The 57054-nt window shown below is 54.2% G+C and carries 55 protein-coding genes and 1 tRNA gene (2 of these 56 cut by a window edge); 29 read left to right on the top strand and 27 right to left on the bottom strand.

Going from position 1 to position 57054, the window contains the following annotated elements; translation table 11 throughout:
- The 8 genes from IV433_RS02045 to vapC all read left to right on the top strand — a co-directional run.
- Nucleotides 1–374, top strand: partial view of an amino acid ABC transporter permease gene (locus tag IV433_RS02045; RefSeq protein ID WP_195812639.1) — the 3' portion only. It extends 340 nt beyond the left edge of the window; 374 of the gene's 714 nt are visible here — the last part of the coding sequence; the start codon falls outside the window, past its left edge; its stop codon occupies nucleotides 372–374.
- Between the two features lie 10 nt (nucleotides 375–384).
- Entirely contained in the window at nucleotides 385–1128 is a 744-nt protein-coding gene (locus tag IV433_RS02040; protein ID WP_326838639.1) for an amino acid ABC transporter ATP-binding protein, read from the top strand.
- Nucleotides 1129–1210: 82 nt separating this feature from the next.
- On the top strand, nucleotides 1211–2374 hold the full coding sequence (locus IV433_RS02035) for a M20 family metallopeptidase (protein WP_195812640.1): 1164 nt from the start codon (nucleotides 1211–1213) through the stop codon (nucleotides 2372–2374).
- A 10-nt stretch (nucleotides 2375–2384) separates the two neighbouring features.
- Nucleotides 2385–3482 (top strand): mandelate racemase/muconate lactonizing enzyme family protein, encoded by a 1098-nt coding sequence (locus IV433_RS02030; protein WP_195812641.1) that lies wholly within the window; start codon nucleotides 2385–2387, stop codon nucleotides 3480–3482.
- Entirely contained in the window at nucleotides 3479–4669 is a 1191-nt protein-coding gene (locus IV433_RS02025) for a M24 family metallopeptidase (protein WP_229893159.1), read from the top strand. Before IV433_RS02030 ends, IV433_RS02025 begins: the two co-directional genes overlap by 4 nt.
- A gap of 36 nt (nucleotides 4670–4705) precedes the next feature.
- Nucleotides 4706–5626: a dihydrodipicolinate synthase family protein gene (locus tag IV433_RS02020; protein ID WP_195812642.1), complete on the top strand. Its 921-nt coding sequence runs from the start codon at nucleotides 4706–4708 to the stop codon at nucleotides 5624–5626.
- Between the two features lie 219 nt (nucleotides 5627–5845).
- Nucleotides 5846–6079 carry a type II toxin-antitoxin system VapB family antitoxin gene (gene vapB, locus IV433_RS02015; RefSeq protein ID WP_152326865.1) on the top strand — a complete coding sequence of 78 codons (234 nt, stop codon included), beginning with the start codon at nucleotides 5846–5848 and terminating at the stop codon, nucleotides 6077–6079.
- Nucleotides 6079–6498 (top strand): type II toxin-antitoxin system tRNA(fMet)-specific endonuclease VapC, encoded by a 420-nt coding sequence (gene vapC, locus IV433_RS02010; protein ID WP_195812643.1) that lies wholly within the window; start codon nucleotides 6079–6081, stop codon nucleotides 6496–6498. The genes vapB and vapC overlap by 1 nt, the downstream gene beginning before the upstream one ends.
- Here vapC and IV433_RS02005 read toward each other — a convergent pair.
- Nucleotides 6484–7686 carry a glutamine amidotransferase-related protein gene (locus IV433_RS02005; protein WP_195812644.1) on the bottom strand — a complete coding sequence of 401 codons (1203 nt, stop codon included), beginning with the start codon at nucleotides 7684–7686 and terminating at the stop codon, nucleotides 6484–6486. The genes vapC and IV433_RS02005 overlap by 15 nt on opposite strands.
- A gap of 204 nt (nucleotides 7687–7890) precedes the next feature.
- Between IV433_RS02005 and IV433_RS02000 the strand changes: the two genes are divergently transcribed.
- The 4 genes from IV433_RS02000 (at nucleotide 7891) to IV433_RS01985 (ending at nucleotide 11784) form a co-directional block, all read left to right on the top strand.
- A complete protein-coding gene (locus IV433_RS02000; protein ID WP_195812645.1) occupies nucleotides 7891–9099 on the top strand; it encodes a pyridoxal phosphate-dependent aminotransferase in 1209 nt (402 codons plus the stop codon).
- A gap of 150 nt (nucleotides 9100–9249) precedes the next feature.
- Nucleotides 9250–9325: transfer RNA gene (locus IV433_RS01995), tRNA-Asn, on the top strand.
- A gap of 308 nt (nucleotides 9326–9633) precedes the next feature.
- Nucleotides 9634–10953 (top strand): shikimate transporter, encoded by a 1320-nt coding sequence (gene shiA, locus IV433_RS01990; protein WP_195812646.1) that lies wholly within the window; start codon nucleotides 9634–9636, stop codon nucleotides 10951–10953.
- Nucleotides 10954–11085: 132 nt separating this feature from the next.
- On the top strand, nucleotides 11086–11784 hold the full coding sequence (locus tag IV433_RS01985; protein WP_195812647.1) for an RluA family pseudouridine synthase: 699 nt from the start codon (nucleotides 11086–11088) through the stop codon (nucleotides 11782–11784).
- 6 nt (nucleotides 11785–11790) lie between these two features.
- Here IV433_RS01985 and IV433_RS01980 read toward each other — a convergent pair whose 3' ends face one another.
- From IV433_RS01980 to IV433_RS01965, 4 genes are all read right to left on the bottom strand, one after another.
- A complete protein-coding gene (locus IV433_RS01980; RefSeq protein ID WP_195812648.1) occupies nucleotides 11791–12330 on the bottom strand; it encodes a DUF2058 domain-containing protein in 540 nt (179 codons plus the stop codon).
- A gap of 58 nt (nucleotides 12331–12388) precedes the next feature.
- Complete coding sequence (gene dhaR, locus IV433_RS01975; RefSeq protein WP_195812649.1) at nucleotides 12389–14317, bottom strand: dihydroxyacetone kinase operon transcriptional regulator DhaR; 1929 nt, start codon at nucleotides 14315–14317, stop codon at nucleotides 12389–12391.
- Nucleotides 14318–14429: 112 nt separating this feature from the next.
- Complete coding sequence (locus IV433_RS01970; protein ID WP_195812650.1) at nucleotides 14430–15527, bottom strand: glycerol dehydrogenase; 1098 nt, start codon at nucleotides 15525–15527, stop codon at nucleotides 14430–14432.
- 183 nt (nucleotides 15528–15710) lie between these two features.
- Complete coding sequence (locus IV433_RS01965; protein WP_195812651.1) at nucleotides 15711–15935, bottom strand: hypothetical protein; 225 nt, start codon at nucleotides 15933–15935, stop codon at nucleotides 15711–15713.
- A gap of 182 nt (nucleotides 15936–16117) precedes the next feature.
- On the opposite strand from IV433_RS01965, the gene dhaK reads away from it, so the two are divergent.
- From dhaK to IV433_RS01940, 5 genes are all read left to right on the top strand, one after another.
- Complete coding sequence (gene dhaK, locus IV433_RS01960; RefSeq protein ID WP_195812652.1) at nucleotides 16118–17188, top strand: dihydroxyacetone kinase subunit DhaK; 1071 nt, start codon at nucleotides 16118–16120, stop codon at nucleotides 17186–17188.
- A 10-nt stretch (nucleotides 17189–17198) separates the two neighbouring features.
- On the top strand, nucleotides 17199–17831 hold the full coding sequence (gene dhaL, locus IV433_RS01955; RefSeq protein WP_195812653.1) for a dihydroxyacetone kinase subunit DhaL: 633 nt from the start codon (nucleotides 17199–17201) through the stop codon (nucleotides 17829–17831).
- Between the two features lie 10 nt (nucleotides 17832–17841).
- Entirely contained in the window at nucleotides 17842–19281 is a 1440-nt protein-coding gene (dhaM, locus tag IV433_RS01950) for a dihydroxyacetone kinase phosphoryl donor subunit DhaM (RefSeq protein WP_195812654.1), read from the top strand.
- Nucleotides 19282–19357: 76 nt separating this feature from the next.
- Nucleotides 19358–20932 carry an AMP nucleosidase gene (locus IV433_RS01945; RefSeq protein ID WP_255533945.1) on the top strand — a complete coding sequence of 525 codons (1575 nt, stop codon included), beginning with the start codon at nucleotides 19358–19360 and terminating at the stop codon, nucleotides 20930–20932.
- A gap of 114 nt (nucleotides 20933–21046) precedes the next feature.
- Complete coding sequence (locus IV433_RS01940; protein WP_229893158.1) at nucleotides 21047–22477, top strand: EmmdR/YeeO family multidrug/toxin efflux MATE transporter; 1431 nt, start codon at nucleotides 21047–21049, stop codon at nucleotides 22475–22477.
- Between the two features lie 9 nt (nucleotides 22478–22486).
- Here IV433_RS01940 and IV433_RS01935 read toward each other — a convergent pair whose 3' ends face one another.
- Both IV433_RS01935 and IV433_RS01930 read right to left on the bottom strand, forming a co-directional pair.
- Nucleotides 22487–23173, bottom strand: coding sequence for a response regulator (locus tag IV433_RS01935; RefSeq protein WP_195812958.1), 687 nt, complete (start codon nucleotides 23171–23173; stop codon nucleotides 22487–22489).
- A 3-nt stretch (nucleotides 23174–23176) separates the two neighbouring features.
- Nucleotides 23177–24805: an ATP-binding protein gene (locus IV433_RS01930; RefSeq protein WP_195812655.1), complete on the bottom strand. Its 1629-nt coding sequence runs from the start codon at nucleotides 24803–24805 to the stop codon at nucleotides 23177–23179.
- A gap of 374 nt (nucleotides 24806–25179) precedes the next feature.
- On the opposite strand from IV433_RS01930, the gene IV433_RS01925 reads away from it, so the two are divergent.
- The 9 genes from IV433_RS01925 (at nucleotide 25180) to IV433_RS01885 (ending at nucleotide 33273) form a co-directional block, all read left to right on the top strand.
- Complete coding sequence (locus tag IV433_RS01925; protein WP_152326848.1) at nucleotides 25180–26544, top strand: 2-hydroxycarboxylate transporter family protein; 1365 nt, start codon at nucleotides 25180–25182, stop codon at nucleotides 26542–26544.
- Nucleotides 26545–26602: 58 nt separating this feature from the next.
- Nucleotides 26603–27472 carry a fumarylacetoacetate hydrolase family protein gene (locus tag IV433_RS01920; protein WP_195812656.1) on the top strand — a complete coding sequence of 290 codons (870 nt, stop codon included), beginning with the start codon at nucleotides 26603–26605 and terminating at the stop codon, nucleotides 27470–27472.
- Between the two features lie 73 nt (nucleotides 27473–27545).
- The gene (gene citC, locus IV433_RS01915) at nucleotides 27546–28640 is read left to right on the top strand and encodes a [citrate (pro-3S)-lyase] ligase (protein ID WP_195812657.1); all 1095 of its coding nucleotides are present in this window, start codon (nucleotides 27546–27548) and stop codon (nucleotides 28638–28640) included.
- 15 nt (nucleotides 28641–28655) lie between these two features.
- Nucleotides 28656–28946, top strand: a complete 291-nt coding sequence (gene citD / locus IV433_RS01910) for a citrate lyase acyl carrier protein (RefSeq protein WP_104921538.1) — start codon at nucleotides 28656–28658, stop codon at nucleotides 28944–28946.
- A complete protein-coding gene (citE, locus tag IV433_RS01905) occupies nucleotides 28943–29818 on the top strand; it encodes a citrate (pro-3S)-lyase subunit beta (RefSeq protein ID WP_101075837.1) in 876 nt (291 codons plus the stop codon). Before citD ends, citE begins: the two co-directional genes overlap by 4 nt.
- 30 nt (nucleotides 29819–29848) lie before the next feature.
- Entirely contained in the window at nucleotides 29849–31375 is a 1527-nt protein-coding gene (citF, locus tag IV433_RS01900; protein WP_195812658.1) for a citrate lyase subunit alpha, read from the top strand.
- Nucleotides 31375–31914, top strand: coding sequence for a citrate lyase holo-[acyl-carrier protein] synthase (gene citX / locus IV433_RS01895; protein ID WP_195812659.1), 540 nt, complete (start codon nucleotides 31375–31377; stop codon nucleotides 31912–31914). The genes citF and citX overlap by 1 nt, the downstream gene beginning before the upstream one ends.
- Entirely contained in the window at nucleotides 31892–32731 is an 840-nt protein-coding gene (gene citG / locus IV433_RS01890) for a triphosphoribosyl-dephospho-CoA synthase CitG (protein ID WP_195812660.1), read from the top strand. Before citX ends, citG begins: the two co-directional genes overlap by 23 nt.
- Nucleotides 32728–33273 (top strand): RBBP9/YdeN family alpha/beta hydrolase, encoded by a 546-nt coding sequence (locus IV433_RS01885; RefSeq protein WP_195812661.1) that lies wholly within the window; start codon nucleotides 32728–32730, stop codon nucleotides 33271–33273. Before citG ends, IV433_RS01885 begins: the two co-directional genes overlap by 4 nt.
- A gap of 8 nt (nucleotides 33274–33281) precedes the next feature.
- On the opposite strand, the gene IV433_RS01880 is transcribed toward IV433_RS01885, so the two are convergent.
- Both IV433_RS01880 and IV433_RS01875 read right to left on the bottom strand, forming a co-directional pair.
- The gene (locus tag IV433_RS01880; protein ID WP_195812662.1) at nucleotides 33282–33758 is read right to left on the bottom strand and encodes a DUF805 domain-containing protein; all 477 of its coding nucleotides are present in this window, start codon (nucleotides 33756–33758) and stop codon (nucleotides 33282–33284) included.
- A gap of 92 nt (nucleotides 33759–33850) precedes the next feature.
- A complete protein-coding gene (locus IV433_RS01875; protein ID WP_195812663.1) occupies nucleotides 33851–34918 on the bottom strand; it encodes a LacI family DNA-binding transcriptional regulator in 1068 nt (355 codons plus the stop codon).
- A gap of 277 nt (nucleotides 34919–35195) precedes the next feature.
- Here IV433_RS01875 and IV433_RS01870 point away from each other — a divergent pair, with 277 nt between their 5' ends.
- Nucleotides 35196–36452, top strand: a complete 1257-nt coding sequence (locus IV433_RS01870; RefSeq protein ID WP_152326838.1) for a maltoporin — start codon at nucleotides 35196–35198, stop codon at nucleotides 36450–36452.
- Between the two features lie 268 nt (nucleotides 36453–36720).
- Here the strand turns inward: IV433_RS01870 and IV433_RS01865 are convergent, their stop codons facing one another.
- The 6 genes from IV433_RS01865 to IV433_RS01840 form a co-directional block, all read right to left on the bottom strand.
- Entirely contained in the window at nucleotides 36721–37038 is a 318-nt protein-coding gene (locus IV433_RS01865; RefSeq protein WP_195812664.1) for a glucose PTS transporter subunit EIIB, read from the bottom strand.
- 74 nt (nucleotides 37039–37112) lie between these two features.
- Nucleotides 37113–39176, bottom strand: a complete 2064-nt coding sequence (locus IV433_RS01860) for a beta-galactosidase (protein ID WP_195812665.1) — start codon at nucleotides 39174–39176, stop codon at nucleotides 37113–37115.
- A 63-nt stretch (nucleotides 39177–39239) separates the two neighbouring features.
- On the bottom strand, nucleotides 39240–40391 hold the full coding sequence (locus tag IV433_RS01855) for a glycoside hydrolase family 53 protein (RefSeq protein WP_370530234.1): 1152 nt from the start codon (nucleotides 40389–40391) through the stop codon (nucleotides 39240–39242).
- A 64-nt stretch (nucleotides 40392–40455) separates the two neighbouring features.
- Nucleotides 40456–41307: a sugar ABC transporter permease gene (locus IV433_RS01850; protein ID WP_195812667.1), complete on the bottom strand. Its 852-nt coding sequence runs from the start codon at nucleotides 41305–41307 to the stop codon at nucleotides 40456–40458.
- A gap of 14 nt (nucleotides 41308–41321) precedes the next feature.
- Entirely contained in the window at nucleotides 41322–42623 is a 1302-nt protein-coding gene (locus tag IV433_RS01845) for a carbohydrate ABC transporter permease (protein ID WP_195812959.1), read from the bottom strand.
- Between the two features lie 101 nt (nucleotides 42624–42724).
- The gene (locus tag IV433_RS01840) at nucleotides 42725–43951 is read right to left on the bottom strand and encodes an extracellular solute-binding protein (protein ID WP_195812668.1); all 1227 of its coding nucleotides are present in this window, start codon (nucleotides 43949–43951) and stop codon (nucleotides 42725–42727) included.
- 276 nt (nucleotides 43952–44227) lie between these two features.
- On the opposite strand from IV433_RS01840, the gene IV433_RS01835 reads away from it, so the two are divergent.
- Both IV433_RS01835 and IV433_RS01830 read left to right on the top strand, forming a co-directional pair.
- Complete coding sequence (locus IV433_RS01835; protein WP_195812669.1) at nucleotides 44228–45331, top strand: ABC transporter ATP-binding protein; 1104 nt, start codon at nucleotides 44228–44230, stop codon at nucleotides 45329–45331.
- A 140-nt stretch (nucleotides 45332–45471) separates the two neighbouring features.
- Nucleotides 45472–46431: a D-2-hydroxyacid dehydrogenase family protein gene (locus IV433_RS01830; RefSeq protein ID WP_195812670.1), complete on the top strand. Its 960-nt coding sequence runs from the start codon at nucleotides 45472–45474 to the stop codon at nucleotides 46429–46431.
- A gap of 64 nt (nucleotides 46432–46495) precedes the next feature.
- Here the strand turns inward: IV433_RS01830 and tmaR are convergent, their stop codons facing one another.
- The 12 genes from tmaR to IV433_RS01770 all read right to left on the bottom strand — a co-directional run.
- Complete coding sequence (tmaR, locus tag IV433_RS01825) at nucleotides 46496–46828, bottom strand: PTS system regulator TmaR (protein WP_152326830.1); 333 nt, start codon at nucleotides 46826–46828, stop codon at nucleotides 46496–46498.
- Between the two features lie 160 nt (nucleotides 46829–46988).
- Nucleotides 46989–48086, bottom strand: a complete 1098-nt coding sequence (locus IV433_RS01820) for an FUSC family protein (protein ID WP_152326829.1) — start codon at nucleotides 48084–48086, stop codon at nucleotides 46989–46991.
- A gap of 507 nt (nucleotides 48087–48593) precedes the next feature.
- The gene (locus IV433_RS01815; RefSeq protein WP_195812671.1) at nucleotides 48594–48974 is read right to left on the bottom strand and encodes a S24/S26 family peptidase; all 381 of its coding nucleotides are present in this window, start codon (nucleotides 48972–48974) and stop codon (nucleotides 48594–48596) included.
- Between the two features lie 371 nt (nucleotides 48975–49345).
- The gene (locus IV433_RS01810) at nucleotides 49346–50521 is read right to left on the bottom strand and encodes a tail fiber domain-containing protein (protein ID WP_195812672.1); all 1176 of its coding nucleotides are present in this window, start codon (nucleotides 50519–50521) and stop codon (nucleotides 49346–49348) included.
- A gap of 56 nt (nucleotides 50522–50577) precedes the next feature.
- Nucleotides 50578–50814 carry a phage exclusion lipoprotein Cor gene (gene cor / locus IV433_RS01805; protein ID WP_112288444.1) on the bottom strand — a complete coding sequence of 79 codons (237 nt, stop codon included), beginning with the start codon at nucleotides 50812–50814 and terminating at the stop codon, nucleotides 50578–50580.
- Between the two features lie 124 nt (nucleotides 50815–50938).
- Nucleotides 50939–51637, bottom strand: a complete 699-nt coding sequence (locus IV433_RS01800; RefSeq protein ID WP_229893156.1) for a hypothetical protein — start codon at nucleotides 51635–51637, stop codon at nucleotides 50939–50941.
- The gene (locus IV433_RS01795; RefSeq protein WP_136375934.1) at nucleotides 51607–51921 is read right to left on the bottom strand and encodes a hypothetical protein; all 315 of its coding nucleotides are present in this window, start codon (nucleotides 51919–51921) and stop codon (nucleotides 51607–51609) included. The genes IV433_RS01800 and IV433_RS01795 overlap by 31 nt, the downstream gene beginning before the upstream one ends.
- On the bottom strand, nucleotides 51921–55064 hold the full coding sequence (locus IV433_RS01790; protein ID WP_195812673.1) for a host specificity protein J: 3144 nt from the start codon (nucleotides 55062–55064) through the stop codon (nucleotides 51921–51923). Before IV433_RS01790 ends, IV433_RS01795 begins: the two co-directional genes overlap by 1 nt.
- A gap of 9 nt (nucleotides 55065–55073) precedes the next feature.
- Nucleotides 55074–55604: a tail assembly protein gene (locus IV433_RS01785; protein WP_195812674.1), complete on the bottom strand. Its 531-nt coding sequence runs from the start codon at nucleotides 55602–55604 to the stop codon at nucleotides 55074–55076.
- The gene (locus IV433_RS01780; RefSeq protein WP_195812675.1) at nucleotides 55547–56272 is read right to left on the bottom strand and encodes a C40 family peptidase; all 726 of its coding nucleotides are present in this window, start codon (nucleotides 56270–56272) and stop codon (nucleotides 55547–55549) included. Before IV433_RS01780 ends, IV433_RS01785 begins: the two co-directional genes overlap by 58 nt.
- A complete protein-coding gene (locus IV433_RS01775; RefSeq protein ID WP_195812676.1) occupies nucleotides 56272–56976 on the bottom strand; it encodes a phage minor tail protein L in 705 nt (234 codons plus the stop codon). Before IV433_RS01775 ends, IV433_RS01780 begins: the two co-directional genes overlap by 1 nt.
- On the bottom strand, nucleotides 56973–57054 hold the end of the coding sequence (locus IV433_RS01770) for a phage tail protein (protein WP_195812677.1). It continues 269 nt past the right edge of the window; only the last 82 of its 351 coding nucleotides appear in the window; the start codon falls outside the window, past its right edge; the stop codon is at nucleotides 56973–56975. Before IV433_RS01770 ends, IV433_RS01775 begins: the two co-directional genes overlap by 4 nt.

Below are 57054 nucleotides of genomic sequence, written 5' to 3'. Positions count from 1 at the left end.
TGCGCAGCGGTCAGCGCACCGCGGGCATGGCGCTCGGCATGACCCAAAGTCAGATCATGCGCAAGATTGTGTTGCCGCAGGCCGCGCGCATCGTGCTGCCGCCAATGGGCAACCAGATGATCAGCATGCTGAAATCCAGCGCACTGGTGTCGGTGATTGCCGTGCAGGAGTTGCTGCTTATCGCCAACCAGACCGCCAGCGCCAGTTTCCGTTATTTCGAAGCGCTGTGCGCCGCCGGGGTTTATTACCTGGTGCTGACGTCCATTTTCATGGTCGGACAGGCCTGGCTGGAACGCTCGCTTGACCCGAAAAAGCGCAAGAAACCTGCGCTGTCTTTGACCGAACGCCTGCTGCGCAGCAGCACGCCAAACTGAGGAGAAGCCCGTGAGTAAATCCAAACCGGTTCTGGAAATCATCGGCGTCGATAAACATTTTGGCCCGCAGCATGTGCTGAAAAACTGCTCCCTGAATGTGGCACAAGGGGAAACCGTGGTGCTGATTGGCCCGTCGGGTTCGGGGAAATCCACCCTTCTGCGCTGCATTAATTTGCTGGAGCCGGTTCAGGGCGGGTCGATTTTCTTTCGCAATAAAGACATCACGCATGCCAGCGTCGAGCCGCACAAACTTCGGCAGGACATCGGCATGGTGTTCCAGAACTATGAACTGTTCTCACACCTGACGGCGGCGGAAAACATCATGCTTGCGCCGATGACCGTGCTCGGCGTCAGCCGCAGCGAGGCCGAAGCGCAGGCGCTGGAACTGCTGGGCAAAGTGCGCATTCCCGACAAAGCCGATTCGTTCCCGGACGAACTTTCCGGCGGCCAGCAGCAGCGCGTGGCGATTGCGCGGGCGTTAGCCATGAAGCCAAAACTGATGCTGTTTGATGAGCCTACGTCGGCGCTGGATCCGGAGATGATCCGCGAAGTCCTCGACGTGATGACCGATCTCAGCGCGGAAGGCATGACCAGCATAGTCGTCACGCATGAAATGGGCTTTGCAAAACGCGCAGCCAACCAAATCGTCTTTATGGAAAACGGCGAGATTATCGAAAACGCGACCGGCGAAAAATTCTTCGGCGGCGACGTCAGCCTTCGGGCACAACGCTTCCTGGATCAGATTTTACATTGATCCTTTTACCCGGAATCACCCCCGTATTGCGCCCTCACCAGGGGCCAGTTTTGCCACAAAAAAGATATTTCAGGAGACACCGATGAGCCTTTCATCGCCCGATATCAGCAGAATGAAACGCGATCTGGCCGCACTGGTCGCGATTAACACCGAAAACCCGCCGGGGCGCGAACGTGAAGCGGCCGAACTCATCAGCCAGATGCTGAGTGAAATCGGCTTCGACATGACGCTCAGCGAATACGCGCCGGGGCGCACCAACGTCATTGGCCGTCTGGAAAACGGTGACGGCCCGTGTTTTGCGTTTAATACGCATATCGATGTAGTCCCCGCCGGAGAAGGCTGGGCACAGGATCCGTTCACGCTGACCGAGCGCGACGGCAAGTTATTTGGCCGCGGAGCCTGCGACGCCAAAGGCCCGCTTGTGGCCATGATCGAAGCCATGCGCTGGCTGGCCGCCAACCGTAACGACTGGAGCGGCACGCTGATGGCGATTTTTGTCGCCGATGAGGAAGTGGCTAGCGAGGGCGCGAAGTTTTATGTCCGCGAAGCACCTGCTCACATTGATTACGTGGTGATTGGCGAACCGACCTCCAACACCACTTACTCCGCGCACAAAGGCAGTTTGCGTCCGCTGGTTCGCGTTCACGGCGTGACCGCGCATTCCGGCACGCCGGAGCTGGGAGAAAACGCTATTTTCCGCGCCGCGCAGTTACTCGGCCTGGTCGAAGAAACCCACGAGCACAGCGTGCGCTGCCGCTGCCATCCTCTGGTCGGCAACGCCAGCCTGACCGTGACGCGCATCAGCGGCGGACACGCCGATAACGTGCTGCCGGGTGCCTGCGAATTACTGCTCGACCGCCGCATGGTGCCGGGCGAAGACGAAGACGCGGTAAAACAGGAAATTCAGGATTTACTGCAACTGGCTCACGGCAAATTCGGCGTGCGCAGCGAAATCATCACCTTTAAACCAACCACCGGCGGCGCGACCGAAACCGATTCTGAAGACCCGATTGTGCTGGCGGGCGTTGAAGCCTGCGCCGCGCAGGGCAACCCGGAACCCGGACCGTTCGGTTTTCAGGGCGGCTGCGATCTGGTGCATTTTCGCAGTCTCGGCACGAAGGGCATCATTATCGGCCCCGGTTCGCTGGCGGTGGCGCATAAGCCTGATGAATTTATCCCGATCGACGAATTCATTGCGGGCAGCAAAATCTACTGCGACGTCGCGCTGAAAATGCTCAAACGCTGAGGAGCCTCCGGTGAAAGCCACTTTGTATCGCGCCGATTTACGCTACCCGCACCTGCAACTGCACACCGCGTCATCCGGCACCATTACCGGGCTGGATACGTTGTATCTGTTGCTGGAGGAGAAAAATTTTAACGGCATCGGTGAAGTGCGTATCAACATTGCTTATCTCAACGGCTACAGCGCTGAACTGGTATTAAGTGATGTGATCCGCGCCCTGCGCATGCTGGATCTCAGCCAGCCTGCCAGTACGTTGTTGCTGAACCTTCCGGCGCTTTTAGCCGATTTTCTGGCACCGACGCGGATGCTGATAGACATCGCACTGCATGACCTGATTGCACGCCAGAACGGGCTCAGCGTGGCAGAACTGGCGGGCGCAGAAAATGCCGAAACGGTGAGTTATTACACCAACCAGACGCTGTTCTGGACGCCGATGGATGAAATGCTCGAACAGGCCACGGCGTATGTCGAACGGGGTTTTACGCAGCTGAAACTGCGCGTCGGCGTCGCATCCTTTGCCGAAGACGAAGCCCGGCTCAGCGCCCTGCGGCGGCGTTTCGGCCATGAAATCCGTTTATCGGCGGACGCTAACGGCCAGTGGCAGCCGGAAGAAGCGCGCAGTCATCTGCTGGCGCTGGCGAAATTCGAAATGAGCTACCTCGAACAGCCGGTTTCCGATGCCAACGCGCACTTTTATCCGGCACTGGCCGCCGCCAGCCCGGTGCCGCTGATGCTCGATGAAAGCATGAGCAGCGAGGCTGATTTAGAACGCATATTGCAGCTTGAAGGCAAAATTATGGCGCACCTGAAACTGGTCAAAATGGGCGGCATTGCCCCCACGCTGGCCGCCGCCAAACGGCTGACCGCCGCCGGTGTGCCGTTCATGATCGGTCAGATGAATGAGGGAGGCGCCGCGACCGCCGCTGCCCTGCACGTCGCCCGCGCCAGCCAGCCGCGTTATGCCGAACTTTACGGTGCCGACGGGCTGGGCAACGACCCGGTTCACGGTCTTTCCTATCACCAGGGGATGCTCAGCAGCCCGTCCGGCGCAGGGCTGGGCATCAGCTTTACCCCTTCTCAGGCAGAATTTATTCAGGAGTTTGCACAATGAAAGCACAGTCAGTTTCCCTGCCAGACCTCGGCAGCGTCGTTCCCGGCGCGGAATCCGCGTTTCGCGAAGAAGAGTATCAGCAGCGCATTGCGCGGGCGCGTCAGTTACTGGTGAAGGCCGGTCTGGACGTCATGGTCATCACCGGCCCGGAAAACATCTTTTATCTGACCGGCCAGCAGACGCCGGGCTATTACACCTTCCAGACGCTGGTTTTACCGGTGGAAGGCGATCCGGTATTTGTTATCCGCCAGCTGGAATATTTCAACTTCATCTCCAACACCTTTATCCGCGACGCGGCGATTTACACCGACGGCGATAATCCGGTGAATTTCCTGCTCGACATGCTGAAAGCGCGTGGCTGGATGAAGAGCCGGATTGGCATCGACAAACGCGGCTGGTTCCTGCCGGTTGCGGTTTATGAAGCCTTGCAGGCTGAGATCGGCACAATCCACGACGCCGCGGGCGTTATCGAACAGTTGCGGGCAGTGAAATCCGCCGCCGAACTGGAAAAAATGGCGCATGCCGCCCGTTACGTTGACGCCGGAATGCTCGCCGGACGCGCCGCCATTGCCGCCGGAGCCACTGAAAACGATCTGGTTTCTGCCATGATGGGCGCGGCCATTGCCGCAGGTTCCGAATACATGGGCATGGAACCACTGGTGTCCACCGGCCCGCGCACCGGCGTGCCACACGGCACCTGGCGTCGCCGTAAGATCCTCGACAACGACCCGATTTTCCTCGAAATGGCCGCCACGCATGACCGCTATCACGCGGCTCTGATGCGTTCCGCGTGGCTCGGCAAACCGCCTGCGGTTGCACTGGAAATGGAAAAAGTGTGTCAGGAAGCGCTGCAAGCCGCTCTCGACGCCATCCGTCCGGGTGCCACCTGCGAAGCGCCGCATCTGGCCTGTCAGGCCGTGATTGACCGCGCCGGTTACACCGATAATTTCAAAAAACGCACCGGTTATTCCATCGGCATTTCGTTCGCACCTGACTGGGGCGAAGGCGCCATCCTCAGCCTTTACAGCGGCATCACCACCGAATTACAGCCGGGCATGACTTTCCACATTCCACCCGCACTGCGTATTTACGGCGAATTTACCGTGGGCGTCAGCGAAACAATTGTCGTGACCGAAACCGGTTATCGCGCGCTGGGCACAGTTGACCGCCCGTTGTATTTACTCTGATTTTGCCAACCGCTTCGTTTTACAGGAACTGAATAAATGAAAGACATCAGTGAAAGTCAGGCCCGCCTGAAAGGTATTTTTAACATCACCGTGACGCCGTTTACCGCCAGCGGTGAGTTCGATTTCGCCGGGTTATCGCGCAACATCGAACGCGTTATCGGGCTGGGTTATGACGGTATTTTGATCGGCGGCACTTATGGCGAATTCCCGGCGATGACCGCTGACGAACGCGCCACGTTGTTCCGCCACGTGATGGAAGTAGTCGGCGATCGCGTGCCGGTCATGCTGTGCAGCGCCGGTTCCGACGCCCGCGTGGTGCGCGATTTGACACAACTGGCGGGCGACCTTGGCGGCCTGCCGATGGTGACACCACCGTTTGTTTCTGAAGTCACCGACGCGCAAATCATCAGCTTCTTCAAACAGATGGCACCGCTGTCACGCACCGGGATTCTGGTGTACAACGCGCCGGGCATTGGCATCACGTTGCCGCCGGTCGTTCTGGAACAACTGGCAGATATCGGGGGCGTTGTCGGCATCAAACAGGGCGATCTGAACCCGACGGCGATCGACCAGATTGCCAACCGGCTGGGCGGACGTCTGCGTCTGTTCTGCGCCTCAGACCTGGCGTTCTTAGGCCCGATGATGTGCGGTTTCGACGGCATCAGCACCACCAACAGCGGCGCGTTGCCGGAAATTATTCTGGCGACGTACCGCGCGCTGGAAAGCGGCGATGCAAACACCGCCCGCGAACTTCACCGCCTGTGGTATCCGTACCGCGCCCTCGCCCGCCGTTACGGCCAGCCGCAGCTGGTGAAAGCGGCCATGAACCTGCGCGGCTTCGACGGCCACCATGTTCGCGCGCCGCTGATTGATCTGGAACCCGGGATCATCAGTCTGGTTGAGCAGGAATTGCAGCGTCTGGCGGCAGACCCGCGTTCCGGCGTCACACTGAAGTAACCCCGTTTTCCAGGGATCCCCGTAAATATTGCGGGGATTTTCTTTTGTTGCAGCTTTTTCCCCGAGCCATCCCGCAAAATCCAACATCCGCTGATTTCTTTCGTTGTCTTTCACATTCCGCGTATATACCTTTGCACTATATTTTTCAGGCGCGTAAACTTTAGCCAGAATTTGTCGGGCTATTTGCCGGGCTAAGGTCATGTAACTGGAGAAAGCACCATGTCAAAAGGGTCAGTATTTTTAAATAACCGGACGCAAAGCGTTCGTATTCCGGCAGAGTGCCGTTTTCCTGATGAGGTAAAGACTGTGACGATAAGAAAGGTAGGGAACTCGCTGGTACTCACACCGGCTGAAAGCACATGGGATAATTTCTTCCACAGCGACCTCAGCGTTTCCGCTGATTTCATGGAAGAACGCGGCTCTCAACACCAGACGGATCGGGATACGTTTTAATGCTGACTTACCTGCTGGATACCAATATTGTCATTTATATCCTGAAGCGGCGTCCGATGAGCGTGCTGGCAAAATTCAATCAGCACGCCGATCACATGGCGATCTCCATGGTGACCTATGCGGAGTTACTGCACGGCGTAGAGAAAAGCGCCAGCCCGCAAAAAAATAGAAAGGTGATTGAGGACTTCGTCTCTCATTTGCAGATTATCGATTACGACCAGAAAGCCGCCGCGCATTACGGGCATATCCGCGCCATGCTTGAAAAAAGCGGCAGCCCGGTCGGCGTAAACGACATGCATATTGCCGCACAGGCCCGCAGCGCAGGCATGGTCATGGTGACCAACAACCTGAGAGAATTCTCACGCATCGACGGCCTGCTCATGGAGAACTGGGCCGGTCCGGTGTTAACTGCGCTTTAACGCTGCCGCTTTCAAAAACGCCGTCAGCAACGGATGCGGTTTTATGCGCAGTGACGACAGCTCAGGATGCCCCTGAACGCCCAGGTAAAAAGGGTGTCGCGGGAACTCAATGCCGTCTGCAATCTGCCCGGTAAGATCGGTCCCGCTGATGCGCAGCCCGTACGCCTCCAGCCCGGTTTTCAGCGCCGGCTCAAGATGGAAGCGGTGGTTATAGCGCACGGTAAACGTCTCGCCCAGGATCTCGCGCAATTTGCTGTCGGGCTGCGTCAGCATCGTATGGTTGCCCAGCCGGTGAACCGGAAACGCCGGTGTATTGCTCAGCGGAACAAAGGTTTTAATCTCCGCGTCCGGGTCGGCTTCGGCAAGATTAGCCTGCAAAGAGCCGATCATTTTCTGCACGATTGCCGTGGTCATGGTTTGCATTCCGAGACATAACCCGAGGATCGGAATATTGCGGTTCAGCGCGTAATGCGCGGCGCTGATTTGCCCGCTGACGTTACACATCGCCGCCCCGCCCGGCAACAAAATGCCGTCCACGTTTTCCATCACTTCATGGAGATGATCTTCCAGCGCCATGGGCGCGGCGTAAACGACATCCAGCGAAAGCGCGAGCGCATCTGCCGCATCACCCAGCGCCGCCAGCGTGGCCGGATAAACGCTGCACTGGTCAGACTGTGCGCCGACCAGCGCAATGCGTAATGTCGTGAGGGTTTGCGGCGGTGTATTTTTGTTTATCCACCGCCCGTAGTTATCACGCCACCAGCAACCGAGCGATTCATCTTCCATACCGTGGCGGCTGAAGGCATAGCCCTGATTCGAACGCTCCACGTTGATCAGCTCATAATCGAACGCGCTTTCACGCACCTGCCGGGCAATCTGCGTGAACTGAATGAGCTGCATCGGCCCGAGCGGGATAATGACATCCTGCGTGCCATAGGTTTCAAGTAATTCGCCCAGCTCCATCACTTTACCGGCGCTCTGCGGATTGAGCCTCTCGGTCCATAACAACCCGCTGGTCATCAGTTGCCCTTCCCCGATGACGTGCTGGCAGGCATCGGGATACAACGCGACGTCCCAGCTCACCGGCAGATGCGCCAGCGGTAAATGTTTTTGTGCAGCCAGTATTGCCGCCATCGCCCCGTACAAGGAAGGCTCCGGCGTGTCATGCGCAACAAAAATAAAAGCCATAAGAGAACCTTGAAAAATAAAAGGAAAGTTCAGGCAATCCGCTGACCCCAGAGTCAGTTCAGGGATTGCCGTACCATTTCCGCCGGCAAAAAAGCTGCTCTATACGAATAAATTATGAGCAAAGCAAAAAGAAGAATGATAAGTTTAAATTGGTTTTAATGATTCACATAATACAATTTTGTTATTGTTCAAACAGGGGAAACAATGTCTGCTGACTTTCTAGCACCACGTTTACGTCGTGTGCGCCCTTCGCCGACGGCGGCGATTTCCGACCAGGTCCGCTCGCTGAGTGCGGCGGGCATGGATGTCATAAACCTCGGCGAAGGCGAACTCGATTTCGATACGCCTGCACATATCAGGCAGGCAGGCATCGACGCGATTGTACAAGGTGACACAAAATACACGGCAGTCGCCGGTACTGCCGCGCTCAAACAGGCCATCATTACTAAGTTTAATCGCGAAAATCAGATAGGCTACCGCGCGGATGAAGTGATTGCGGGCAGTGGTGCCAAGCAGTTGATCTTCAATGCTCTTTTAGCCACAGTTTCTTCGGGCGATGAAGTCATCATTCCTGCGCCGTACTGGGTGTCTTACCCGGATATGGTCGCGCTGGCAGAAGGCGAACCGGTCATTGTGCCCTGCCACGAGAAGCATGGCTGGAAATTGCAGCCGGAAGATCTGGCGGCCGCCATCACGCCGAAAACCCGTTGGGTGATCCTCAATTCCCCGAACAACCCGACCGGTGCGGTGTATTGCGCCGGAGAATTACACGCACTGGCCGCCGTTTTGCTCGATCACCCGCACGTACTGGTGATGGCCGACGATATCTATGAGCAAATTTGTTTTGTACCGGGCATTTTTGCCACCCTGGCAAACGTTGAACCGCGCCTGAAAGAGCGCGTTCTGACCGTTAACGGCGTCTCCAAAGGTTACTCGATGACCGGCTGGCGTCTTGGGTACGCAGGCGGCCCCGCGTGGCTGATCTCGGCGATGCAAATTCTGCAATCCCAAAGCACCTCCAACCCGAGCTCAATTTCTCAGGCTGCCACGGTCGCCGCGCTGGAACAGGGCAGCGATTTCATCACCGGCTGGATAGAAATCCTGCAACGCCGCCGTACGATGATCATGAATTGCGCTAATGCCATCAGCGGGCTCAGCGCGGATACACCGCCGGGCGCTTTTTATGTCTTCGCGAACTGTCAGGGAATGCTGGGTAAAACAACGGCTTCGGGCGATATTCTCCGGACAGACGAAGATTTTGCGGCTTATCTCCTGAAATCCGCCCATGTCGCCACGCTTCAGGGTTCCGCTTTTGGTGCGCCAGGCTATTTGCGCATCGCTTACGCTATTGACGACAGCCGCCTGCAGGAAGCCTGCGAACGGATCACCCGCGCCTGCGCGGAACTGCGCTAACCTTTAAAAGGCCTGTTTGCGTGCAAAAACGGGCCTTTTTGACTCTATTCTCAACAACTTGCCTAAAGTATCAGCAAACGCACGCATTTATGCAGTTTCCCCTTTGACATGCCCACGGCCAGTCGTTATTATTCGCCCCGTTCAAACGATTCCTCTGTAGTTCAGTCGGTAGAACGGCGGACTGTTAATCCGTATGTCACTGGTTCGAGTCCAGTCAGAGGAGCCATATTAGAGACGCCCGCTTAAGGAAACTTAAGCGGGCGTTTTGCTTTTGTGTTTTCCCCGTTTTTTGGGCGGATCCGCACGCTCTGCCTCATCGTTTTTTGCCCTCCTCCGCCGGATAATTATCTGCGCATCCGCATTCCCTGAGTTAAATCCCCCTTTCGACCCTGCTGTTTTTGCAAAAGCGTTTTAACCTGACGGCAGTCCCTGTAGTCTCAACAGCGGCTGATTTTTGCTGTGCACGACGTATTACCTTTTTGCCTATTTTAATAACTAAAAATTTTAGAAATTTAAGGAACGGTCAGAACAACTATGGACTCCACGCTCATTACTCCCCGCCCCGATAAGGAGATACCTTCACTTAACCGCGCGCGCCGCGCTGCCTGGGGCAGTTTTGCCGGGGCCGTGGTCGACTGGTTCGATTTTTTACTCTACGGCATTACCGCTGCGCTGGTGTTTAACAGCGAATTTTTTCCGCAGGTCGACCCGACGACGGGCACGCTTGCGGCGTTTGCGACCTTTGGCGTGGGCTTTTTATTCCGCCCTCTCGGCGGCATTGTTTTCGGTCATTTCGGCGATCGCTTAGGCCGTAAACGCATGCTGATGATGACTGTCTGGATCATGGGCATCGCCACCGCATGTATCGGTATTCTACCGTCGTATTCTGCGATTGGCTGGTGGGCGCCTGCTTTGCTGGTCACGCTGCGCGCCATTCAGGGGTTTGCCGTGGGCGGCGAATGGGGCGGTGCGGCACTGCTGGCCGTTGAAAGTGCGCCCTCCGGCAAGAAAGCTTTTTACAGCAGCGGGATCCAGATGGGATATGGCGTTGGCCTGTTGCTGTCTACCGGGCTGGTCTCACTTATCAGCAGCCTGACCACCAACGAACAGTTCCTGAGCTGGGGCTGGCGTTTGCCGTTTCTGTTCAGCATTGTGCTGGTGCTGGGCGCGCTGTGGGTGCGAAACGGCATGGAAGAATCGGTGGAGTTCGAACGTGCCCAGGCCGAAGAGCCGAAGCAGGCCAAAAAGCGTCTGCCGGTGTTTGAAGCGCTGTTCCGCCACCCCGGCGCGTTTTTGAAAATCATTCTCCTGCGCCTGTGCGAACTGCTGACGATGTACATCGTCACCGCGTTTGCGCTCAACTATTCGACGCACAATCTGGGGATGTCCCGCGAACTGTTTCTGAATATCGGGCTGCTGATCGGCGGTGTGAGCTGCCTGACCATCCCGATGTTCGCCTGGATGGCCGATCGTTTCGGACGTCGCCGTATCTACATTACCGGCGCAATCGTCGGCGCGCTGAGCGCTTTCCCGTTCTTTATGGCGCTGGATGCGCGCTCAATTGTGGGCGTGGTGATCTTCTCGCTGCTGCTGGCGAATATCGCCCACGACATGGTGGTTTGCGTGCAACAGCCGATGTTTACGGAAATGTTTGGCGCCGGTTATCGCTACAGCGGTGCGGGCGTGGGGTATCAGGTTGCCAGCGTGGTGGGCGGCGGTTTCACGCCGTTTATTGCTGCCGCGCTGCTGACATATTCCGGCGGTGAATGGCATTCCGTGGCTATTTATCTGATGGCCGGCTGCCTGCTTTCGGCACTGACAGCAATACTGATGAAGTCGCCAAAGCCGCACTGAATTTGAGATCGCCTCTGAAAACGCCCGCTCAGAAAAACTGAGCGGGCGTTTTGCTTTTCACCGGGTCAGCCGGGTCGTCAGCGGGCTGAAAATTGGTTATCATCCGCTCCCACTTTCCCTTCGGTTAGCCTGATGTCCGCGATTATCGATACCTTTGTTGCCCCGCCGTGTCATGACGAAATAGAAATCCTCTTTCAGGACGACCATCTGGCGCTGATCAATAAACCTGCCGGGTTGCTGAGTCTGTCGGGGAAAAACCCGCAAAACCTCGATTCCGTACATCACCGGCTAGTCAGGATATTCCCCGGCTGCACGCTTGTGCATCGTCTTGATTTCGGGACTTCCGGGCTGATGGTGATTGCGCGGAATAAGGCAATTAACGCCGCCCTTTGCCAGCAGTTCAGCCAGCGTACGGTCACGAAAGTCTACGTCGCGCTGCTCTGCGGACATGTGGCGAAAAATGAAGGGGTGATTGATGCAGCGATTGCTAAAGATCCGGCGCTGTTCCCGCTGATGTCAATTTGCGAAATCAGCGGAAAGCCCGCACGCTCGCACTATCGGGTGCTTGAGCGCTTTGAGCAAAAACGGGAAGACGGAACGTTACTGCCGCTGACGCGGGTGCAGCTGACCCCGGAAACCGGGCGAACCCATCAGTTGCGCATCCACTGCCAGCAAATGGGCCACCCTATTTTAGGCTGCGACCTGTATGGCGGCCTTCTGCTACCCGGCACTGAAAAGACACCGCGCTTAATGCTGCACGCCAGTGAACTGAATTTTGTTCACCCGGTCAGCGGAGAACCGGTCAGCGCGCGGTGTAACATCCCGTTCTGAAGCTGATTACCACATCAGATCATCAGGCACTTTGAAATCAGCGTACGGATCTTCTTCGTCCTGCTCTTCCTGGCTCAGCGCGCTGTTTAAGACGATGCTGCTGGCGTCGCGCTGTGCAATTTTATCCGCGACGCTGGCGGGGATAATCGCGTACTGACTCTCGTCGTTGCTGTCTGTAACCAGACGCGCAATCGCAAGACGGCCGCTGATCAGCTGAGCCTGCGTTGTCTTATCGACAAAAACCTTTTTAATCAGATTATTATCGGTGAAGTTAAAGCCGATATCGCCTTTAGAAATGTCAATACGGTTCATCTCAATCAGCTGTTTCACCTGCGCTTTATGTTCTTTCGACAAAGCCGCTTGTTTTTGCTGTTCGTTAAGCTGCTTGTCACGCTCAAGCTGGGCTTTTTTGTTTTCTTCCACAGCCGCTCTGGCCTCACGCGACTGAACGCGCGACTTTTTGGCCGTTCTCTGGACTTTATCCATTTTCTTGGAGGTTACCAGTCCCGCTTTCAGCAGTTGCTCTTGTAAGGTGAGTTTTGTCATCTTCGTTTCTAAATCCGTTGAATAATTTCCTGGATTATACCTGCAAATTTAGCCGCAATCAGTTCGAATGACTGCGTTTAAACTGGCTGGCATCGATCTCGTATTGCTTCATTTTTCGCCATAGCGTGGTTCGTCCGATGTTTAAAAGCTGAGACATTTCCCGGACACGGCCACTGGTGACGCGGGCGGCGTGGATAATGGCCTCTTTCTCAATGGAAGAAAACGTGAGGCTGGCAGGCATCAGCGTGGACGGATTCTCGCCCGCCGGACGTTCAGAAAATAAGTATTCCGGCAGATGACTCAGGCGGATACGGCCGTTTTCGCTGCTGATAGCGATATTTTCAATGACGCTGTTAAGCTCAAAATCATTGCCCGGCCAGGAATACGCCACCAGCTGGGCCAGCGCGTCGTCATCAACTTTCAGTTTAGACGTAAAGCGTTTTTCCAGACTGTGCAGCCGGTTATGTACCAGCGACGGAATACTGCTGCGCCGCGCCCGCAGTGGCGGGATGACAATCTCAAAAGAATGCAGCGCGTAGTAAAGCTGACGGCTGAAGCGGTTTTGTTCGACCAGCGCGGAAAGATCCACCGTCGTCGTGGCAATCACTTTGACGTTCACCGGGATCAGCCGCCGCGCGTCCAGCCGCGTCAGGACGCCCTGCTTGATCACCTGCAACAATCCCGACTGTAACTCCGGTGCCAGATACTCAATTTTTTCCAGAAATAACGTGCCGCCGTTGGCCAGTTCCAGACGGCTGAGCCGCCCTTTAGCATCATCGGTGGGCGCATTGCCCATGAAATCCTGCCCCAGCGCGCTGTCGGCATAAAGCTGACAGTTCACCGCAATATACGGGCCGCCAGCACATTCGCTTTCATTGTGAATGGCCTGGCTGAGCAGCTCTTTGCCCACGCCCTCTTCCCCGCATAGCAGCACAGGAAAACTGCCCCGCGCTGCCTGCCGCCCGAAATGAATTAACCGGCGCGATTCCTGATCGTCGGCGGACATCTGCTCAAACGTGTGGCTGACTTTGCCGAGCTGGCTGGTCATCAGCTGACGCATCTGCTCTACCGGATGCAGCAGCATAATAAAGCTGATGCCCTGCTCTTCAACGATCGGTTTAAGGGTAATCACGGCGTCGATAAACTGATGCTGGCTCTCAAACGTCACTTCGGTGTGGTTCAGCCCGCGTGCGTGTTTGATGGCGCGGCGCAACAACGCGGGCAGCGTCACCAGCTCGCTGAGATTTTTCCCCTGGCTGACCTGCGCATCCAGATGCAAAAGCGTCGCGGCCTGAACATTCAGAAACTGCAAAACGCCCTGCTCGTTCCACGCCATCACGCCGTCATCCATGCTTTCCAGCAGGCCGTACATCTGATTGAGATGCCGGTTGGATTCCGCCAGCAAGCTGTCGGTGATGAGTGAATTGCCCACTTCGCGCGCGACCGCCAGCGTCAGGGACAAATCAGACGACGCCTGCTGCTCATTCAGGCAGCAAAGGGAAATCGAACCCGAAAGCCGCCCGTGGTTATCAAACACCGGCGTGGTACTGAACGACCACGGGTGAAGCGCCTGTTTAAAATGCTGCTCGCCGCAGGTTCTGACCGGCTGCCCGAGCAGCGCCGCCAGCGATAACGCGCAACTTCCGATAATACTTTCGGCACAATAACTACCCGCCAGAAAACCTAAACCGGCCAGCTGCGCCAGCGTGTACGGTTCACCGCAGCAGCAGAGAATACAGGCCGACTCATCGAGAATCAGCAGTGCGCAGGGCCGGTTGTCCATGTATTCCCAGGCATCTTCCAGCGCTGCCTGGCCGATGGTCAGCAGCGTGGTTTTGCGCCGGCAAATCGATTCAAACGTCAGCCCCTGCGCCTGATGCGGCGGCTGCCAGGTTTCACGCTGCATAAACCGGTCGCAGCGTTGCCATGACCGCGCGATAAGCGAAGAGACTTCTTCTTTTTCCACATCCTGTTCCCGGCTTGTCATAACCTTTTCCGTTTATGTGTCATAAAAAACCCCTCTGATCCGCATTTATCGCAGAGTCAGAGGGGAAACGTTATGCCGCAGATGAACGGTCAGATCAGTTATTTGCGGCGGCTCAGCGCGCCAGCCACTGCTGTCCCAGTTTATCTGCGGTCAGGATGGCGGCGTAAACGCTGTCCGGCGAAACCGGGAAAGGCATGTTGTGAATGGTTTCCCCTTCCGCACAGGTCGCCTGCGCCACCGCCATAATCTTCGCTTCAATCCCCTCTTTCACACCCATTTCACCCAGCGTCACCGGTAACCCGACCTTGTGGCAAAAACCGAGAACGGTTTCGATTTCGTCCATCGGGCTGTTTTGCAGCACCAGTTGTGACAGCGTGCCAAACGCCACTTTTTCGCCGTGATAAAGATGATGGCACTCTTCCAGAATTGTGAATCCGTTATGGATTGCGTGCGCCGCGGCCAGCCCGCTGCTTTCAAAACCAATGCCGCTGAGATAGGTATTGGCTTCAACAATGCGTTCCAGCGCCTCAGTGACCACACCGGCATCGCAGGCCAGCCGGGCTTTCTCGCCCTCCGCCAGCAGCGTATCAAAGCACAAACGCGCCAGGCTGAGCGCCGCCACCGTAGATTGCCCGCCCGCCATGCTGGTGGCGCGGGAGTCGTAACAGGCTTTGGCTTCAAACCAGGTCGACAGCGCATCGCCCATTCCGGCGACCAGCAAACGCACCGGCGCTTTCGCGATAATCGTGGTATCCATCACCACCATGTCCGGGTTTTTCGGGTAAACCAGATACTCTTCAAACTCCCCCGCTTCGGTATAAATCACGGACAGTGCGCTGGTCGGCGCATCCGTTGACGCAATCGTCGGCACCACAATCACCGGCAATTTCTGGTAATAGCCGATGGCTTTTGCCGTATCCAGCGTTTTGCCGCCGCCGATACCGACCACGCCCTGACATCCCTTTTGTTTCAGGATGGCAATCAGGCGGTTAATTTCGGCGTGACTGCATTCGCCTTTAAAGCGTTCCGCGTGGCTGCTGACGCCGTAATCGTGCAGGCCGTTAATCACTTTGTCCCCGGCGAGCTTCATCACGAAGTCGTCAGCAATCACGAAATAGCTCTCCGCCAGATTTTTAGCGTATTGCCCGAATGACGCAGACGCGTCAGCGCCCTGAAGATATTTGGCCGGAGATTGAATGACTTTCAGCATTGTTTTCGCCCTCAGATAGTTCATGTTTGCAGAATGTCGCCGGTTCACGTTCTGCTCTGCTTTCAACAACCTGCGTAGCGAAACGTTGTCCCGACGTGATGCAATCACTCTAGGGCTCGCGAAGCACAAAAAAATCTTTCGCGTTTATGTTCTGATTTGAAACCTTGTGAAAAACAATGCGTTTCATAATGAAACGTAAAACCATAAAAACAGTGCGGATTGCGATCGCTGTCCGCCGTTTTCTTCAAAATCATTCACCACAGCAAAACAGCGAAACAGCCTGTCGTGCTGAAAATCGCAGTGCAGACGCAAAAAAATGTCTGTCGTGGTTCTATCTTTGCCGTGAATTGCCGTCAGAAAATAGCGCTGCGTCCCAGTTTCGGTTTTTTCCTTTCCAAAACGTTCCATTTAGAAACAAAAACCTCTGATTCATGTTCCGTATTGGAACTCATTTTTCCGAAATTCTTTTTGCCGCTAACTCATCCAGAATCACTCTACCGGCCAGGTGACAATGACCGGTAACCCTACGCACGATGACTGCCACCGCCTATAAGGGGCAGCTTCAGACAACCTCCGACGGAGTACGAATAATGAAAAAGCTCATTAACCGTGTAGAAGATGTGCTGAGTGAACAATTGAGCGGGCTGGCAAAGGCCCACCCGGAACTGACACTTCATCAGGATCCTGTTTATGTCACCCGCGCCGATGCGCCCGTGGCTGGAAAAGTGGCGCTGCTTTCCGGTGGCGGCAGCGGTCACGAACCGATGCACTGCGGTTTTATCGGCCACGGAATGTTGTCTGGCGCCTGCCCCGGTGAAATCTTCACCTCGCCGACGCCGGACAAAATGTTCGAATGCGCCATGCACATCGACGGCGGCGAAGGCGTTCTGCTGATCATCAAAAACTACACCGGCGACATTCTTAATTTCGAAACTGCCACTGAACTGCTGCATGAAAGCGGCGTAAAAGTCTCCACCGTGGTGGTGGATGATGACGTTGCGGTCAAAGACAGCCTGTATACCGCCGGACGCCGCGGCGTAGCCAATACCGTGCTTATCGAAAAACTGGTAGGTGCCGCCGCTGAACGCGGGGATTCGCTGGACGCCTGCGCTGAACTGGGGCGAAAACTCAATAACCTCGGCCATTCCATTGGCATAGCACTCGGTGCCTGCACCGTGCCTGCTGCCGGACAACCCTCTTTCACGCTCAAAGATGACGAAATGGAATTCGGCGTCGGTATTCACGGTGAACCGGGCATCGACCGCCGCCGCTTCAGTTCGCTCGATCAGACCGTGGATGAAATGTTCGACACGCTGCTGGAAAACGGCACTTACAGCCGCACGCTGCGCCAGTGGGATACCGCACAAGGCAGCTGGCAAGATGTCCAGCAAGGTAAACAGGCGCTGGGCAACGGAGACCGCGTGATTGCGCTGGTCAATAATCTCGGTGCCACCCCGCTGTCTGAACTTTATGGCGTTTATAACCGCCTCGAGCAACGCTGCCAGCAAACCGGTATCACCATCGAACGCAATCTGGTTGGTGCGTACTGCACGTCCCTGGATATGGCAGGATTTTCCATCACGCTGCTGAAAGTCGATAACGACACGCTCGCATTATGGGATGCGCCGGTTCATACCCCCGGCCTGAACTGGGGAAAATAAGGAGCAACACATGTCACTGAACAGAAATCAAATCGTCAACTGGCTCTACCGCTGCGGGGATATTTTCACACGGGAAAGTGACTTTCTGACCGGGCTGGATAAGGAAATCGGCGATGCCGATCACGGCCTGAACATGCACCGGGGGTTCAGCAAGGTGGTGGAAAAACTGCCGTCTATTGCCGACAAAGACATTGGTTTTATCCTCAAAAACACCGGCATGACGCTGCTGTCCAACGTCGGCGGTGCCAGCGGCCCACTGCTCGGGACGTTCTTTATCCGCGCCGCGACGGTAACGCAGGCGCACCAGAGCCTGACGCTGGAAGAACTGTGCGAGATGATCCGCGAAGGCGCAGAAGGTGTGATCAGCCGCGGCAAGGCCGAGCCAGGCGATAAAACCATGTGCGACGTCTGGCTGCCGGTGGTCGATTCACTGCGTCAGTCGGGCGAACAGCATTTGTCTGTCACCGCCGCGCTGGATGCGGCCAGTGAACGGGCCGAAGCCGCCGCGCATGCCACCATCACCATGCAGGCGCGCAAAGGTCGCGCCAGCTATCTGGGCGAGCGCAGCATCGGCCATCAGGATCCGGGCGCAACCTCGGTGATGTTCATGATTCAGATGCTGGCAGCCGCAGCCAAAGAGTAAGGAAAACGCGATGGTAAACCTGGTGATCGTTTCTCATAGTGCCCGGCTGGGCAATGGCGTCGCAGAGCTGGCCCGGCAAATGTTATCGGACGATGGCTGCAAACTGGCCATCGCTGCGGGCATTGACGATGTGGATAATCCGATTGGCACGGACCCGATCAAGGTGATGGAAGCCATTGAGTCCGTCGCCGATACCGATCATGTGCTGGTGATGATGGACATGGGCAGCGCGCTGCTCAGTGCGGAAACCGCGCTGGATTTACTCGATCCGGCGATTGCTGCCAAAGTCCGGCTGTGCGCGGCTCCGCTGGTTGAAGGGACGCTGGCCGCCACGGTCAGCGCGGCGGCCGGTGCCGGTATCGACAAAGTGATTAACGACGCAATGAACGCTCTGGAGGCAAAACGCGTTCAGCTGGGTTTACCGCCGCAAGCGCCGCCATCACCGGTGTTGGCCTCTTTTGCCGATGATCGAGACGTGCGGTCGGCGTCGGTGGTGATCAGAAATCCTAACGGTTTGCATGTGCGCCCCGCTTCGCGTCTGGTTGCCGCCCTGTCAGGCTTTGATGCCGAACTGGTTCTGGAGAAAAACGGAAAACGGGCAACGCCCGACAACATCAACCAGATTGCCCTGTTGCAGGTGCGCTGCAATGACCCGCTGAAGTTGCTGGCACGCGGACCGCAGGCAGACGCTGCGCTGGCCGCATTTACCGCGCTGGCGGCCGAAGATTTTGGCGAAAGCGCGGAGATCGCTAAAGCAGAAAACCCTGCGCCTGCTCCTCTTCTGACCCGCGTGGAGGGCAGCGCCGTGCTGTGGGATTTACCGCATCAGCTTCCCGGCCTGCAACCCTGCACGGACGTCTTGCAGGAACAGCGTAATTTAATGCGCGCCATCGAACTGACGCTGGACGACCTGAACGCGCTCACCGTCATGGCCGAAGAAAAATACTCCGCCGATATTGCCGCCATATTTTCCGGCCATCACATGCTGCTCGATGATGCAGATTTGTATGAAGAAGCGTGCCGGATCATCAGCGAGAAATATTGCAGCGCCTCGTGGGCGTGGGATTCGGTCATGACCGACCTGAGCAAACAATACCGACAGCTCAACGACAGCTATTTGCAGGCGCGTTATATCGATATCGAAGATTTGCGAAACCGCACGCTGGCGCACCTGGCGGGCAAATCCGTCGCGCAACCGGCCATCAGCTGGCCTGCGATTCTTATCGCCGACGACATTTTCCCCTCAACGGTTTTGCAGCTCGATGCGCAGCAGATCAAAGGCATTTGCCTGCGCGCGGGCAGCGATGTTTCTCACAGCGCGATTATTGCCCGCGAGGCCGGTATCGCGTTTCTCTGCCAGCAATATGACGCACTGAAAAATATTATTCCCGGCGACGGGCTGACGCTCGACATGGCGCAAAAACGCGTGATCCGCCCGCAGGCCGGGTAAACACCGTCAAAACTTCGCATCTTGCCCGCCGGGAAACTGGCGGGCTTCTCCGGTTCAGATTCTGGCGTTTCCTTTCATGCTCACTTCATGCGCTCATAAAATCATCATCCGGCCGCCGCGCTCCAATAAAACATTGGCGGCTCCGGCCAGACAAGCCATATTTAGAAAGAATGATGATGAACGAAGCACAAAGGAAAAACGTATGGATAACAAATCCCTCACCTCCGCACAGGCGATTGATAAGCTCGAAGAGATGTACAACAACTCGGTTGCCGCATTGCGGGATGCGATTAAAGATTTCATCGTTCAGGGTAAGCTGCCGGATGTTGCGGCCAGAGCCGCCGGGCTGTTTGTTTACCCGGAATTACGCGTCAGCTGGGACGGCGTCACGCCCGCGAAAAACCCGACCCGCGCCTATGGCCGTTTTTCACATCCGGGGCGTTATGCCAATACCATCACCCATCCCGAACTGTTTCGCGATTACCTGCTGGAACAGCTTTCCCTGCTCGAAGAAGAATACGACGCGCTGATTGAAGTCGTGCCGTCACAGCAGGAAATCCCCTATTCCTACGTGATCGACGGTTCAGATCTGATGCTGGATCGCTCAATGAGCGCCGGGCTGGCAAAACATTTCCCGACCACCGAGCTTTCACAGATTGGCGATGAAACCGCGGACGGCCTGCAATATCCCGGCGATACTTTCCCGCTTTCGCATTTTAATGCGCTGCGCGCCGACTTCTCGCTGGCCCGTCTGCGCCATTACACCGGCACGCTGATCGAACATTTCCAGCCTTATGTGTTGTTCACCAACTACACCCGTTATGTCGATGAGTTCGTGAGCTGGGCGTGCGCGCAAATCGCCGACCCTGAAAGCCCGTATGAAGCGCTGGCTTGCGCAGGCAGCGTATTTATCACCGCTGAGACGCAAAACCCGGAGCAAGCCGTTTCTGATCTGGCGTGGAAAAAACACCAGATGCCCGCCTATCACCTGATTGCCCGCGACGGTGCAGGCATTACGCTGGTCAATATTGGCGTTGGCCCGGCGAATGCAAAAACCATCTGCGACCACCTTGCCGTGCTGCGCCCGCACGTCTGGCTGATGATTGGTCACTGCGGCGGGCTGCGCGAAACGCAGTCCATCGGCGACTACGTTCTTGCGCACGCCTATCTGCGTGACGATCATGTTCTCGACGCCGTGTTACCGCCGGACATTCCGATCCCAAGCATTGCCGAAGTGCAGCGCGCGCTGTATGACGCCACAAAAATGATGAGCGGCATGCCGGGCGAAGAAGTCAAACAGCGTCTGCGTACCGGCACCGTGGTGACGACCGACGACCGGAACTGGGAACTGCGCTATGCGGCGTCTGCGCTGCGGTTTAACCTCAGCCGCGCCGTGGCCGTTGATATGGAAAGCGCCACCATTGCCGCGCAAGGCTACCGCTTCCGTGTGCCATACGGCACGTTGTTGTGCGTTTCTGATAAGCCGCTGCACGGCGAAATCAAGCTGCCGGGACAGGCTAATAAATTTTACGAAGGCGCTATCTCGGAACATCTGCAAATCGGCATCTGCGCCATCGACCTGCTGCGCGCCGAGGGCGATCATCTGCATTCACGCAAATTACGTACCTTTAACGAACCGCCTTTCCGTTAATTCTTTTTTAACAATTTAATTAGAGCTTTGGATGAAAAAGACTTTGCATAATGCGAAGTCTTTTACCATCATAAATTAAAACGCTGTTCTACTTTCTGCCACCCTGGAATTCTCTTGCAAAACGTCATCGTCTCTTTGCGCAAAGCCATCGAGCGCACGCCCTGGTATCCGAAACGGCGTTCATACCGTACGTTGTTCTGGCGTGAAATTACGCCCCTCGCAGTACCGATTTTCTTCGAGAATGCCTGCGTTCTGTTAATGGGCGTGTTGAGCACGTTCCTCGTCAGCTGGCTGGGTAAAGAAGCGATGGCCGGGGTTGGGCTGGCCGACAGTTTTAACATGGTGGTCATCTCTTTCTTCGCCGCCGTCGATCTGGGGACCACCGTTGTCGTTGCATTCAGCCTGGGCAAACTTGACCACGAACGCGCCCGCGCGGCCGCCCGCCAGTCACTGGCGATCATGACAGTTTTCGCCGTGTTTCTGGCGGTGCTGCTTCAGTTTTCCGGGCATGTCATTATCGACATGATTGCCGGTAACGCTGAACCTGAAGTGAAAGAAATGGCGCTTTCTTATCTTCAGATGAGCAGCTGGAGTTATCCGGCCGCTGCCATTGCGCTGATCGGTTCCGGTGCCCTGCGCGGTGCCGGTAATACCAAGATCCCGATGCTGCTCAACGGCGGCATGAACATCCTCAATCTGGTCATCAGCAGCGTGCTCATTTACGGCTGCTTCGGCTGGCACGGATTCGGCTTTATCGGTGCCGGCCTGGGACTGACGATTTCCCGTTATATCGGCGCCGTGGCGGTCATTTTTGTCCTGATGATCGGCTTTAATCCGTCGCTGAAAATCTCCCTCAAAAGTTACTTTCTGCCACTCAATACCAACATTCTGCGCGAAGTGCTGGGCATCGGTATTCCGGCCAGTATTGAATCCGTGCTGTTCAACGGCGGCAAATTACTGACGCAGGTCTTTGTGGCGGGCATGGGCACCAACGTGATTGCCGGTAACTTTATTGCCTTCTCGATTGCCGCGCTGATTAACCTGCCGGGGAACGCCTTAGGGTCGGCCTCGACGATTATTGTCGGCACCCGTCTGGGCAAAGGGCAGATCGCCCAGTCCGAACGCCAGCTGCGCCATATTTTCTGGTTATCGACTTTCGGGCTTTGCGTACTGGCCTTTATGTCTGTGCCATTCGCCGGGCTGCTGGCGCGGTTCTACACCAATGAACAGGACGTTATCGACGTCGTAAAAATCCTGATCTGGCTGAACGCTGCCTTTATGCCGTTCTGGGCCGCCTCCTGGGTGTTGCCTGCCGGGCTGAAAGGCGCGCGCGATGCCCGTTTCACCATGTACGTTTCCATGGTCGGCATGTGGGGCTGCCGCATCGTAGTGGGCTATTTCCTCGGTATCGTGCTTAATTTCGGCGTCGTGGGTATCTGGCTCGGGATGTTCCTCGACTGGATCGTTCGCGGTATCTTTTTCTACTGGCGTATGGCGAGCGGCCGCTGGTTGTGGAAATACCCGAGAGAGAAAAAAGCGCAATAAAGCCCTGCGTTACGCCCGCCGGTACATCCGGCGGGGATGTCCGATTTTCCCGTACAGCATTTCCACCCGCAAATCCCCTTTCTGAACGCAATGCTCGAGATACCGGCGGGCGGTGGTTTTGCTTAACTTCGTTTCACTGACCACTTCATCGACCGAATAACAGCGCCCGGCATCCTGCATAAAAATCGCTTCCACCAGATTCAGCGTGTTCTCTTCGATGCCTTTGTTTCCGGCCTTGGGCGTGAAGTCTTTGGCCTGTAGCTGATAGAGACTGTCGACGTTTTGCTGATCGACCACTTTCCACGCCCGCTGCGTCTGGCTGAACTGAATGAACCGCTCCAGCGATTGTTGCAGACGGTTCCAGGACACCGGTTTGAGAATGTAATCAAACGCGCCAGAACGAATCGCCTGACTGCACGTGTTCATGTCGCTGGCCGCCGTGATAAAAATCACCGAGCAATGCGTTTTCTTCAGCACATCGTTTTCAAGCAGGGAAATCCCCTTTCCGTCCGGCAAATAGTTATCCAGCAGCAACAGCTGCGGCCGCTTTTCCTCAATCAGCACCTTCGCTTCCCGCAGCGTGGAGGCCATCCCCACCAGCCGCAGCCAGCGGTGATTATCGATAAGCTCGGCGTAAAGCTGCGCCAGCTGGTTTTCATCTTCCACAATCATTACGTCAATCATTTCAGCTTGAATCATTTATGCTTTTCCCGTTGTTCCGGTTGAATGGACCGGCAGCCCGTTAGGTATGAAGACAGAGAAAACAGAACCCGTCGGGGAGTTATCAGAAACTTCAATGGTGCCACCCGCGTGGCTGACATAGCTGGCAACCAGATGCAGCCCCAGCCCGTGATCCCCTTCCCGTTTGGAAGTCACACCGAGCGAGAAAATCTGCTCACGTCGCTCCGGCGCAATACCGACGCCCTGATCGGCGACTTCGATCACCAGATCCGCGTGGGTAGAAACGATGTATACCTCTACCGGCCCGGCATTTTCGCCGCGCAGCAGGGTGGCTTCGATGGCGTTATCCAGCAGGTTACCGATAACCGACATCAGCTCTGTTTCACTCAGCGTCGGGGGCAAATGCGTTAATTCACACGCCGGATCGAAGGCCAGTTCTACGCCCTTCTCACGCGCACGCGCATATTTCCCCAGCAGCAATCCGCACAGTCTGGGCGAACAAAACCGCGCCGAGACAAAATCCAGCAGTTCCTGCGCACTTTCCGATTGCGCTTCGATATACCGGATCGCCTCATCGTAACGGCCCATGTGCAACAGCCCGGCCAGCGTTGCCGTCCAGTTCAGCTGCTCATGGCGCATCACCCGCAGGTTATCGGCGTAGCGCTGCACCTGACTGAGCTGAATGCTCAGGCGATCGATGTCGCTGCAATCGCGGAAGGTAATCACCCAGCCCTGAAGCTGGTCTTCCAGCATGATCCGCACACGGCTGGCGACCACTGTCAGGTTGTTGAACAGGCAGATTTCATCGTGAATATCTTTCTCCAGCATCACCTGACGATCAAAAAAGCTGACCGGCGCAATCACCTCTTCCAGCGGTTTTCCGCGCAGTTCCCGCGAGGGTGCGTCCAGATTCAGCAGTTTTTTCGCCGCCTGATTAATCACGGCAATACGCGACTGCCCGTCGATGGCGATCACGCCTTCGTAAATGGATTCCATCAGCGCTTTTTGCTGACGAACCAGCAGACCGATTTCACGCGGCTCCAGCGAAAACATCTGCTTTTTAATCGAGCGCGAGAAAAACCACGAGAAGGTAAACAGCGCCAGCAGGAGCGTCGCGGCGGCCACCAGAATACGGATGGCTTTCTCGACGGTCAGCGTATTAATATGGCTGGTCAGATACCCCACAGAGACGATGCCGATGACGTGGCCCTGCGCATTTAAAATCGGCGCTTTGCTGCGCAGCGACAGCCCGATGCCGCCGAGGCGCACGGTGGTGCTGCTTTTACCCGCCAGCACATCGACGTTGTCGTCGCCCACCAGCGCCTTACCCACGCGATCGGCATAAATGGAATGGAAAAGATGCATCGCTTTTCCGTCACCAATCACCATATAACTCGCGTCACTGTGCGCGGATATATTCCTCATCAGTCTGTTAATTGCAGAAACATCCTTATTTTCCACTGCGGTAATTAACGACGGTATAAGTGCAATTTCTTCTGCCTGTACTTTTGCACGCACACCCATATCTTCATATAACTGACGTTCAATATCGTGAAAGTAATAAACCCCCACTATCGAAAACAGTGTGACGAATAAAACCACAAGATAAATAAAAAGCTTTATCTGGAAAGAGGGTCGAAACCGCATCGGGACATCCGTTATAAAGAGCGCTGAGATAATTATTAACAGTGACGGCACTTTATCATCCGGGGCTATTTCTGTCAGACGGGAAAATCAAAGTTGCGAGGCACGCCGCAGAACAACCGCAGGCGCAGCAAGCCCCTTGCGGCTGATAGCAAAGTTCACAACAGTTATTTCACCATAAATTAACAGTAATATTATAATTACAAATAACACCATAAAAACCACAGAAAATATATTAAGTAAAATCCTAAGAATTAATTAAAACCATAAAAACCTTTCACTCCTTTAAAATACCGCTGTTAACTTGCGGGACTTCACATAATACCGGTTATTATCTCTCTTACACTCCCTGCACAAATTGACACAGGGGATTCATCATGAGTACAACCGACGACACTTATTCTGTTCCCGCGGGTTCGGTACCTGCAAAACAGCTCTCATTAAAAGATAAATGGTGGCACATTCTCGACACCTGGAAAATTGGCATTATTCCTTTACCACTGTTTGTGATGGCCGGTGTGCTGATTGCCATCGACTGTCTGGACGGCAAACTGCCGAGCGATATCGTAGTGATGGTGGCGACGTTAGCGTTCTTCGGCTTTGCCTGCGGCGAGTTCGGTAAACGTCTGCCGTTCATCGGCAAAATGGGCGCCGCAGCGATTTGCGCGACCTTCATTCCCTCCGCACTGGTGTACTACGGCCTGCTGCCGGACGTAGTGGTCGAATCCACCACGAAATTCTACAAAAGCACCAACATCCTTTATCTCTACATCTGCTGCATTATTGTCGGCAGCATCATGAGCATGGATCGCAAAGTGCTCATTCAGGGCTTCATGCGTATTTTCTTCCCGATGCTGTGCGGTGAAGTGGTCGGCATGCTGGTCGGGATGGGCGTGGGTCTGGCACTGGGCATGGAACCTTTCCAGATCTTCTTCTTCCTGATCCTGCCGATTATGGCCGGGGGTGTGGGTGAAGGCGCAATCCCGTTGTCTATCGGCTACGCCACGTTGCTGCATATGGATCAGGGCGTGGCGCTGGGCCGCATTCTGCCTATCGTGATGCTCGGTGGCCTGACCGCCATTGTTATCTCGGGCTCACTCAATCAGCTCGGTAAACGTTATCCGCATCTGACCGGTGAAGGCCAGCTGATGCCTTCCGCCAAAAATGCCACCGCAGATAAAAGCGCGCTGTCGGCAACCAGCGGTAAAACCGATGTCACCACCATTGCCGCAGGCGCCCTGCTGGCGGTTCTGCTGTACATGGTCGGCATGCTGTTACACAAACTGATTGGCCTGCCTGCACCGGTCGGCATGTTGTTTGCCGCGGTCGCGCTCAAGCTGGCGCACGGCGTCTCACCTCGCCTGCTTGAAGGTTCGCAGGTGGTGTACAAATTCTTCCAGACTTCCGTGACCTACCCGATTCTGTTTGCCGTTGGCGTGGCTATCACACCTTGGAACGAACTGGTCGCCGCGTTCACTATTTCAAATCTGCTGGTCATCGTCAGCACCGTCGCAGCCCTGGTTGCCACCGGCTTCTTCGTGGGCAAGAAAATCGGTATGCACCCGATTGATGTCGCCATCGTGTCCTGCTGTCAGAGCGGTCAGGGCGGCACCGGTGACGTCGCTATTCTGACGGCGGGCAACCGTATGCAACTGATGCCTTTCGCACAAATCGCGACCCGCATCGGCGGCGCGATCAACGTTTCGGTAGCCCTGCTGGTTCTGGGGAATTTCCTGGTCTGACAGCGTTATCCGGCAAGCACGATTGTGATTTTTGATTGATTCAATTCAGGACATATTTATGAAACTGGCAAGTTATCTCTATCAGGGGCGCAAGTCCTACGGCATCGCAACGCAGAGCGGCATGATCGACCTTGGCCGCATTCTCGGCCAGCGTTATCCCGACCTCAAGGCTCTGCTGGCGGGCGACGCACTGTCACAGGCGCAGGAACTGGCCAGCCGACCGGCAGATCTGAGCTTTGATGACCTGACGTTTTTGCCGGTCATTCAGAATCCGGAAAAAATTCTCTGCGTCGGCATGAATTACGCTGAAAAACGCAAAGAGTTCGATCAGCACAATCCGGCACCGACGCTGTTTGTCCGCTTTGCTGACTCACAAACCGGCCACGCCTCCCCGATCATCAAACCCAGCCGTTCGGTTGAGTTTGATTACGAGGGCGAACTGGCCGTCATCATCGGGTCAGCGGGCGAAAATATTTCCCGCGAAGACGCCCTTTCCCACGTTGCCGGTTACAGCTGCTACATGGACGGTTCCGCCCGCGACTGGCAGCACACCTGGTTTACCGCCGGTAAAAACTGGCGGCAGACCGGTGCTTTTGGCCCGTGGATGACCACGGCGGATGAAATTCCTGATCCGCATGCGCTGGCAATCCGTACCTGGCTGAACGGCAATATGGTTCAGGACGACAACACCCGCAGCATGATCCACAAGGTTGCCGAGCTGATTGAGTACATCAGTACCTTTACCTCACTGAGCGCAGGCGACGTGATCATCACCGGTTCTCCGGGCGGCGTGGGCAAGAAACGCGTACCGCCGCTGTTTATGAAACCCGGCGACCGCATTGAAGTGGAAATCGAAAAAATCGGTCATCTCAGCAACGTGATTGTTGCCGCGGACCGTCAGGTGAGCCATGCACCGGCCGCCCATTAACGTGTTAAACGCCGGGCTTCGTGCCCGGCATGCTCCGAGTTATTTGAACAATACCCGATATCAGGAATGCATTATGTTCAGCCGTGACGAACCCGACTTTCACGTCATCACCACAAGCCAGGCACCTCAGGGCTTGCTGGCCGATATCCGCGCCCTGCTGCATCAAAGCCAGCTGGGCATGGATGATGATATCGAGTATTTCGTGGTGGCCCTGTCCGGCAGACGGCTGATCGGATGTGCAGGTCTGGTCAGCAACACCATCAAGTGCGTGGCCGTGGCGGCAGACTGGCGCGGCGAAAATCTCAGCGCCAGATTGCTCAGTGAAGTCGAAAACTTTGCGGTTCAGCGCGGCAAACTCCACCTGTTTCTCTACACCCGTCCCGGCAATCTGGAACGCTTTCGCGGCTGCGGATTTTACCCGCTGGTGCAGTGGGACAACGTCGCGGTGCTGATGGAAAACACGCCGGTCGGCATCAGCCATTATTGCCGCGCCCTGAAGCGCCATTATCACGAAGGTCAGCGCGTTGGCGCGGTAGTGATGAATGCCAATCCGTTCACGCTCGGCCATCGTTATCTGGCGGAACAGGCGGCGGCGACGTGCGACTGGCTGCACGTTTTTGTGGTCAGCGAAGACGTGTCGTATTTCCCGTTTCAGGAAAGGCTGGAAATGGTGCGTCAGGGCGTCGCCGATTTGCCGAATGTCACGGTTCACGCCGGTTCTGAGTACATGATTTCACGCGCCACGTTTCCCGGTTATTTCCTTAAAGATGCCGGGCTGGTGAACCAGACCTGGAGCGTGATGGATCTGCTGATTTTCCGCCAGTACATCGCCCCGGCGCTGGGCATTACGCATCGTTTTGTCGGCAGCGAGCCCTTTTGCCCGGTCACGCATCAGTACAACTGTGACATGCACGACTGGCTGGAAACGCCCTCCCGTTCGGCCTCAAAACCGCTGACCGTTATTGAACTGCCGCGTAAACGCCATGCCGGTGGCATCGCGATTTCAGCCTCGGAAGTCCGCGCATTGCTGAAAACCTGTCAGCTACCGCGCATCCGCAACATCGTTCCGCCCAGCACGTATGCGCATCTTGAACACCATTATTGCGCTGAAGCGCCCGCTGAAACGGCGCGCAGCGATGAACTTATTATTTCTACCACTCTTTGTTAAAGCAGGAAAAAACGAATGAAAATTGTGAAGGAGGCGCTGGCAGGTACGGTTGAATCCAGCGATTTGCTGGTAAAAATCGCCCCGGCCAGCGAGCTGAGCGTGGTGATCAACAGCGAAGTGATCAAGCAGTTTGGCGACCAGATCCGCCGCGTTGTGAACGAAACGCTTGAAGCCCTTGGCGTGAAAGAAGGCTTACTGATTATTGAAGATAAAGGCGCGCTCGATTGCGTTATCCGCGCCCGCGTGCAAAGCGCGGTACTGCGTGCAGCACAGGAAGAAAATATTCACTGGGAGACGTTACGATGAAAAAACTCCGCCGCAGCATGCTGTTCCTGCCGGGGGCCAGTGCCGCCATGTTATCCACGGCATTTATCTATCGTCCTGATTCCATCATGTTTGATCTGGAAGACGCCGTTTCCCTGCGCGAAAAAGACACCGCCCGCATTCTGGTGTTCCACGCCCTGCAACACCCGATGTACAAAGATATCGAAACCGTCGTGCGCATTAATCAGCTCAGCACGCCGTTTGGTTTGAAGGATCTGGAAGCCGTGGTGCGCGCCGGTGTGGACGTGGTTCGTCTGCCGAAAACCGATACGCCAGAAGATATTTTCGAGCTGGAAGCGCACATCGAACGCATCGAAAAAGACTGCGGGCGTGAAGTCGGTTCCACCAAAGTCATGGCCGCCATCGAATCGGCTATTGGCGTTATCAACGCCGTCGCCATTGCCCGCTGTTCGCCGCGTCTGATTGGCATCGCGCTGGCCGCTTTCGACTATGTGATGGACATGCAAACTGAGCGCGGTGACGGCACTGAGCTGTTCTACGCCCGTTGCGCCGTGCTGCACGCCGCGCGCGCCGCCGGTATCGACGCCTTTGATGTGGTGTATTCCGATATCAACGATGAAGCCGGTTTCCTGCGTGAAGTCGAGCTTATCCGCAAAATGGGTTTCAACGGCAAATCCCTGATTAACCCGCGCCAGATTGAGTTGCTGCACAACGCTTACGCACCGACGCAGGAAGACGTGGATTACGCGCGTCGCGTTATCGCCGCCGCAGAAGAAGGCGAGCGCAAAGGCCTCGGCGTAATTTCGCTCAACGGCAAGATGATCGATGGCCCGATCATCAACCACGCACAAGTGGTGCTTGAACGCGCCAGCGCCTCCGGCGTGCGTCGCTAGCCCTCAATTTTGCACAGGAATATGAAGAGAATGAGCCATTTAACAGAAATGTTGCACAGCCAATATCCCGGCATGAAGCATCTGGTTGCTTTCGACGGTGCGCACCGCACCACGCCGTATTTGTCCGATCCCGATGCGCGCCTGCATCGTAAATTATGCGATTCGCTGGAACAGGCGATCGCCCGCAGCGGCCTGAAAGACGGCATGACAATCTCCTTCCACCACGCTTTTCGCGAAGGCGATCAGGTGATTAATCATGTCGTCGGCACGCTGGCGCGTCTGGGTTTCAAAAATCTGACGCTGGCATCCAGCTCTCTGATGACCTGCAACGACGCGCTGATCGAACACATCCGCAGCGGCGTGATTACCTGCATTTATACCTCGGGGATGCGCGGCAAACTGGCCGACGCCATTTCGCACGGCCTGATGGAAGAACCGGTACAGATCCATTCGCATGGTGGTCGGGTGAAATTATTACAAGACGGCGAGCTGAACATTGACGTCGCCTTTTTAGGCGTTCCGTGCAGTGACGAATTCGGCAATGCCAACGGTACGCACGGCAAATCCTGCTGCGGATCGCTGGGCTACGCGATGGTGGATGCGCAGTTCGCCAAAACCGTCGTACTGCTGACCGAAGAACTGGTGCCCTTCCCTAACATGCCCGCCAGCCTGGTGCAGGATCAGGTGGATTACATCGTGAAAGTCGATCAGGTCGGCGACCCGGCGAAAATCAGCGTGGGCGCAGCGCGCGTAACCAGCAATCCGCGCGAGCTGATGATTGCCCGCACGGCAGCCGAAGTCATTGAACATTCCGGCTATTTCAAGCCCGGTTTTTCGATGCAAACCGGCTCCGGCGCGGCGGCAACGGCCTGCACCCGTTTCATGGAAGAAAAGATGGAACGCAACCAGATCACCGCGCGTTTTGCCCTCGGCGGCATCACCGGCAGTCTGGTGGATTTGCACGAAAAAGGATTGATCGAAACGCTGCTGGACACGCAATGTTTTGACGGTCAGGCCGCGGCATCGCTGGGGCGCAATCCACAGCACATTGAAATTTCCACCAATGTTTACGCCAATCCGGGGGCCAAAGCCGCAAGCTGCGATCAGCTGGATATCGTCATTCTGAGCGCACTGGAGATCGACACCGATTTTAATGTGAACGTGATTACCGGTTCCGACGGCGTGATGCGCGGCGCATCAGGCGGCCATTGCGACGTCGCCAGCGCCGCCAACCTGACGATTGTGGTTGCGCCACTTCTGCGCAGCCGCATTCCGACCGTCGTGCGCCGTGTCACCACCCGCGTCACACCGGGCGAAAGCATCGATGTGCTGGTCACTGACCACGGGATCGCCGTCAATCCGGCACGCCCTGAAATCCGCCAGCGACTCGAAGAAGCTGGCATGAAAATCATGGATATCGAAACGTTGTATCAGCGTGCCATTTCCCTGACCGGCGAGCCGAAGCCGATTGAGTTTACGCAGCGCGTGGTGGGCGTGATCCGTTACCGCGACGGCAGCGTGATTGACGTCGTTCATCAGGTCAAAGAGGACGCATAATGACAATTTTGACGCCTGCAGATGCAGGCGTCAGTCTGGAGGATTTGCTGGCGGCAAAGGAACAGCGTGCGCAGCGGCAAACCGACTGGCTGACACAATTCCCACACCCCCTGATTTCCCTCACGCTGGTGACGCCCGGCGCGGTGAAAGACAGCGTGAGTTATCGCCAGGTTATGCGCGAAGCGCTGGGCGCCGCGGAAACACTGCTGTTGCAACGTGGCTGGTCGGTGCTGAGGCATGCAGTATTCTGGTTGCCGACCGGTGCGGAAGCGTTCTGGAGCATTGAGCACCCGGCGCCGGAAGTGAAAGCCGCCACCGTAGCGCTTGAACAGTCGCATGCGCTGGGGCGTTTATGGGATTTCGATGTGATCTGCCCGCAGGCTGGCGTTGTAGGCCGCCGGTCGCTGGATAACGCCAGCCGCCGGTGTCTTATCTGCGACGGCCCCGCACACGCCTGTGCGCGTTCGCGACGGCATCCGTTGCCCGACGTGATCGCCAAAGTGGAGGCGCTGATTGATGGCTGGCATCGCACTCGCTGAACCGCAGGTTTGCACCGACATCGCCACACTGGCGGCCGACGCGCTCCGCCAGGAAGTCTGGCTGACGCCTAAACCCGGTCTGGTGGACAGCGCCAATAACGGTTCACACAGTGACATGGACTTGCCGATGTTTTTGCGCAGCATCGGTGCGATTACGCCGTGGTTGCATCAGTTTTACCGGCTCGGCCAGCAGGACGCCGCGCAACCGGCAACATCTGTGCTGATGCGGATCCGCCCTGCCGGTCTGGCCTGCGAGCAGGCGATGTTCGGCGCTACAAACGGCATTAATACGCACAAAGGCGGCATTTTTTCTTTGGGAATTTTGTGTACGGCGGCAGGCCGGATCAGCGCCCGTCAGCAACGGCTGACCCGCACGGCGTTATGCGCCGAAGTGGCCGCGCTCACGCAAGGGCTGGTGGCACGGGAATTACAACATTGCCGCCAGCCGGTGACCGCAGGAGAACGGTTGTTTCAGGCGCACGGCATGACCGGCGCGCGCGGCGAAGTGCAGAGCGGATTCGTGACGTTGCGCCGCCATGTTTTGCCTTACTGGCAGACAGAAACCCAGCCTGAACGCCGCGGTCTTAACGCCCTGCTGCGCCTGATGGCGTTTAATCCCGATACGAATCTGGTGTCACGCGGCGGGCTGAGCGGGCTGCATTTTGTTCAGGATTATGCCCGTAAGTTGCTGAAAAGCGGCTGGCAAAAAGAGGATTTACAGGAGATGGATCAGGCGCTGATATCCCGGCATCTCAGCCCCGGCGGCAGTGCCGATTTGCTGGCAATCGCGACCGTACTGATGGCTTTCCCGCAATGAATGAGAATGCAGACATCACGCGGATGCTGGTTCCCGGTTTACGCGACAGCGAAGCCGGACACTGGCAAAGCCGCTGGCATGAACAAAATCCGCAGTGGCTGCGGGTGAAACAGCGCAACTGGGCGCAGGTCGATCTCGAAGGTTGGATCACCGCTATCGACCGCGAGCAGAAGCTGGCTAAAAGCCCGTTGCTGCTGATTGGCCACAGCTTTGGCGCGCTTGCCAGTCTGGTGTGGGCGAACCGCCATCCGCCGCTTTGCGCAGGCGTGATGCTGGTCGCCCCCGCTGAACCGATGCGTTTTGGTCTGGACGATGACATTTTACCTGAGCCGCTGGCGGTTCCCGGTCTGCTGGTCGCCAGCCATACGGATCCGTTATTGCCTTTTACCCGCGCACAGTTCTGGGCGCAGGCGTGGGGCTGCGAGCTGGTGGATATCGGCGAGGCCGGGCATATCAATGTGGAATCGGGTTTCGGAGAATGGCCGTGGGGGCTGGCAAAACTGGAAGAGTTTGCCGCGCGGCTGGCGGCAAACTCCCGTTGAAAATGTGCTTAACGAACGATGCGGTTATCTGCTTCCGGTGCCGGTTTGGATTTCACGCAGCACAGGTAAATCATCACCAGCAGCGGGATCCAGCCGAGCACGATACCCAGCGTAATTTTCATCCAGACATAGGTTTCCGGTGACGCGTATTCCATCAGGATCATGTTGAGCAAACGCGACACAATTCCTGCCAGATAAACACCGCCGAACCACCAGCCGGAGCGGTTGATGTCGTGCATGCGGCGGATGCCGACCGCCAGAATCGGTAATGCCAGCGCCAGCGCGTAAATGGTGTAAGCCATACCGGCATAGAACACGCCGTAAGGGTTTCCCGCCAGCGCCATCACGGTCGCCACCGTCCCCGTCAGCAAAACCATCAGCAAGATATTGACCAGCATGAACACCCAAAACTCTTTGCGGGTCGCACGCCCTTCAAACTTCACGTACCCTTTCCAGCCCCGAACAAAACACTGCCATACGGTCATTCCGTCATATCCTTTTGTTTATCGTTTGAAATTTTTCATATCTTAAACGCTATCAAAAGCATTCTGAAATCTTTATTTACATCTGCCGGACGTCACTGCCCGCGCAGCTGTCGGGCGAGTTTATCTAGCTGATCGGCGATCTGGTTGAGGTCTTTGTCCGGCTGTCCCGGCGCGCGCGTGGAATTTCGCACGACCAGTTGCGCAGGCAAAATACGCGACGTCGTGTCCGGCTCCGTTGCCAGCAAAAGCCCGACGGCTTCTTTGCTTTGCAAATCGAGATCCAGAGAAACCGTGGTCAGCGCCGGATGGAAGAATGCGCTGTCGTAGGTGTCGTCGTAGCCGATAATAGAAACCTGTTGCGGGATCGCCACGTTGTGCTGATGCAGCGCGCTGATCACACCCAGCGCCATCTGGTCATTCCCTACCAGCAAAGCCGTAAACTGCGGCGTCTCGCGCAAAATCAGCAACGCGCCGTAGTAACCGCTTTTGGCACTCCAGTCGCCGTGAACCACCGTCACCGGCTGTAATCCTTTTTCGGTCAGCGTTTTCTGCCAGCTTTCCAGACGCAGGCGCGAAGATACCGACTCTTCCGGCCCGGCCAGCAAGGCAAATTCCCGATGCCCCAAATCAAGCAGATATTCCACGCTGGCGCGGGAACCGTCGGCCGGATTAAAGCAGACGTTAAACACCGGGCTGGTCGGATCCACATCCAGGAACAGGCAAAGAATGTCGCGGTTGTTCTCGTAAATGCGTTCGGCTTCGGCGCTCTCCAGCGGAATGTTGATGATCACGCGCTCAACCCGCTGGGATTTCAGCTCGTTAATGGAGTCCTGAATGCTCTGATTCACGTCCTCGTCAATCATCGAAATCAGCACCTGATACCCGGCCTGATGGGCATATTTCTTCACCGAAGCGGCAATTTGCGACGGTGCGTGCAGCGCCAGCGAGGTTGTCACCAGCCCGATCGTAAAACTCTGTTTTCCCACTAACTGCTGCGCCAGCCGGTTGGGTACATAACGCAGCACTTCAATCGCCTGCTCAACTTTCTGGCGCGTGGCGTCGGACACATTGGCCGACTTGTTTAAAACACGCGAAACCGTCTGATAGGAAACACCGGCATAGCGGGCAACGTCTTCTAATGTCGAACTTTTCGATTTCATGCTTTTCCCGTTTTGCAGCCCGTGATTTTACGCAATCTCATGATAATCGAGCCAAAGTACGGGATCTCATTTAAAAGTTCAATCTGAGAACCGTTTGACTTAAAAGTTATACGTTAACATTCGTTAAATTCGTGATTTAAATCACCAGACGTTTATTTTAAACACACAAGTTGTAGATCTCCTTCACAATTCACACTGTGTTAAATTGATCATTATTGTTTCTGGGTATCTTATAGATTCCGTAAATGTGAACGTCATACATCAATAAGGAAAAATAATGAAACACAACTTACGTACTCTGGCTGTGGCGGTCTCTCTTGGGCTGGTGACAGGCCCCGCAGTGGCTAACGACATTGATTTTCATGGATATCTGCGCTCCGGATTGGGCGTTTCCGGCAGCGGCAGTCTGGAGCAATTTCAGAAAAACAAAGTCGGTCGTCTGGGCAACGAAAATGACACTTACGGCGAAATCGAACTGGGCAGTGAAGTCTACAAAAAGGACGATGTGAGTTTTTACGTCGATTCCATGGTCAGCATGGTGTCCGACGGGTCCAACGATGACGAAAACACACTCAATGATGATGCGCAATTTGGCCTGCGTCAGCTGAATCTGCAAATCAAAGGGCTGGTCCCGTGGGATAAAGATGCGGTGATCTGGGGCGGTAAACGTTATTACCAGCGCCATGATTTACATATCATCGATACCAAATACTGGAACATTTCCGGTGCTGGCGCCGGTGTGGAAAACCTGAAAATGGGCGAAGGCGCGCTGTCTGTGGCCTGGATCCGCGGCGACGCCAATGATGTGGATTACCGCGTAGACGGCGATAACGATGTCAATATCAACTACATCGACGTGCGTTATGCCGGTATCAAACCCTGGAGCGGCGCGTGGATGGAAGTCGGTGCCGACTACGCCATGCCGAACCTGACGCACGATCAGAAAGACTACGGCGGCCTGTATGACGCGGAAAATGGCGTGATGCTGACCGGTGAAATCAGTCAGGATATGTGGGGCGGCTACAACAAGCTGGTTTTACAGTATGCCAACAAAGGTCTGGCGCAGAACATGATTTCCCAGGGCGGCGGCTGGTATGACATGTGGAACTACACCAACGACGCCAGCGGTTATCGCGGCATCATCACCGGTCTTATCCCGATCACCAGCAAATTCAGCCTCAATCACGTTCTGACATACGGCCATGCGGAAAACATCACCGACTATACCGATACGACAGAACTGGTTTCTCTGGTTGGCCGTGCGCAATATCAGTGGACGGATTACGTGCGCACCATCGGTGAAGTCGGTACGTTCTACCAGAAAGACGATTACAAAAATGGCACTAACTATAAGCAAGGTGGCCAGAAATATACGCTGGCAATGGGTCTGGCGGCCGGTCCTGAGTTTATGTCACGCCCGGAACTGCGCGTGTTCGCCTCTTACCTGAATGATTCAGAGCACGGCAATACGTTTGAAGACCACACCAAATCCGATACGTGGAACTTTGGTGTGCAGGTAGAAGCCTGGTGGTAAATTTCCTTCGTTCCTGAAGCTGCAATGCCAATAACTTTAGGGAAAAGAAGTAAGAAGTTTTATTTATAAAGAAATAACCTCATTGTAATAAACGCTCAGGGTTTAACGCATTTTCTCTTGTAGGGGATCGTGACGTTTTTGTACCCGCACAGCAGCATCATTATTTAAAATAAAGCAGTAAACAATAAAGGCAGCCTTGTGTCGGGCTGCCTTTATTTATTTCAATCTTCTTCTTTTATTTAATACACCAAATTAAAACCTGGTTCAATTACTGACCTTTTAAGCCAAATTTCTCGGTCATTAATTTCTTCAGGCTGTCGGACTGTTTACCGAATATCGCATGGACTTCCTGCCCGATGATCACCACGCCAATCGCGCCGGTCTGCTGGATAGCACCGGAGTTAACCCGCCGGAGTTCTTTCACCGTAACGCGCAGTCGTGTGATACACGCATCGACGTTAATAATATTTTCGCGTCCGCCCAAAGCATCAATTAATAACGCCACGTCCGTTGACGGCGGAACGTCATCTTTAGGGTTTTTATTCTTTGCGGAAAAGACATGCATGAAATCTTTAATATTAACCATAATGAATACCCTCTTTCAGAAATGAAAAAACGTGCAGAAGGGAATATTCCCCGCTGCACGTTGGTGATTAAAAATTATCGGGAGACTTTACGCGTCAGTATCTGGCAACCGAATGCCGGTAACGTTAATTTGTGCGGCAATATTCCGCCGTGAACCATATCCTGATAATCGCCCGGCAAACTGACGGTCTGGCTGTCGCTGCAATAGTTTTGCAGGAAGATGAATTCACTGTCGCCGTCAGTACGGCGTGCGGCGGTGACACCTTCCGGCAGCGTCGTGCTGATGGCGCGCGGCAGGTTCATCTCTTTCGCCAGCGCGGTGAAGAAATCCGTCTGGAACTGTTGATCGTTGCGCGACGCCACATAATACGCCTGCCCTTTGCCGTACAGATTCACGGTCACCGCAGGCGTTCCGGCGTAGAAATCATCGCCGTAAGTTGCCAGCGCTGCCGCGCCTTCGAGGTGGATCACTTCACACAATTCGGAAACCTGATACGGCCCGTTCAGCCCCAGCGCGTTGCCTTCAATACCGCAAACGCTGTTGTGCTGTTCGTCTGTCAGGCTGTCGATTTCTTCCGCCCAGATGCCCAGCACCGGACGCAATGGACCGGGGAATCCGTTGAGGAAACACAAATCCGTTTCGTTGACGATGCCGCTCCAGTATGTGGCGACAAAGCGCCCGCCCGCCTGCACAAAGGCGCTGATCCGCTCACCGACGCCTTCGCGCACCATGTACAACATCGGGGCGATGACTAAGTCGTAACCGTCCAGTGCGCAGTCGGCGTTAATCACGTCAACCGCAATGCCCTGCGCCCACAGTGCCTGATAATGCGCGGCCACGGTGTTTTCATAATGCAATCCGGCGTTGCGCGGCCCCATTGCATCGTCCATCGCCCAGCGGCTTTCCCAGTCAAATATGATCGCAACTTTAGCTTCCACGCGGCTGCCCGCGACCGGCGCTAAGGCCGAGAGGATTGTGCCGAGTTCCGCCACTTCACGACCAACGCGGGTATTGATGTGCCCGACGTGATCAACCACCGCGCCGTGGAATTTCTCGGAAGAGCCACGGCTTTTGCGCCACTGGAAGTACTGCACCGAATCCGCACCGTGCGCGACCGCCTGTAGCGAGGACAAAATGTGCATCCCCGGTTTTTTCAGTTTGCTGGTCGGCTGCCAGTTGGTGAAGCTCGGCGTTGATTCCATCAGCACGAACGGCTGGCCTTTTTTGAGCGTGCGCATCAGGTCGTGATACATCGCGGTGTACGCCGCCAGCCCGATATCGTCTTTTCGCGTGTGCCACATCGGGTAGCTGTCCCACGAAATGAAATCCAGCACGCTGGCGAGTTTCCAGTAATCGTAGTCGTAGAAATATTCCATGAAATTGGTGGTCGCCGGTAATGCCGGGTTTTCGGCTTTCAGCGGGCGGATCTCTTCGCTGTAAAAACGCGTGACCTGATCGGTATTAAAGCGACGCCAGTCGAGATTCAGGCCATGCACCCCGGTTTCGCCCTGCGGCGACGGCGATTCGATCTGCGACCAGTCGGTATACGTGTGGCTCCAGAAGGTGCTCCACCAGGCGTTGTTCAGCGCGTCGAGGGTTTCATAACGGGCTTTCACCCAGCCACGGAACCGTTCCTGACACAAATCACAATGGCATTCGCCGCCATATTCGTTGGAGATATGCCAGCCGATCACCGCCGGATGATGCGCATACCGTTTTGCCAGCGCCGTGTTCATCTGCTGCACTTTGTCGCGGTACACCGGCGAGGTCATGCAGTGGTTGTGACGCCCGCCGTGCAACGCTTTTACGCGGTCGCGCCCGACGCGTAACACTTCCGGATATTTTTGTGACATCCACGCCGGACGCGCGCCGCTTGGCGTGGCCAGAAACACCGAAATGCCGTTTTCATGCAAACGATCCAGCACCTGATCCATCCAGTCAAAGGTATAACGTCCTTCTTCAGGCTCCAGCGCTGACCAGCTGAAAATCCCGACAGACATGACATTACAGCGCGCCTCTTTCATCATTTCGACATCGCGAATCAGTACTTTCGGGCTTTGCAGCCACTGTTCCGGGTTGTAATCCGCGCCGTGTAACAGGCCGGAAATCTTACTGCTCAGAAGAGGGAATTTCGTCATGTTAGGTCCTTACGAACTTTAAGAAATAAAACTCCCCGGCCAAATTAGCCGGGGAAAAGGGGATCAGTTGAAGACCTTAATGGAAGGAAGAACCTGACCGGCGCAGCTAAACAGCGCCTGATTTTCGCGGGCATTGCCCTCTTTCCAGTGGTCGTTGATGTAGGTCATGCCCGCCGTTGTGGCCCAGCCTGCACCATTAACCGGGATCCACGTTGGTTCCCAGTAGAACAGGCCTTTGCCACGATGATCGGGTACGCTCACCAGGCTTTTGATCATGTCGCTGAGGAAATCGGCCTGCCCCTGCACGGTGCCCGGATAGCCGCCGTCTTTGGCTTCTTTGGCGGTGAAGCTGTTCTCCGCGGCGTCGCAGTTTTCAAGGGTGTAGCCGTAAGCCACTTCGACCACGATCACGTCTTTGTTGTAGCGTTTGCTGATGTCGTCCATGTTGGCCTGTAACGCGGAAATCGGGCCATTCCAGTAGGTATAAAACGACAGGCCGATAACGTCGTAAGGCACCTTGCGCTGGTTGATTTCATCGAACCACCAGCGGAAGGTGTCGTTCTTGGTGCCTTCGGCCAGATGCAGCATGATTTTGATGTCTGACGGGTTTTTCTCGTCGGCCCTGACGCCGGAAATCGCCGCATTCAGCAGCCCGGCCAGACGGTCAAATTCGCCGCCGCCCGCGCCCCAGCTTTTGCCTTCCGGCCACAAAATTCCGCCGTTCATTTCGTTGCCGACCTGTACCATATCCGGCACCACGCCCTGCTGACGAAACTGCGCAATCACGTCGCGGCTGTAATCATGAATGGCCGTTTTCAGCTGCGGATAATCCATTTTTTCCCAGGCTTTCGGCTTGAACTGTTTGCCGGGGTCGGTCCAGAAATCGCTGTAATGGAAATCGAGCAGGATTTTAAAACCCTGCGCTTTGGCACGTTTTGCCAGTTCCAGCGTGGTCGGCAGATCGTTATTGCCGCCGCCGTAAGGATGCCCCTGCGCGTCTTTCGGATCGACCCACAGCCGCAGACGCACGTAGTTGAAACCGTTCTGCCTGAGGATCACCATCGCATCGGTCTGTTTGTGATTCTGGTCGTAGAACTTGCCGCCGTGTTTTTCCACGTCAATCAGCGTGGAAATATCCGCACCCTTGATGAAATCCGCCGGGACATTGACGACTTTTTTGATGACCACGTCCTGCGCCACACAGGAAAAAGACATCGCCAGCAGCACGCAGGCCACGGCGCTTTTCGTGAAAATCTTCTGAGTTAAGAGAGTCATGTGATTATCCTTTGGTGCTGCCAGCGGTCAGGCCGGAGACGAAGTATTTTTGTAAGGCGAGATAGAAAATCGCCACCGGCACGGCAATCAGCACCGCGCCCGCTGCGTACGTGGTGTAGCTCGCGCCCATTTTCTGTGCGACCAGGTTGTAGAGGCCAATCGGCAGCGTGTATTTATCCGGCGTGCGCAAAATGGTGCTGGAGAGGATGAAATCGCCCAGCGGCCCGGTGAAGGAAAACAGCGCAATCACCGCCAGAATCGGCTTCGACAGCGGCATGATGATTTCGATAAAAATGCGGAAATTCCCCGCGCCGTCCATGCGTGCCGATTCATCCAGATCTTTCGGAATAGCGTCCAGATACCCTTTCATCAGATAGGTGTTCATCGGGATCATGCCGCCAACGTAAATCAGCACCAGCGCCAGATGGCTGTTGATCAGGCCGAGCAGCTGCGCCAGTACGAAAATGGCGATCAGCGCCGAAAACTGCGGGATCATCTGCAATAACAGAAACAGCATCAGCCCGTCTTTGCGCCCTTTAAAACGAAAGCGTGAGAAGGAATAGGCGGTGAAGCTGACGCAAATCAGCGTCAGCACCATGGTCAGGAAACTGATTTTCATCGAGTTCCAGTACCACGCCATGTAATTCACCTGCCCGTTGAACAGATCTTTGTAATGCTGGAAGGAGAGGTTCTCCGGAATAATCGACGTACTGAGCAGGCTGTTCCCTGCATTCAGCGACGCGCCGACGGTCCAGATCAGCGGATAAATAATAATGACCGCCACAATCAGTAACAGGAAATAACTCAGCGACAGGCGGATAAACCGGTTTCTTTTAATACTGCTGTTCTTATTCATCAGTTTGCTCCTGCTTACGCCATATCATCTTGTTTAAATGAATTGGTTGAACGGAATTGCCACAGCGCAATACCGACAACAAATATCGACAGCAAAATCGTAATGGTCGCGGCAATCGCATATTGCGAGGAAGACATGGTGAGTTTATAAATCCACGACACCAGAATATCCGTTCCGCCTGCATTCGATCCCGCCACGGCCGGGCCGCCGTTATTAAACAGATAGATAATATTGAAGTTATTAAAGTTGAAGGTGTATTGCGTGATAATAATTGGCGCAATGGAATACAACACCAGCGGCAGCGTAATGGTTTTTAATTTCTTCCAGGTGCTGGCTCCGTCCATCGTGGCGGCTTCGTACAGGTCGTTAGGGATCGCCTGTAATACGCCGGTGGTCATCGCAAAGACAAACGGGAAACCGAGCCAGGTCTGCATCATGATCAGAGCCGTTTTGGTCCAGAACGGATCGGTCATCCACGCTTTAGGTTCAATGCCTAACGCCGCCAGTATCCCGTTGTTAATCACGCCAAACGAGTCGTTAAACATCCCGGCGAAGACCAGAATGGTGACGAAGCCCGGCACCGCCCACGGCAGGATAAGCACGGTGCGGATAAGCGCCTTGAAGCGCAGATCTTTCTGGTTCACCAGAATCGCCAGCATTACGCCAACAGTGCATTGCAGCGTGGTCGCCAGTACGGTCCAGACGACGGTCCACTGTAAAACGTCGAGTAACGTCGAACGCCAGATATTGAGCGTGAAGATATTAATAAAGTTTTTGAATCCCACCCAATCAACTAATTTAGCCGGCGGCGTGTGATATAAATTGTAATTGGTAAAGGCAATGGAGAAGCCGAAGATAATCGGGAACACCACCACAAAGACCAGCAGAATAAAACCGGGCGTAATCATTAAATACGGAAAACCTTCGCGCAGCAGCAAATGATATTGCTTTCTGACGCCGGGTAATTCCATGCCCGCATCGCGGCGTTTTCCGTTAATCCACGCATCACGCAGGCTCCAGTAATAAAAGCCTGCGCCGAACGCGCCGATTAATACGCTGATAATTCCTTTCGCCAGCAGGAATATCGAGTTATCGCGAGGGACTTCTTCCCCCAGCGTATAAAGCCCCCACATGCCCTGTTGCAGGAAATCATAAAAAACGCCAACGAAACAAAACAGAATGATAAAAAACAGAATTCCCTTGGCCCATTGCCGGTTATAGAACTGACCGAAACCGGGAATGAATGCCAGAGCCAGTGCCACCGGCGCGTGATGGCGGGCAGACAGTGGCTCCTGGTTTTCCTCATGAAGACGCATAGACACAAAGATATTCCTTTCACTGTGAGGGAGTGAAATCACTCCCTCTTTTCAGACGTACGGCCGTTTCAGATACGGTTGCCGATGCCGTTACCCGCAGATCACTCGTTGCTGGCTTTCGCGGCTTCAATCTGCATCTGGATATTTTTCACGGCGTCATTGAGCGCCGCGTCCACCGGCTGTTTGCCGGTTACGCCCAGCTGGATCCCGTTGTTGGCCGGGCCCCAGACTTCCTGCATTTCAGGAACGCCGGGCATCGCAGTGGCGCGCGTTGACTGCTCGGCTACCGCATTGGCTTTCTCGTCATTTTTGATCATCGGGTCATTCACCAGCGCCGTCAGTGCCGGGATCTCCTTGGTCACTTCGTAGCGCACCTTGGCGTATTTCGGCTGGTTGATGAAGGTGATGAATTTCTCGGCCAGCGGTTTTTGTTTGCTGTAGGTCGATACCGCATAACCTTTAACGCCCAGGAATGAGCTCATCGGTTTGCCGTTCGGCAGCAGCGGCAGCGCTTTCACGCCGTAGTTGATGCCGGCAGCTTCATAAGGCTGGAACGCCCACGGGCCGGTGATGACGGCGGCGGCTTTCTTCTCAGTAAACAGCGAGTCTATGGCGTTCAGGCCGTTGTCGCCGGTGATGCCCGCCGGGAATAAACCGTCGGCATAGAATTTTTTCAGGTACGTGACGGCTTCAATGCTGCCCGGTTTGTTCAGGCCGATATCGTCGACGTTGATCTCCCCTTTGGCGTCTTTACCGAAGATGTAGCCGCCCATGGAGGCCATCGCGCCGTAGGCGTAATAGACTTCGTCAAATTTGGCGAGCAGGCCGTATTTGCCCTTCGCCCTTTCCGCTTTCGAGAAGGTGTAATACTCGTCGAGCGTCGCCGGGGCTTCGGGCAGCAAATCTTTGTTGTATATCAGCACCAGCGTTTCGACGGCTTTCGGCACGCCGTAGGTGTGGCCCTTGAGCTGAAACGCGTGAATAGCCGATGGCGTAAAGCTGTCGGTGAACCCTTTGTCGAGCGTCAGCGGTGCCAGCAACCCCTGTACCACGGCGGTGCCGAGCTGGTCGTTCGGGATCACCACCACGTCGGGGCCGATACCCGCCGGGCCGTCGAGACGCAGTTTTTCAGTCTGTTGTGCATACGGCGTTTCCTGCACCACAACTTTGACGTTGTTCTCTTTTTCAAAGTCTTTTACGGCATCGGAAATACCCGAGGATTTCTTAATATCTTCCCAGACAAGTAGCTGCCCTTCGGCTGCCCGCACGGCCTGGCTGCTCAGACTTAATGACATCAGTACCAAGGCAGTAAGGTGTGTAATTTTCATTGTTGCTCCTGGATGTGAAGGTATAACATTTTTGTGTGTATAACAACGACACCCAATCAACACTCAGCGATACAAACCCTTTAAATGCTGAATACAAAGTGATTAATGTCGTCATAAATATCGTGTTACACGTTAGACTTATAACCCGTAAATCACTACCAAAAGATGTGTATTGTGTGATCGCAACTGCAAAATTCGAACCCGCTCGTGCAAACGTTTACACAAGGTGGTTATAGTCCGAAATATCAGCGGTATGAATTTATTACGAGGTCAAACATGTCCAGCATCAGGCTTAAAAATGTGGTTAAGCGTTTCGATAAAACGGTGACGCTGCATGGCATCAATATTGATATAGAAGACGGCGAATTTACGGTGTTCGTCGGGCCATCCGGCTGCGGAAAATCCACATTGCTGCGCATGATTGCCGGGCTGGAAGATATAACGGAAGGTGATGTGTATATCGGTGAGCAGCGGGTGAATGACGTTGACCCTTCGCGCCGCGGCGTGGCGATGGTGTTTCAGTCTTACGCGCTCTATCCGCATATGACGATTGCCGAGAACATGGGTTACGGCCTGAAAGTGAACGGCGTACCCAAAGACGAAATTCGCCATCAGGTAGAAATGGTCGCCAAAACGTTGCAGCTTTCCCATCTGCTGGACAGAAAGCCGAAGCAGCTTTCCGGCGGCCAGCGCCAGCGCACCGCCATTGGCCGCGCAATTGTGCGTAATCCGCAGGTCTTTATGTTCGATGAGCCGCTTTCCAATCTGGATGCCGAGCTGCGCGTGGATATGCGTCTGCACATTTCCAAGCTGCATCAGGAACTGAAAACCACCATGGTTTACGTGACGCATGATCAGACCGAAGCCATGACGCTGGCCGATAAAATCGTGGTGATGAACTACGGCAAAGTCGAGCAAATGGGCGCGCCGATGGATTTGTATTACAACCCGGTGAATCAGTTTGTGGCCGGTTTTATCGGGTCGCCGAAAATGAATTTCCTGCCTGCCGAAGTGCTGAGCTGGCAGCCCGACCGGCTTGAAGTGCGCCTGACGCCGGAGAAAACCCTGACGCTGGCGCTGAGTACCCGCGAGCTGGCAGCGGGTGACAAAGTGACGCTGGGCATTCGCCCGGAACATCTGCTTTCCCATGAAACCGAAAATCAGCTGGAATTTAACTGCGAGGTGGTTGAGCGTCTGGGCAACAGCACCTATCTGTTCGGCCAGTGTTACGGCATCGACGGGTTTAAAATGCTGCTGCCGGGCGATATGGCCTTTAATCCGTATCAGAGCCTGACAACCTGGTTCGACGCCCAGCGCTGTATGGTGTTCAATGAAGACGGCCTGCGCATCAGTGCCGCCAGCCTTTCACATCTGCATTAATGCCATTATTAATAACCGCCCTTCGCCGGGCGGGTATTCCTGCTAAGACTCTGTTGCAAAAGAACCGGCCGCCCTGCTTCACCTCCGCGTAAATTCAGTGCTATACCTCTTTATCTCTTTTTTACAGATGAGGAAGTTCCATGCCCATGCAATGCCTGATCCTGGATGATTATCAAAACGTCGCACTGTCTCTGGCCGGCTGGCAGGCGCTCGCGCCGCAGGTAGAGTGCCGCGCGCTGACGGAGCATATCAGTGATGAAGACCAGCTGGTCGCGCAGTTACAGGACGCAGAGATTGTGGTGATCATGCGCGAACGCACGCCGTTCAGCGCAGCGCTGTTTGCCCGTCTGCCAAAGCTCAGACTGTTGATCACCTCGGGAATGCGCAACGCGTCGGTCGATCTGGCCGCCGCCCGTGAAAATGGTGTGACGGTTTGCGGCACGGGCAGCGGTTCGACGGCGCCGGTCGAGCTGACCTGGGCGCTGATCCTCGGGCTGGCACGGCATCTGGTGACGGAAAATAACGCGCTGCGCCACAACGGGCCGTGGCAAAGCACGGTCGGCACCGGGCTGAGCGGCAAACGTCTCGGCCTGCTGGGATTGGGTAAAATAGGGCAGAAAGTGGCGCTGATTGCGCAGGCATTCGGGATGGACGTCAGCGCCTGGAGCCAGAACCTGACCGCCGAACGCGCCGCTGAGCATGGCGTCGAACTGGCGGCATCGAAAGAAGCCTTGCTGAAAACCAGCGATGTGGTGTCAGTACATCTGGTGCTGAGTGAGCGTACGCGCGGGCTGCTCGGCGCCCCGGAACTGGCGCTGATGAAACCTGATGCACTGCTGATCAATACCTCGCGCGCCGCGATTGTCGATCAGCCTGCCCTGCTGCACGCCCTGCAAACCGGGCAAATTGCCGGTGCCGGGCTGGACGTTTTCGAAACAGAACCGCTGCCGCCCGCCGATCCGTTCAGAACGCTGCCAAACGTGCTGGCGACGCCACATCTGGGCTACGTTTCCGACGGCAACTATCAGGCATATTTCCGTGAAGCCGTCGAAGACATTCAGGCATTTCTCGCCGGAAACCCGGTGCGGACGCTGAGCTAATCCGGATTTCAGGCAAAAAAAAACCGGGCATAAACCCGGTTTTTCTCTTTAAGCGGCAACGAAATTATTTGGTTTCGTTGGCTTTGATTTCGCCCAGTGCTTTCAGCTTTTTGGACATTTCACGACGTTCTTTCGACAGGTCAGCATTGCGGATGATGTAGTCATCAACGCGATCTTCATAGTCGCCGCGCATGTTAGCAATGATCGCCTGAATTTCTTCGATGCTCATGCCTGGTTTGATGTAATCACTCAGGTTGTCGAGCAGCAGAACGCGTTTCTGGTTGTCACGGATTTTCTTTTCGTTATCAGCGATTTCGCGTTGTAATTTGTTTTTACGACGGAAAACACGCACAAACTCCAGAACGTCCTGGAAACTCGGCTTATTGATATTGTCCATTTTAACACCTTCGATTAAGTTACACAGATTCAGTGACTGATTTGCCGCAACCCGATTTGACGCTACAGGAATAGCTAGCGTAGCAAAAATCGGGCAGTACGCTCAGATAATCGTCCAATGGCCCCATCTTACCCGTTTTAGGCCACAGACAAAAATCCCTTCATGCTTTCGTTGTTTTACCGCTGATATTTTGAGCTTCTTCTTTTTGCATCACCATGGTGATCAGGTCGCCCATTGAGCGCAACTGCTCCGCCACCTGCGTGCTCAGCCAGACGTAACCGTAGACCTGCGCTTCCAGGTGATTCGCGGCATTCATCTCGGTAAGCAGCGCTTTCAGCTCTTCAGCAGATTCATTCAGCTCATGGCTGATTGCCACTTCATCGCCCCGCGTACCGTTGAGCAACATCAGACTGAGTTTCTCCAGCGTGCTGAGCATCAGTAATTGCGCGCTGCGCAGCGTGCGGGCATTGAGCATCAGATAATGGCTTTCGCGCGAACTCCAGTACGCATCGGCCAGCAGTTCCAGCGTACACAACAGGTTGCGGCTGAGCGTCTGGATGGCGTCAAACGCCTCACGTGGCACATGCGATTCTTTGCTGGCCGGCGCAAACAGCGAACGCATTTTCACCATCTGGCTCATGGTACTTTTCATTTTTCCGTGCAGATGCGGACGTTCCAGCATGTTCGGCGACAGCCACGCGCTGTAGAGTTTGTTCAGCGACATCAGGTAATCGGCCATTTGCATGCGCCAGTGAATAAACGCGCGCTGCGGATAAATGCTGGCAAACAGCAGCGCCAGCAGGGAACCGAAAATCACATCCCCGGAACGCCACAGCGCCATCTCCATGTCGCCCGGCCCTGCGCCGCACACCACCGCCAGCGTGATGCCAATTAGCAGCGCCATGTAGGGCCGTTTGCCGAGCGTCAGATATCCGCTGACAAACATGACAACGCCGCACCAGACCAGCATCACCGGCAGCGAATACAGCTCGAGCCACAGCGCGATCAGGCCGGAAACCGAGCCGAGCACCGTACCGGTAATGCGCTCCAGCACGCGCTGAACCACATTTCCCCAGAACGAAATCGGCCCCATGACCACCACCAGCGTAATCAGCGGCCAGGTGCCTTCGGGGATTTCAGTCAGACGGACAATCAGGAATGTCAGAATAAACGCCACCGCGATGCGCAGCGCATGGGTAATACGGTAGTTACGGTAAATGACGTTATCCAGCGGAGAAATTTTCTTGTCGAGACGCACGTTTAGCCTGCCGTAAGGCGAAAATTCAAAGAAGGCGTTAAGTCTAGCTGAGTTACCAGAGGTGTTCACCCTGCTTTCGTCAGGGTTTTGGCAGATTGATGCTGAATTTTGCGACGTTTTGGACGTTATCCCGCAGCGTCACGGATTTTGACATGACTTCACTGCGCCGGATGGTATCCTAGTCACCGTTTCGCCCCTATTTCCGCACTGATAAGGTTATCTTCGTAATGTCAGACAAGCCGCAAAAAACCTTCTACTTTCATGATTACGCACATTAGTCCTTAAAGCCTTGATTTTGCTACCGCACAACTGAAAGCCCATTGAGACATGTACGCAATTCTGTACTCATGCTCATTTTCACTGCCTCTTCGATTTAAAGTTTTCTGAGATACTCTTTCCAAATTTTGCGCATGCCACTATCCGCCTACATGCACTAAGAGTAATGTCTCTTGGCGGCGTACATAGCACCGCAGAACTGAAAACCTTGAACGGATGCGCATCCACTTTTCAGAACACCACAGTGTCATCGAACACTTCATTCCGCATATCCAATATCACATGTGTCACCACACCCAGAACCTCAATTGAGTCATCGACCACCTCGTCACCAAATGAGATGAATCTCTTGTCTATGGTCGATTCAAGGCCGCGCCGGAGGATGGTTATCAAACGCCAAAGCTCAACCTCTCCATCAACCCTCGCCAGCAGTCGGTTACCGTCTACAGGTTTAATGGACGTATCGATAATCAGCATCGCCCCAGAATTGATGCCCTCCCCGAGATAGCGATCGACAACATGCAGCCTGGATGATGCTCCTCCGAACCGGCATATTTTATTGAGGTCAATCCCTGCCTCGACGTAGTCAGTTGCTGGTGATGGAAATCCCATAGATTCCTCCTACCTCACATAGCCCATGTTCACCAGAAAATAGCTCTTCTCTTCACCGTGACAGTCTGTGTAATCACGAAAGAACGACTGATGCTTCGCTATCCAATCGTTAGCCTCCTGTAGTGACCAGAAGTGATTAACCTTTGCTAGCTCCTGAACGAACCTGGCTGTGGTCACAACCTTCCCACGCTTAGGGTCTAATGTGACACTCCTGACGAAAGCGCCTTTTATGTCGTAATACTTAGCCATAGCCACCTTATAAAATACTGTTTATATATACAGTATAATCACGTGCAGCACAGGTAGGAAAGTCAGTTAAGCGACAAATCTTTTATGCCGCTGATCAACAAGGGAAGAAAGTTTTTAAGGGGTCAGCTGGTCTGCAATTCTGCCAGTCTTGCCTCAAGCGCTTCAACTTTATCCATCAACGCTAAAATTGCCTGATGATGTAAAGCAGCAGCAACACTGTTTGTATCGACAACTAAAGTGCCATCTACTTCCGTACCATCTTTCAGGACTGTGGTACCGCCTATGGTCACCGCCTCTGGGAAGTCTTTCTGGACATCCTGAGCGATAAACCCGAACCCCACCCGTCCAGTATCCAGACGGACCCACTTTGCACCTGTGATGTTTCGCATTTTTATAAGTGGGTCGGTGATAGGCTCAACTTTATCCTTGATTCTATTATCTGACTGACCCAGGAATTGACCGGCAGTGGCCACCACATCACCGTTTTGTCGCAGGTACATGCTCCATTCCGCACCGCTAGCCCCTAACGCGAAGGTTAAAGCATTAAAGGAACCAACAATATTTTGGCGCGCATAAGCATACGCTCCACCCGCATTCGACGAGTATATCCAGTTCATATTCTGGCTCGCGTCAATTGACGCGGGAGGTTTGGTTACAGCAAAGCCAGTGGCGGAAAAAGTGTTCACACCGGCAAAATTGTTATTAGTATTGCATAGCGGAACGGTTGCCCCTGCAGTTCCAATGGTCGCCGTCGCAGCAGAGCCCAGACCTAAACCAGTTCGTGCGGTAGCCTGAGTATTGCCACCAGTACCACCCTGCGTAACGCTTAGGGCGGTGGTTAAACCCGCCAGCGATGTAATATCGTTGTTCGCGCCCCTGGCTGCTTTCCCTGCCAATGAAGTGGTAATGCTCGACCATGCCGGTCCGGTGTAACTTGAACCGTCTGGCAAGGTAACCGTGATGGTTCCCGTTCCGCTAAATACCTGCTGCCAGTTGGCTTTATCCAGATTCAGGCCACGGATAGCCTTCGACACATCAGCGGCGATTTGGGCAGTAATCCCCACCATTGTTGAATTGGGTACTGCTGTCCAAGCGTTTCCGGTTGCGGTCGGCCCGCCATATGGCGTGATTAACGTTAATGCTGTTGCGGACGTGATTGCCTTTACTGCCAGCGTATATGTCACTCCTCCGACGATAGCGACAATAAAATCATTGGCTTTTAAGTCGGTGGTGAATGCCGTTCCGGTACCGGTCACGTTTGCTGAATTATTGGTTAATGCGATTGTGCCTACTGACATGCTTTTCTCCGGGCATAAAAAAACCCGCCGAAGCGGGTTCATGTGAAATAGTGTGGTTATTTATCGCACGTTGTGCTGATGAAATTCGTCTTACTTACCCAGCGCCAGCCGAATGGATCACCTGCTTTATACTGGGTTTGACTGGCTACCTTACGAACGCCATAAATCTGCACATTGGTTTCCTGCCCTGCGACCAGCGCAACGCCAGCACAAACAGGCTCCTGCTTTTCAAGCATTCCTGCACAACCGGAAACCATCAAAGCAATGGCAAGAACCATTAAAATATTCTTCATGTTTATGTCCCTATCAACGTAGATAAAAAGACATTAACAATGAATATTGAGCGGGGATAATTGGTTATATAGATCAATAAATTGATATTGATCGTTTAAAACGATCGTTCTCGTTATTTATTGATTAATAACGTGAAACATCAATCGCGAATATCTGATCGCGCGAGTTTGAATAGCCAACATTGTGTAACTCTTCACCAGGCGCATCGCGCTGACCGGCCCTGATGCGAGTAGAAGAACCGTCGTAGTATGCTGAAGTATCAATGGGAGAAGACCACGGGCGTGGCTGGGTGGTGCCCATAACGCCCACCACAACACCCACCACTCTGGGCAACACGGCCCATTTTCCACTGACAGTTTTATCAACCAAATATCCGATGTCGGTTGTGGAGCCTATTGTCCCGTATCCAACCGGTGGATTCATCACCTTAGTTTCATTGGTCAAAATGCACTGCCCCGCAGCATTCCAGATGGCAACTCCCCATTTAGGCAGCGGTTGCGGTATGACGTATCCAAAAATGTAAATGGTGACAGTTCCCGGACTGCCGCCCGTCCCCGCTACCTTATAATTCAGGGTATAAGTGGAATCGACCTTTCTGATATAGAAAAGTACATTCGACACCGTGGCATGGCAGGCAATAATAAACGGCGATGATGAATTGACAGGCAACGTATACGAGCCAGCCGATGAGGGATTTAAAACTATTTTCTGCACCAGACACATAGGTGTCGTGTCCGGCGTGGTCCATGGGTTCCCATACTGATCGGTAAAAAGTGCGCCCCAAGTTGCCATTATGCCTTCACCAAATAAATTATTAGCCAACACTCATCAGCGGTGTACGTTCCTGCCGAGTAATCGCCGGATGCATCGCTGATCGTTATCGTGCCGCCTGAGCCAGTGACTTTACGGCGTGATCCGGAATATGCATCGCCAGTAATCGGGGACTGTATTGCGGCAACTTTAAACCCTGTCGGCACGGTATAAGAATAAGTGCCGGAAACCTGCCCGGCACTCAAATACACAGTTGCCACAACTAACACCTGCACAATCCCGGTGTTATTTGGGTTCCCGTTCGCATCCCACGTTTGAATTCCCCAGTTAGCCATTACCAAACCCCCGTAATTAAACCAATCTGCGTACGCAGAACCCCATTTTCATCTTTTACACTGTCCGTTACGTTAGTAGACTTCTTGCCACCATTGCCGGAAGTCCCCATATTGATAAATGTCCCCCCTTTATCAAGCCTCCAACCTGCAACACCTTCTACATAGTTATTTGACTGTATGAAGTTACCGATCTTCGCATTGTCTATCGATGCATCTTGAATGAATGCTGAGCGCAAGAATACTTGCCCATTGATAGCAGCAAATGCCAGCTGGTAGCTTCCAGCCGTACTTCCTGTGTAAATACCAAATTGGTCAGCACTAAAAGCGATTGTCGACTTATAGTCGCTTCCTGATGGCTCAATCCCCATGGACATGCCAGTTTTATAATATTGACCATTACGCAGTATTTGCAGACCGACGTCATAGAACGCACTAGCCGTTCCATCTGAATTTACTGTTGCGGTAAGTTTTTGATTGACCGATGACGTCAGATCTCCTATCTGCGCCTGAACTAAAGTATTTTGCTCAGCAAAAGCCCGATCAAGCGTTGCTACAGTCGTGCTGATGGTAATGACGTCTGCACGAACCTCACCGTATTGCTGGAACTGGTGGGTCACGCTGGAGTCATTGTCGAGAGCATTTTGCAGCATGCCTTCGATATTCGTATCGATCTGCCCCGAAAGGTGCTGGAAAGCTTCTGAATCCCTGATGGCTTCGTCAATGTAGTCAATCATGCCCGGAATATCGGAAGATGCTTTTCCTGAAGCCTCCACGAAGCCAGAAACACCAAAGGCATTCTTCGTTCTCACGTACATATAGTAAGTGGTGTCGGCCTTCAAATTATGTAGCGTCCATTGTGATGCACGCCCAAGGAACTGAGCCTCATTCTCAACATTTGCAATGCTAGAAGCTTGAACCTCACCGGTATACCAGAACTCAAAAGAAGTATCGGTTGTTGCGCTGACGCTCATTACAGGGACCACGTCAGCAGAGAAGAACCCTGGCGTCCATTGAATGAATGATGGTGCTGCGGGAGCACCAATCACCAAGCTGATTTGAGTTTCAGCGCCCTTCATTCCATTCTCGTTTCGACCTCGAACGCCAAGTGAATATGCACCGGCGTCTAGTCCATAAAACTCATAACGGAACTGGTCAGTTTCATACTGAGCTACGACCTTTCCATCAAGCGAATAAACGTACAATTCGAAGACAATTTTCTTGGTCAACGTAGCCGTTTCCCATGTGGCCGCGACTTGAACGGTTTCACTATTTACATTGATGATCCTAAGATTTTCGATATTCGGCACGCGATACCCATTCAGGGTGTCATTCGGGACATCAAACACTGCACCTTCGTCAACAATGGCTTGTTTATTTGGGTTATGTAGTGTCGCTGAAATGCTGTAAACCGAGTTGTTTTCATCCTCTGATACACCCATTATTCGCCACAGCCTTGTTGAAACCTCGCCTGCTGATATGACGAAAATTGTTCCATCCTTAACCCAAATCGGCGCTGAGGAAAGAGTAATAGCTGATCCGGAAACTGATGAAATAACATACTTAACAAACTTGCCATCTGACCCCATGATTGACATGGTGTCACTGTTCCCTGCTAACGTAGAAACATTAGCATCTACATTCAAAACCCTGCCACTATGAGAAATAATCCTGCCGCCCAATCTTGTCGCAGCGTGGTCGTTATCCATCACCTCAATTATGTCACCAGGCATAAATGCAATCGCATCACGAGCCATTCGAAAGGTGACCTTTTCCTTCTCAAGCTTCGCGCTCTCAACCAGCCACTTAGCCGTTCTCAGCGCCTGTCCACGTGATGTACAGCCAAAAGCCTCAATAGTGGTTTCATTGTACCCGTAGCGGTCAATAAGCGCGTCATCTGAGTAGTACTCCTTCACCTGCTCCCAGCCGTTACTTGGATCTGTCCATGAGACGACTACCGCGTTATAGCGCTCAGAACGTTTCATGGAGCTGTAAGAAAACAATCCATCGACAACGTTGGCATTGGTGACCGCTGAAACTGGGTCTTGCGGGCGGTCAATCATGATTGAGAACCGCATCCCATCCCAGAGCGCAATCCCTCTGAACATGCCCGCGATATCATCCAGCAAATCACGCGCACTCTTTTGTTCGGTCACATAAGCGTTTAGCGTAAATCGTGGCTCTTTGCCGCCATAGCCGTCATCAACTAGCTGATCGCAAAACTGAGAGAGCACGTAAAGGCTGCCGTCGTCTACATCGATATACCCCGCCCGGCGAGCCAACCCATACCGGGTATTTTTAACCAATGCTCGGAATATCCATGCCGGATTGTTTGTCCATGCCGACTTAAACCCACCTAACCACAGCCCGTTGTAAGTGCGCGTGATCGGATCATAATTATCAGGCACATCGACAATCAGGCCGCGTAAATGGTAAGTGCGGTTTGGCGTATCCGTGTACTGATCACGGTCGATGACAGCCCCGCAAACTGCCGAATACGGATAAGAAAGATTGTCATCAGTAATCTCGACGAAACTGTTCCATACAGTGCCGTTTGTTAGCAGATCGCTTGTGCTATCAGGGGTAATTCTTCTTACGCGAATATCGAATGGTTTAGTCTCTGGAGCATCAATTACATAAGCTTCAAGATATTCCCCTGAGATTTTCCCGGTAATAGTTACAGTCTGAGCTACCTGAAAAGCCGAGTTGCCCGTTCTTGTTTCAAGAACCATTGTCACGGAAGTGTTCTTTTGGTTGCCTTTGCTGTCCTGCTCTGCAAGAGAGCTGACGCCAACGTTAAATCTCACGCGGGTAACGTCATTGTCAGTAATGGTTCTGACCAATGGGGTTGATTGCGTTACAGCGGTATTAATGATCGTTGTTGCCTGTATAGCGCCAAATCCATTAATTGGTGACTGGCTTGCTGTGCCCGGTCTCCATGCAACGCTGACGCCGTTAACGCTGACATCGCCGTTTGCGTTAGTGACAGGAGTTTTATTTAGCAGGAAGGAAGATAAGTGATTCTGGTCTACCGGTCCGTATATTGGACCTTCAGAAATAAGGTCCAGCACCTGATAGAACTGTTTGGATTTTAGATTATCGTTAATAAGTTTTGGAGTGCTGCCACCGCCGCCGCCTGAGCTCATCTTTTCACCTTAACTTATTGAAATATCCCAGTCCTGATTGTTCGTTGTGTCGATACCAAGGGAGATAATGTTTGACCCAACAACCATTTCACCAAGCAGCAAAGGCACTGGCCTTCCCTGCCCGACCCTGTTCTCTGCGCTGGTAAATGAGTTGTTGGTTATCGAACCTGACTGAGCTGAGTCAGCTGAAGTTTTGGTCTTCATGTGGGACGTCATGTATAGCGAGTAGGCAACGGATGCCACGGTGACTGCAACCAGCGTCCAAACTGCCCAACCAGCACCGACGATAGAGCCTTCAACTATCGGAACGAATAAAATGGTCGCGCCATCCTTTGGTTGCCGGTCCATGTGAAAATGCAGGTTATCGTTATTCACATCGTTACCATCAATACGCATACGAATTTTAGTCTTGTAAAAGTCGCGCTTGAATTCAGGACACTGAGCAAGAAGAAGGCGTAAACCCTGGGCTGGAGTATCGACTTTCAAAGAGACCTTGCGGAAATGTCGTCGTAAACTCCCCGCAAATCTAAAGATGAGCATTGTTCATGCCTCCAAATGGAATGAGTTAATCTCAGGTATGCCGGTCTTAATGGCTCTCTGCGACTTAATCGCCCTGACTGTTCGTGGTGAATGACCATATTGCCTCCTAGATAGACCATCGCATGGCAAGGGTCACTCTCAGGAAACGCCCTTCGAATCAAAACGTCACCCGGCTGAATATCTTTCATTTCCACTTCATAAAACCCATTCGCAGATAAATTATTTAGGTACAAATTTTCCTCGCGAAGCCACCATCCGTTTGTGCGTTCAAAGTCAGGCAGGTCGATTCCGCAAAGGTGATATGCATCCCTGAAAAGGGTGTAGCAATCCGTGACACCGTGCTCGAAGCGCCTGCCCAGCAGGTGTGGCACTGGTCTGAACTTGCGTAGGCGGCCTTCACTCACCAGCCACCATTCGATGCCGGTACTAAGCTGCATCTGGCGATCAGTACCAGAAAGAACGAGTTTCGGTTGGGGGTGTGAATGGATAACAGCGGTGACATCGCCTTCATCCTCTGCGCTTAACCAGTCGTCTTCACTGATTCGAAAGTGTTGCATAGGCTCGGGATGAGTGTTTCGACAGGGAAATAATTGATTACCGTTCACAATGAGCCCACACACCTCATCCTGAGAGGATGCCGCCAATTCAATACATTGCTGTTCTAGCATCAGGAAACCTTAGCGGAGCCAGGATAACCGCCGAATGGAAGTGCGCTGGGTTTGGGGAAACGTAACCGACAGCCAGAGGTATGCTTTGAGCATTTATCCTTACTCATGTCCGAGGTCGGCACGTCTTTTTCATCTGCCACGGCGGGTCCCGAGTAACCACAGCCATCTCCGCGATAAACCCACTGGCAAACATCAGCCAGGATAGTACGCGCAGGAATGATGGAGTTATCGCAGTCAACCGGGGTAGCGAGATTGTAGGTAACCGTCTCGAATGTTTCCTCAGCCATTTCCTCAATGACATAACGAGAAACGGCTTCCATCGTTGGGTCAGCATTAGGATTCCCTCCGGGAAAGTTAACCGCGTCTAGATGATAGACAGGAACCTGACGCCGAGTAACTACCGCTCCCAACGCGTCATCAAAGTCACTATTGATTCCTGTAACCAATCCTGTGATGTTTGCCACCTTCATCACAGGACGAGAATACGTACCCTCAGATTTTATCTCAAAGCCCTCAACAGCTATCGGATATGCCGAGTAGACCGTCCCCTTCCAAATTACGTTTCCGTAATAACCATTCGTGCCAGCATGGAAACGAATGACATCCCCGCCGAATGATTGAAGATCCACTTCGAATAGGTCGAGCATCGCACCTACACCGGCGTCAACGCTCTCGATGATTAGTTCTGCTGGTATGTCTCTCATCGTGGCACCTGCTCAAAATCACACGTTAGCTCATGAACGCCGCCTGTTTTCTTCAATGACCACGACCGGCAAACAAAT

The organism is Rahnella laticis, from assembly GCF_015644585.1.
GTDB lineage: Bacteria > Pseudomonadota > Gammaproteobacteria > Enterobacterales > Enterobacteriaceae > Rahnella > Rahnella laticis.
Note: the sequence above shows the minus strand (reverse complement) of the source record. Positions and strands in the feature narration are given on the sequence as shown.

What these genes read in the sequence shown, in the direction of transcription:
- IV433_RS02035 (WP_195812640.1), top strand. Translation starts at nt 1,211, where the DNA reads ATGAGCCTTTCATCGCCCGATATCAGCAGAATGAAACGCGATCTGGCC.
- IV433_RS02025 (WP_229893159.1), top strand. Translation starts at nt 3,479, where the DNA reads ATGAAAGCACAGTCAGTTTCCCTGCCAGACCTCGGCAGCGTCGTTCCC.
- IV433_RS02020 (WP_195812642.1), top strand. Translation starts at nt 4,706, where the DNA reads ATGAAAGACATCAGTGAAAGTCAGGCCCGCCTGAAAGGTATTTTTAAC.
- vapB (WP_152326865.1), top strand. Translation starts at nt 5,846, where the DNA reads ATGTCAAAAGGGTCAGTATTTTTAAATAACCGGACGCAAAGCGTTCGT.
- vapC (WP_195812643.1), top strand. Translation starts at nt 6,079, where the DNA reads ATGCTGACTTACCTGCTGGATACCAATATTGTCATTTATATCCTGAAG.
- IV433_RS02005 (WP_195812644.1), bottom strand. Translation starts at nt 7,686, where the DNA reads ATGGCTTTTATTTTTGTTGCGCATGACACGCCGGAGCCTTCCTTGTAC.
- IV433_RS02000 (WP_195812645.1), top strand. Translation starts at nt 7,891, where the DNA reads ATGTCTGCTGACTTTCTAGCACCACGTTTACGTCGTGTGCGCCCTTCG.
- shiA (WP_195812646.1), top strand. Translation starts at nt 9,634, where the DNA reads ATGGACTCCACGCTCATTACTCCCCGCCCCGATAAGGAGATACCTTCA.
- IV433_RS01985 (WP_195812647.1), top strand. Translation starts at nt 11,086, where the DNA reads ATGTCCGCGATTATCGATACCTTTGTTGCCCCGCCGTGTCATGACGAA.
- IV433_RS01980 (WP_195812648.1), bottom strand. Translation starts at nt 12,330, where the DNA reads ATGACAAAACTCACCTTACAAGAGCAACTGCTGAAAGCGGGACTGGTA.
- dhaR (WP_195812649.1), bottom strand. Translation starts at nt 14,317, where the DNA reads ATGACAAGCCGGGAACAGGATGTGGAAAAAGAAGAAGTCTCTTCGCTT.
- IV433_RS01970 (WP_195812650.1), bottom strand. Translation starts at nt 15,527, where the DNA reads ATGCTGAAAGTCATTCAATCTCCGGCCAAATATCTTCAGGGCGCTGAC.
- IV433_RS01965 (WP_195812651.1), bottom strand. Translation starts at nt 15,935, where the DNA reads ATGGAACGTTTTGGAAAGGAAAAAACCGAAACTGGGACGCAGCGCTAT.
- dhaK (WP_195812652.1), top strand. Translation starts at nt 16,118, where the DNA reads ATGAAAAAGCTCATTAACCGTGTAGAAGATGTGCTGAGTGAACAATTG.
- dhaL (WP_195812653.1), top strand. Translation starts at nt 17,199, where the DNA reads ATGTCACTGAACAGAAATCAAATCGTCAACTGGCTCTACCGCTGCGGG.
- dhaM (WP_195812654.1), top strand. Translation starts at nt 17,842, where the DNA reads ATGGTAAACCTGGTGATCGTTTCTCATAGTGCCCGGCTGGGCAATGGC.
- IV433_RS01945 (WP_255533945.1), top strand. Translation starts at nt 19,358, where the DNA reads ATGCTCACTTCATGCGCTCATAAAATCATCATCCGGCCGCCGCGCTCC.
- IV433_RS01930 (WP_195812655.1), bottom strand. Translation starts at nt 24,805, where the DNA reads ATGCGGTTTCGACCCTCTTTCCAGATAAAGCTTTTTATTTATCTTGTG.
- IV433_RS01925 (WP_152326848.1), top strand. Translation starts at nt 25,180, where the DNA reads ATGAGTACAACCGACGACACTTATTCTGTTCCCGCGGGTTCGGTACCT.
- IV433_RS01920 (WP_195812656.1), top strand. Translation starts at nt 26,603, where the DNA reads ATGAAACTGGCAAGTTATCTCTATCAGGGGCGCAAGTCCTACGGCATC.
- citC (WP_195812657.1), top strand. Translation starts at nt 27,546, where the DNA reads ATGTTCAGCCGTGACGAACCCGACTTTCACGTCATCACCACAAGCCAG.
- citD (WP_104921538.1), top strand. Translation starts at nt 28,656, where the DNA reads ATGAAAATTGTGAAGGAGGCGCTGGCAGGTACGGTTGAATCCAGCGAT.
- citE (WP_101075837.1), top strand. Translation starts at nt 28,943, where the DNA reads ATGAAAAAACTCCGCCGCAGCATGCTGTTCCTGCCGGGGGCCAGTGCC.
- citF (WP_195812658.1), top strand. Translation starts at nt 29,849, where the DNA reads ATGAGCCATTTAACAGAAATGTTGCACAGCCAATATCCCGGCATGAAG.
- citX (WP_195812659.1), top strand. Translation starts at nt 31,375, where the DNA reads ATGACAATTTTGACGCCTGCAGATGCAGGCGTCAGTCTGGAGGATTTG.
- citG (WP_195812660.1), top strand. Translation starts at nt 31,892, where the DNA reads ATGGCTGGCATCGCACTCGCTGAACCGCAGGTTTGCACCGACATCGCC.
- IV433_RS01885 (WP_195812661.1), top strand. Translation starts at nt 32,728, where the DNA reads ATGAATGAGAATGCAGACATCACGCGGATGCTGGTTCCCGGTTTACGC.
- IV433_RS01880 (WP_195812662.1), bottom strand. Translation starts at nt 33,758, where the DNA reads ATGACCGTATGGCAGTGTTTTGTTCGGGGCTGGAAAGGGTACGTGAAG.
- IV433_RS01875 (WP_195812663.1), bottom strand. Translation starts at nt 34,918, where the DNA reads ATGAAATCGAAAAGTTCGACATTAGAAGACGTTGCCCGCTATGCCGGT.
- IV433_RS01870 (WP_152326838.1), top strand. Translation starts at nt 35,196, where the DNA reads ATGAAACACAACTTACGTACTCTGGCTGTGGCGGTCTCTCTTGGGCTG.
- IV433_RS01865 (WP_195812664.1), bottom strand. Translation starts at nt 37,038, where the DNA reads ATGGTTAATATTAAAGATTTCATGCATGTCTTTTCCGCAAAGAATAAA.
- IV433_RS01860 (WP_195812665.1), bottom strand. Translation starts at nt 39,176, where the DNA reads ATGACGAAATTCCCTCTTCTGAGCAGTAAGATTTCCGGCCTGTTACAC.
- IV433_RS01855 (WP_370530234.1), bottom strand. Translation starts at nt 40,391, where the DNA reads ATGTCTTTTTCCTGTGTGGCGCAGGACGTGGTCATCAAAAAAGTCGTC.
- IV433_RS01850 (WP_195812667.1), bottom strand. Translation starts at nt 41,307, where the DNA reads ATGAATAAGAACAGCAGTATTAAAAGAAACCGGTTTATCCGCCTGTCG.
- IV433_RS01845 (WP_195812959.1), bottom strand. Translation starts at nt 42,623, where the DNA reads ATGCGTCTTCATGAGGAAAACCAGGAGCCACTGTCTGCCCGCCATCAC.
- IV433_RS01840 (WP_195812668.1), bottom strand. Translation starts at nt 43,951, where the DNA reads ATGAAAATTACACACCTTACTGCCTTGGTACTGATGTCATTAAGTCTG.
- IV433_RS01835 (WP_195812669.1), top strand. Translation starts at nt 44,228, where the DNA reads ATGTCCAGCATCAGGCTTAAAAATGTGGTTAAGCGTTTCGATAAAACG.
- IV433_RS01830 (WP_195812670.1), top strand. Translation starts at nt 45,472, where the DNA reads ATGCCCATGCAATGCCTGATCCTGGATGATTATCAAAACGTCGCACTG.
- tmaR (WP_152326830.1), bottom strand. Translation starts at nt 46,828, where the DNA reads ATGGACAATATCAATAAGCCGAGTTTCCAGGACGTTCTGGAGTTTGTG.
- IV433_RS01815 (WP_195812671.1), bottom strand. Translation starts at nt 48,974, where the DNA reads ATGGGATTTCCATCACCAGCAACTGACTACGTCGAGGCAGGGATTGAC.
- IV433_RS01810 (WP_195812672.1), bottom strand. Translation starts at nt 50,521, where the DNA reads ATGTCAGTAGGCACAATCGCATTAACCAATAATTCAGCAAACGTGACC.
- cor (WP_112288444.1), bottom strand. Translation starts at nt 50,814, where the DNA reads ATGAAGAATATTTTAATGGTTCTTGCCATTGCTTTGATGGTTTCCGGT.
- IV433_RS01795 (WP_136375934.1), bottom strand. Translation starts at nt 51,921, where the DNA reads ATGGCTAACTGGGGAATTCAAACGTGGGATGCGAACGGGAACCCAAAT.
- IV433_RS01790 (WP_195812673.1), bottom strand. Translation starts at nt 55,064, where the DNA reads ATGAGCTCAGGCGGCGGCGGTGGCAGCACTCCAAAACTTATTAACGAT.
- IV433_RS01785 (WP_195812674.1), bottom strand. Translation starts at nt 55,604, where the DNA reads ATGCTCATCTTTAGATTTGCGGGGAGTTTACGACGACATTTCCGCAAG.
- IV433_RS01780 (WP_195812675.1), bottom strand. Translation starts at nt 56,272, where the DNA reads ATGCTAGAACAGCAATGTATTGAATTGGCGGCATCCTCTCAGGATGAG.
- IV433_RS01775 (WP_195812676.1), bottom strand. Translation starts at nt 56,976, where the DNA reads ATGAGAGACATACCAGCAGAACTAATCATCGAGAGCGTTGACGCCGGT.